Genomic DNA, 57,671 nt, shown 5'->3' with positions numbered 1-57,671 from the left:
CATAAGTATTTTAGCGGGTTGAATTTATGCCTTTATTTCAACCTACCTCTACATAAAAGTATTCTAGAAATTTTTAACCATTTCAGAATTTTATTAAGAAAACTGAGTAACGGAAAACTATGCTAGAACTTTTAGAGCTTCTGGTTTCAGAATAACTTGAACTCCTGATTCAACTTTAACGTGCCACATACCGTTTGGTAATTGATTTAGCAACTCTACAGCTTTACCTCGGTCTTCTTCTAGTTCTGGACTTGGTGAATCAACTAAAATAACTGTTGTTTTGGTTGACTCTTTTGATGGTATTAAATTAGCAGATAAAGAGGAGTTTAGAGAGGGAGAGTCTTCTGAGAGAGTTGCTAACTGCATTCTCAGTTTGGTTAGTTTATTTTGCAGTTCTTGATTTTCTTTTTGATATTGTTGTGATTGTTCTGTTAGTTCTTGATTTTCCTCGGTTAATCTTTGAACTTCTAGTTTTAATCTCTGAACTTCTACACATTCATCGATACTAATATTACAAGCTTTAGCTATAACTTTTTTTATTAGGGGGCTGTACATAACTTTTCAGTAAATAAATTAGAGTAAATTGTTTTTATGGAGAGAGAAGTTATTCTTTTTCCTAGCTTCTCTTAACCTTCTATTATCATCTTCTATTTTTCCCATAGAGTATGTGACCCCTTATCTGGTTTTAATGTGATTAAAATCACTATAAAAATTATGAGTTAATTATGGGATAAATTTCCAGGATAATAAACTTGATAGTTGATAGTAATTAATACTTACATAAATTTGTTTTTTGAGTTAAATTGAAGTATAACTACTCAAATTTTTTATTGTTTTACTTAATTCAGGAGGGTGAGTTAAGTAGATACGCATAATGTATTAAAAAAGCCTATCTCATCAATAATTTATTGATCCCCTCTACTCTAGAAGTTGAAAAGATTCTCACATATACTATCTGCTTTGTCAATATAATTTTGGAAATAGGGTTTTTATTCTCAATGTCAAATCAACTATATTAAATATTACTACTTCCTCTTTTTATATATGGTCAGTTGATATATTTTATTTATAATTTTGTGAACGCTTACTTTTAGATGTATGATTGAGAAAATCTAGCATTTACGGTAAGAGTAAGATAGGTCAAATTTTTATATTTTCTCCCAAAAGCAATAAATTTTAATTTTTTTTGATAAAAGTTAATCAGGAAAGAAAGAAAACTTTTAATGTACACCTAATTGTAGGAATTATAAATATTTATCCAGAATTTATGTGAGTGGGGAATTGCTATAGTGAAACTATATTAAATATGACTACTTCCTCTATTTATATATGGTCAATTGATCTGTTTTATTTATAATTTTGTGAACGCTTACTTTTAGATGTATGATTGAGAAAATCTAGCATTTACGGTAAGAGTAAGATAGGTCAAATTTTTATATTTTCTCCCAAAAGCAATAAATTTTAATTTTTTTTGATAAAAGTTAATCAGGAAAGAAAGAAAACTTTTAATGTACACCTAATTGTAGGAATTATAAATATTTATCCAGAATTTATGTGAGTGGGGAATTGCTATAGTGAAACTATATTAAATATGACTACTTCCTCTATTTATATATGGTCAATTGATCTGTTTTATTTATAATTTTGTGAACGCTTACTTTTAGATGTATGATTGAGAAAATCTAGCATTTACGGTAAGAGTAAGATAGGTCAAATTTTTATATTTTCTCCCAAAAGCAATAAATTTTAATTTTTTTTGATAAAAGTTAATCAGGAAAGAAAGAAAACTTTTAATGTACACCTAATTGTAGGAATTATAAATATTTATCCAGAATTTATGTGAGTGGGGAATTGCTATAGTGAAACTATATTAAATATGACTACTTCCTATATTTATATCTGGATATCTGGTCAATTGATCTGTATTTATTTATAATTTTGTGAACGCTTACCTTAAGATATATGATTAAGAAAATCTAGCATTTACTTATAAGAGAAAGATAGGTCATTTCAGTTATCAGTTATCAGTTATCAGTAAAATTTTTATATTTTCTCGCAAAAGCAATAAATTTTAATTTTTTTTGATAAAAGTTAATCAGGGAAGAGGGAAAACTTTTAATCTACATCTAAATTGCAGGAATTATAAATATTTATCCAGAATTTATGTGAGGCGCTAATTATAGCAGTCTCAGGAAAGGTTAGGACAGATAAAAAGCTTAAAAATCAGACAATGTCAGATTTTTCCTTCTTTCTTCTTCCTTCTTTCTTCTTCCTTCTTCCTTCTGCGATACTATAGTGAAACTCTGTTTTGATGCTTTAAAATTTATCTGAAACTATCAGGAAACTCAGCCTTTAAAACAGGTAAAACTGGGCAAGGTTTTTGCTCCTGTAAATTGTCTGGTTTATTCCAAGTAAAAGGAGCTAACTTAGCAGCAGACATCCACAACAAACGTTTTGCTCTAGTCATAGCCACATATAGTAACCGAAATTCCTCTGCGGTCTTCAAATATTCTGCCTGTTTCCAAGCAGTAGAAATATCTGGTAAATCTTGTCCTTGTAAACTGGCGCGAATTTGTGCCCTTGCCACTTCAGCTAAGTCAAATTCTCCCAAAAAACTTACCTGGGGCAAAACTCGTAAATTACCAGGAATTATATTTTCATGTAAAAAAGGTAAAAAGACATAATCCCAATCTAAACCTTTAGCTTTATGCATAGTAATAATAGTAAGTTGCTGAGGGCGAGTATAATTTTTCTCTGCATCTTCATCCACTTCAACAGGTTCAAATCTCTCGGAACCTACAATTTCACTTAAAACTTCTAAAATAGAATTCATCGAACTATTATCAAAAGTTTGTTTAGCAACTCTTTCTGCTAACTTATCCGCAGTTGCTAAATCTGATTGTTGATAATTTAAAGCTAAAGCAAGAAAAGAAATTAATTGATACAAAGGTAATTCTGATTTTGCCCTGAGTAAAGTACGACAAAAATCACGACATTTACGCACCTTTTCTGATTGATAAGGATCGAGAGGTCCTGGGTAAAGAAACTGTTCTGGTTGAGAGGCAAAAACATTATAATCTTGCTTAGGAATTAAACGTCGATCGCCCAAAACTTTCAAAGCAGATTTTAAATAATCTGGAGAATGAGGGCGGTCAATAAATTGCATTAATGCCAATATTTCTGCTGGAATTTGAGAGTGACGCGCTCCTTGAGAAACATCATGTATTGAAATATTTTGTTTGCCTAAATCAATATCTATTCCATATTTTCCCGGATTAGAAAAAGTATCTGTAATAAATTTACCTTGTTTATTTTCTCGTACTAATACAGCAAAATTACCTTTTGGATTTTCTTGAAATAAATTAATTATCCGTTTACCCATCAACTCAAGTGTTTGGTAAATATCTCGGGGTTCATATATTTCTAAACCACCACCAGTAGCTGAAGGATTATCATTTGCCAGATGAATATTTTGGTCTCGAAAAGGTTTTTCTATTCCTGTTAATTCTGAATTATTTACCCATTTCAATACAAAATTAGCTGCATCTATAATTTTTTGACAACTACGACCTGCTTGTTCCATAGTCGCCAACTTATTTAATTGTTCGCAGTCTTCACAAAATTGCCGAAAATCTATTGGGTCTGCTGGAGTAAATGTGGAATTAATTGCTTGATTTGGGTCTCCAACACGCATGAGGTTGAGATTATTTAATTTTGATAATTTATGTTCTTGATAAATCCCATTATTTTCTGAATTACTATCATCATTTTCACTTGAATGAGCCAGTTTTTTTAAAAGTTTAGTTTGCAAGGGGGTAGAATCTTGAGCTTCATCTTCAAACACTGCAAAAACTTGATTTTGCCACATTTTTCTAGCACCTTCATTTTCTAATACCCGCAACGCTGCTAAAATCATTTCATCATAGTCAATTAATTGATTTTCCCTTAATGTTTCCTGATAGATTTGATATAAATTAGCAGCAATAGTCACAACTTGATAATGGTCATTAATTTTGTCTCGTAATTGCCATAAATCTTCTGGTTTAAGACCAGAACTTTTTGCTTGTTGAATTGCTTTCCAAGCTAATTGAGGTAAAACTTCAGTGCGTAAAACTGATTGCCTTCTTAAACGTTCAGTTTCTTCTCCATCAAATTGAACTCCTTCAATTAAAAGTTGATAATGTCTAGGATTTTTGGCAATCCAATTTTCTACACAAGTACGAGTTATTCTGTTGCTTGGAGTGGGAAGAATTAAAGTACTATTTTCTAAATCTAACTCAGATAATTCAGGATGACGTAGGGCAATACTTAAAGCCAAACCATGTAAAGTATGAACAATGAAACTGCCTTGAGGTAAAGATAATTCCTTTAAATGTTTGCGGATTTTAGTTTTAATATTACTAGCTGCAGAACGGGTAAAAGTAACAACAATTAATTGACGATTACTATGTAACTGATAACGAGCGATCGCTAAAGCTGCTGCTGCTGCCATACCATAAGATTTTCCTGCCCCAGGAACTGCTGAAACTGCTAAAGGTCCTCCTTGCCAGTCAGCCATTTGTTGTTGCCCAGGTCGTAAATTGTCACGAATTTGTTGAATTGTTTTTTCTCTTAAACTTGCTAATGATAAGTCAATTTCTGTATTTTCAGTATTCGTTTTAATATCAGTATATGGAGGCAAATTATTATTGAAATCGTCAGTCACCTTGTTTTAAATCAAAAGTTAAAAATTAAAATATAGGGTTTCTCAAGTTACTGAGGAACAGTTGTTTTTCTTATTTTCTATTCCCTACCCCCTACTCCGTTTTAAATCAAAAGTTAAAAATTAAAATATAGGGTTTCTCAGGTTACTGAGGAACAGTTGTTTTTCTTATTTTCTATTCCCTACTCCCTACTCCCTACTCCGTTTTAAATCAAAAGTTAAAAATTAAAATATTACCGAAAAATTGTGGGTATGTGCCTCCCCTTTTAAGGGGATAAAAAAAGAGCATATTCGCCAAGGTCAAGCTTCCTTATTGCAGAGGTACTGATAACTGATAACTGATAACTGAAATGACCAGTAAATATTTAAGTTTATTTTTGCCGAATTCAATCTATTTTAGCTAGGGGAAAATGAAGATAAAAAGTTGTACCAGTAGAAGGACTTGATTCAAAGAAAATCTTCCCATTATGGGCATCAATAATTGTCTTAACAATAGCAGTTCCCAATCCAATACCACCCTGTTTTCCATAACTTACAAAAGCTTCAAATAATTTATCCTGAATTTCTTGAGGAATACCAGGACCATTATCTGAAAAAGTAATTTCAACTAATCGATCTTTTCTTCTAGCTCTGATTTCTATTTTGCCTTCAGATTTATCCAGAGCTTCTACAGCATTAGATAATAAATTTTGTAAGACACGGTTAATCTTATTTTCATCAGCATTTATGATTAAACCCTCTTCCACAGAAACTATCAATTCTACAGAAGAAAAATCAATATAGACCTGGTTTAACTTAGCAAAATTTTGTAAGAGTTTAGCAATATCAATTAACTGACAATATAATTTTGTATTCCCCTGAGAAAAAGCAAGCACTTCTTCTGCCATATTTAACATTCTCTGAACTTGCATTGAAATTAGATCGCACCATTCTTGACTCTCTTGATCGGGATGGAGTTCTTTTAACATTGAACTTGATAATTGAATACCAGTAAAAGGACTTCTAAAATCATGAATAATAGTATTTACCATCTCTCCAATCAAAGTCATTTTCTCTTTATAAGCTAATTGATTGACATAATCAGTCGTCACGGTTCGCAATCTTTGAGATAAAAAACTTAAGATTTGTAAGACTATATCTCCTTTTGTATTAGCTAATATCTCTGTTATGGATTCATAGTAAATTTTCGCCAAAACTGTTTCCTTAGATGTAACTACCCTAGCACTTCTTGGCTTTCTATCTATAATCCCTAACTCTCCCAAATAACCATTAGATTTAACAGATGTAATCACAACATAATTATTCCCTTCACCACTCCTTTTACTAACTTCTACTTCACCTTCTAGAACTAAAAATAAAGAATCTGAATCATCACCTTCTTCAAAAATAATCTCTCGGGGATTAAATTTTTTAATAATAGCAATCTGGGAAATTTGTGCAGCTTGCTCAGGTTCAAAATAGCGAATAAACTGATGTGATTCTAGTTTCATTTTGTAGGGGGATATAGTATGTCTTTCGGTTAGGTAGTCTTGGTGATAATGGATGAATTTATCATAAAAAATATTCAGTATCAAAAGTTGTCAATCCTATGACACAACAAAATTTTGAGGCAAAAGAGATAGATAAATCAACATTCATAACTTTATTGATATTGAGCTACAGCACAAAAGCTATACCCTATATTTTTACTGATATCTTTTTATTACTAATCAACTAGATAGGAAAAAAAGCTATCGCTTTAGCTATAGCTAAAAACTCCTAAATTTTATAATAGTAAATATTTTGATTCAGCTAGTTTGCCATCGCTTTTATTAGTTGTCGCTTCATCAAATTTATTTGACTTGACAATCAATATAGGATATGTACTAAATTGATTACTAAGTTTATTTTCAAATAGTACTATTTTTTATGTGAAGTCCGGAATAATAATTGTCCCCAGATGAGGTAAAATAGAGTTTAATATCAAATCTATTAAACAAGCCTAAACTTACCTCCTAATTTTTCCCTCTATCCAAGACTCTATTATAAATTACATATTGATTAGTCCTGTTAGAGATGAAGAGTTAACAACTGTTGACTAAAATCTGTAAAAAGTTATGGACATCATCTTGAGAATTGCCCTGGAGAAACGACTTGAGCTCCAACGGCCTCAATTACACTAAAATGAATAATGCCACTAATCTTAATATAGTGGCATTACAGACCTAATTATAGAGTTTTTTATGGGCTAAAATTACCACAGTCCTCTTACAGGAGGAGGTTGTGGGACAGGTCTTGTAATAGGAGGGGGTGGCTGAAGTGGTGGAAACTCTAAGGAAGGAGGACCCTGGAAATTGTATGTTGGTAACTGAACTTCTACCCGTTCATAGTTATAATCTGGGATGACTTTAAAAAAGTCTATACAACCACAAGGGTCTTCAGGATCGTCATTCTTTTTGCCCACAATTGCATAAACCCGCATTCCAGGTACTAGACCTGCTATTTCCATCGTATGTCTAGGAGAAAAAAATAGAGTTCGTAGTTGACCACGTTCCTCTTCAGGAATTGTGACATAAGTGGGTTCACCATCATTAGGTGCAATGCCAGGAATGCCTAATTCTGCTTCTTCATCTACTAGAATTGTGACTACATTACCGATAATACCTTTAACATAACCGACAATCTCCATTTGATTTGCTCCCCCTGCTCTAGTTCTTTCCCTTTGGGCAACTTTCTCATTTTCAGGAGCAGCGATCGCCGGATAAATTGTTCCAAATGTAATTAATATTGACAAGCAACCACTTGCCAAATTTGTATATTTTGGAAGACGCATGACTACCTCACCAAATTTTGTCTAAGTGTCTAAGTTAAAATCTGTTTTCACGGGTTTAACTGGACAGTGATTAATTGATTGCTTATTTTTATAACAACCTCGTCAAGAGGATACCACCAACGCTTATTTTTGGCAAGTAAGCTTACTTTATATGTAGTGTAGAATTTTTTCTGTTATTGCAATTGAGATTAACAGGCAAACTATTTGTATTACTTTCATTGAAAATATCTAGATATAGCCTCTGTTTCATTTACCAGAAAATAGGTTTATTAATTTGCAAATTAATCTTAATCTTGCCTTGAAGCAATATAACAACCCTAGATTTTGGTTCTAATATTTTAGTATGGGTAATATAGTCATCAAGTTCTTAATTATAAAAGACTTAGAGATAAATTTTTTATTGATCAGGATTTCAGATTTCCTTTTTCTATAAACTATGAATCTATATATTATATCTTTATATCTAGAATATCTATAAAAAAATTACTAACAATATAGCAACCATATTGTGATTTTCATATTTTAGTTCGACTCAGCCAATATATTTTTGGGGAACTACTATCGATAGTACTTCTATTCATAATTAATTTGCAGTATTTTTGTGATTAATTGTCATACAACTTTACTCCAAAATATTAGTAATTACTGATTAGCATTTTCTCCTGATTTAATTTTTTTTTCTTCAGGCATATATTCTTCAATATTAATAGATGCTATTCCCTTAGATTCGACCAACTCAAACATTGACCCTAATTGTACCCAGATCAACAAGGCAGTTGGAAACACGACTATTGCACCTATGACAATAGATAACCATTCAACAATATTAAAGATAGAAAGACTAGCTGATACAGATAAAAAGATAAATAAAGTCATGCTCAAATAAGCAGTAATAAGATTAGGTGTTTGATAACCTATTTGCTTTTGAGAGACTTTGTTTTTCAGCCATAGTGTTAATTTATACTCCAACATATCTTTAAAAATAATTCCCAAGACAATAGAGAAAAATAATGTTAACTGAATGACTGTGTAGACAGGAAAATCAAAAAAAGTATTACTGTACATTTTGTTTAACCACAAATATTAACATTTGTAAATCATATCATATTTGTAGTGAGAAAGAAGACACAAAAAAATTTTTAGCAAAGAATTAAAGATATAGCAGAAGCAAGAAGCAAGAAGCAAGAAGGAAAAATATTGCTTTGTCTGAGTTTTAAGATGTCTATCTGTCCTAACCTTTCTTTCTACTGGGATAATCAGAGTAAAAAAAATTATGATGAATTTTGTACCTCACGCTTCTTGGAAATTATAGCAATTCCTTAAAATAATGCTTTTTTTATTTAAAAATTCAGCTATTAAGTAATAAATCAGATTCAGTGATTTTTTTAGCAATTATTTATATGAAGTAAACATATATTATTCATTTATTATTCGTTATTCACCTAATCCGTACTCCCTGCTCTCAATAAAATTAGTAAAAATGCGTGTGATTTCGTATTATAAATAAATTAATTTCTCATTTGGCAATCCTGCAACTGTAATGGTATTAATTGAACTTAGGACAAATCACCTAATGATGTCAGTTCTAATTACCTCAGCTCCAATTAAAAGAAGGAAAATGTATTTCGGTTTCTTTCCTACTCAAAGTTTTTTCCACTTCCCCACTCCCCCACTCCCTTACTGCACTACTTATAATTTCAGTCAAATAATACTTTCTCCAAATTTTGCAAAGCAATTTCCAAATTATCATTCATTAGTTGTACATCAAACTCTCCTGCAGCTTCCATCTCTTTAATTGCCCTTTCTAGACGCTTGACGATCGCTTCTTCCGAATCATGTCCTCTATCCCGCAATCTTTTTTCCAATTCAGTCATAGAAGGAGGTAAAATAAAAATAAGCAATGCTTCTGAAAAAGTCTGTTTAATTTGTCTTGCCCCTTGTACCTCAATCTCCAATAATACTAATTTACCCTGTTTAATATTTTCAATAACTGGCAGACGTGGCGTACCATAAAAATTACCTGCAAACTCAGCCCATTCTAATAAATCTTGAGTTTCAATCATTTGTTGAAATTTATTGCGGTCTACAAAGTAATAACTTTCTCCTTCTACTTCTCCAGGTCGAGGACAACGGGTAGTCATAGAAATAGATAAAACTAATTCTGGATGACGTTCTAAGAGAGATTTTACCAAAGTCCCCTTACCTACACCACTAGGTCCTGTTAAAACAATTAATTTACCAGTTTGCATAAATTTTTATCGCAGTACAAGCGAGCATAACTAAACTTTTAGTTATTAATAACAAATTTTGGAAAATCAAACATCAATTACTACAATTAACTATCTTTATTGTTAAATATAAATCGATGTGCCACTGTCTCAGGTTGAATTGCCGAAAGAATAATATGATTAGAATCTGTAATAATCACTGCTCTGGTACGCCGACCATAAGTAGCATCAATTAATTTGCCTCTTTCCTTGCCATCGCTAATCATTCGCTTGATCGGGGCTGATTCTGGACTAACAATTGCAACGACTCTATTCGCAGAAACTATATTACCAAAACCAATATTAATTAACTGGATATCCATGACAGATTATGCAACTTATATATACAAAGTTTTTCAGTTATAGCAGCAGGAAAAAGGAAGAAGGAAGAAGGAAGAAGGAAGGTAAGCATTCAGGTCTTGGGGTTGCATTATTCTTGATTTTTTGCATACTCAGTGTTTCAAAGCTGAAAACTGTATCTAAGAATACTAAATAGTCTATAAATGAGACTAAAAGGTTTCTGGAAAGTGATAAACACATAGATATGATTATTTGTCAACCCCAGCACCTGAATAGTTACGAAGGAAGAAGGACAAATTTTCGTTGTCTGAGTTTAAGCTTTTGATATGTCAGTGCTCTTTCCTTAGACTACTATGTACAGAAGATTTCACCAAGGGTGAGATATACCCCGAAGCGGGAAAAATGCCAGCACTGGGAACATTTAATTATTCATATCTGTACTTCTTATGGGAGGAATCTGCTATAAGAAGAAAACACCTAAAAATCTTTATTCATTAAATCAGGCTTTTACATCAAGTCTAAATCTGTCATTATATAAGTAATAAATATTTATAGTTCTGAATAATTTTCAAACCTGCTCAATCAAATAATTGGGTTTATACTAAAGACTTTTATTGATAGCAGAGAAGAAGGAAAAATGGCATTGGTGAATGCGTAATGCTTTTGTCTCAAATATCTATGAACAAACTATAATTGTACCGTTCATAAATATTTAATGCCATTACCTAATCACCAACCCCGGAAAAATAATTAATCTTTATTTGTCAACTAAACTTGATATTATAATTCTCTAAATTTACATGAAAAAAGCAAAAAAAATTATTTAAAGATTGTCGCCTGAAAAATAAAAAATACTATTTTTAGACACTAAATTTATATCATAGTTTTTTCACTTTTAATTTTTAACTTAAAGCTAACTGTGCAACCTGTTGACTATACAACTCTCATAGCTTCATGTTCTGAACTCCGTGTTAAATGGCTACCAGCACGTTTAGAGCAGGTATATCAGCGCGATCGCTTTACCATTACCATTGCTCTGCGAACTCTCAAAAAACGTGGTTGGCTGGACATTTCCTGGCATCCCCAAGGGGCCCGTATTTGTATCAGTGACCCTCCACCTCGCGCCCCTGATACTTTTACTTTTAGTCAACAATTACGACATCAGCTAGGTGGACTAGCTTTAATAGCTATTGTTGAAGTTTCTCCTTGGGAGAGGGTGCTGGACTTCCAATTTGCGAAACGTCCTGGGGAAGCACCCCTATGGCATCTTTATGTGGAAGTTATGACCAAGTACAGCAATGTTATTCTGACTACTGCGGATAATTTTGTTGTTACCTGTGCCCATCAAGTGAATAGTCAACAGTCTAGTCTTCGTCAAATTCAAACTGGTCAACCTTATGAACTTCCCCCTTCTCTGACTAACCCTATTCCTAATTTGCAAGAAACGCAACAGCAATGGCAAGAAAGGATTAGTTTAATACCTGGTGTATTGTGGCGAAATTTAATTAAAAATTACCGTGGCCTCAGTAAGGCTTTAGTACAGCCAATGATTGAAGCTTCAGGACTAGACTCTCAAGAGTCTACTAATGACCTTAGTGCTTCGGACTGGCAAAAATTATTTAAAAGTTGGCAAGAATGGTTAAAAAATCTGGAGCATTCCAAATTTTATCCTGGTTGGACAGAAAATGGATACACTGTAACAGGTTGGCTAAGTGTAGAATCTGTTGATACTGTTCAGGAATTACTGAATGATTATTATACTGGACAGCTGAATCAGCAAGAGTTTAGTCAACTATATCATCAAATTAGCCAAAAACTTAAAAATATTACGGCTAAGTTACAGCTCAAGGCTGATACTTTTACCGAACGTTTACACCAGTCGGATGGGGCAGAATTGTTGCGATCGCAAGCCGATTTACTTATGGCCAATCTCCACGAATGGCGACCGGGGATGAAAGCTATTACTCTATGTGACTTTGAAACGGGGGAACCGATGGTCATCAAGTTAGACCCAGAGAAAAATGCGGTGCAAAATGCCCAAAGTCTTTATAAAAAGCACCAAAAGTTGAAACGGGCCCGTGTAGCAGTTGAACCCCTTTTAGCGACAGTCCAAGCAGAAATTGATTATTTGGAGCAAGTGGAAGCTTTTTTGTCTCAGTTAGATACTTACCAAACTCCAGAAGATTTACGCACTCTTGAAGAAATTCGGGATGAGTTAATTCAGCAAGCTTACCTTAAAGCTCCAGAACATCATCACCAAGATAATAAAAAGGATACAGAATTTTACCGTTACGAAACTCCTGGTGGATTTGAATTATTGGTTGGCCGTAATAATCGTCAAAATGATTTGTTAACTTTTCGAGTGGCGGGAGATTATGATTTGTGGTTTCATACTCAAGAAATTCCTGGTAGTCATGTTTTGTTGCGACTAGATGCTGGTGCCACACCTGATGAAGTTGATTTACAGTTTGTTGCAGATATAAGTGCTTTTTATAGTCGTGCCCGTCAGAGTGAAATAGTCCCAGTTATTTATACTAAACCTAAGTTTGTTTATAAGCCCAAGGGTGCTAAACCTGGTATGGTTGTATATAAGCAAGAACAGGTTTTTTGGGGGAAACCACAAAGGGCTGAAACCCATATTGCACAACTAATTGGGATACAAAATTAAAAATTTTTCCAAAAATTGCTCAATAGTTTGTTACAATCAGCAATATAGACATTGTGAGATATATAACCCGCAAATCGCTGCGAACTTGGGAATGCGTAGCTACTTGCTTGTTAATCTCGCAGAAATAACAACGGAAAATAATTTTTACTTAGACCTGCTTGACAAAGTTGGTCTTTTTCTTTGTCGTCGATCAAAAAAGTTATACCAAATTGATAAATGTTTGCTACAAATAGATAGGATATTCCTTAGGAATCAGGAGTCAGGAGTCAGGAGTCAGAATGAATGGCTTCAATACCATTTTTGAGGGCGTTGGTAAATAGAAAGATGAATTGAACGTGCCAAATTCTCAGCAAATGCTACAGAACTGGATCGATACACATTACTCGTTTCTTCTTAACTTTGAGCCAGAGATGTATCTGGGTAGGAATAGTCAAAACTCTCCTGGATACTAACTTATATTGATATCTATGTCATAAATAAGTTTTAGCGTTACGCTAAGTTAAGAAGATATATTATAACATCAAAAAAGCTTTTTGTAACACGAGGTAATCTGGATATATAAAACAGTATAAACAATCTCTCATTGAGGATTGCTGACAACGTATGATAAACCTTTAAAGTCTTAGTACTAATTTAGATTGGTAATAACTATGTCACAACAGAGTCTAATCACAGTCAACCAAAATGGACAATACGGTCGGCAAAATTTTACATATCCATCAAAATTGGATCTTGAGGTTGTCAATCAGGAACTTGCCCAAGCAGATGCTCATACTCTAGTTAAGTGGGGATATGCAACCTTTGGAGAAGGTTTAGTTATGAGTACCAGTTTTGGTATCCAGGCTGCTGTTATGTTACATCTAGTTACAACCGTTGTACCTGATATTCCTGTTATTTGGGTTGATACAGGATATTTACCCGCCGAAACTTATAGATTTGCTGAAGAGTTGACCGAGCGACTGAGACTGAATCTTAAAGTATATCAATCTTCAATTAGTCCAGCTAGAATGGAAGCTCTACATGGCCGACTTTGGGCTGAGAAGAATGCTGATGCTCTGAACCGCTATGACCAAATTCGGAAAGTAGAACCTATGCAAAGAGCGTTAAAAGAGTTAGGTGCTAAAGCTTGGCTAGCTGGCCTGCGGAAGGACCAAACTGACCACCGCAAGGGTCTTAACCGCATTAGTCAGCAATCGGGAATATATAAGATTTTACCTATATTAACTTGGAATGCCAGGGATATATACCAATATTTGACTGCTTACAATTTGCCTTATCATCCATTTTTCGATTTAGGTTATACCAGTGTGGGAGATTGGCATTCTAGTCGCCCCTTGACTATGGAAGATGAGAATGAACGGGATACTCGTTTTCATGGTCTTAAGCAGGAGTGCGGACTACATTTGCCTCAGACAGATGGACAAGCTCAAAGTTTAGATTCTAGTTCTTTATAATTAGGGTTTGCGTATGGAAAGTCTTTTTTCTGGGGTAGGAGACAGGAGACAGGAGACAGGAGACAGGAGGAACGGGTATGGGAGCGAGGAGGTAGGAATAAGAATTGTGAGAGTGATTTTTCTACCATAGTCAGCCGAAAATACTAGCTTTTTGAGCTTTTTGCACCTCGGAGGAACTGCGTTAACAGCTATTGCTTTTAGTTTAGGATAAAAGCTTTATTAATTGTCTTACTACAACAGTTGCTTCCCTTGCCTTTTGGTTGGGGTTTGAGTCCCCATCCACTTCTTCCTTCTTCAATTCAAAGCTTCAGCATGATATCTTATATGGTCTTCTATAAAAGATGCAATAAAATAATAGCTATGATCGTAATCTTTTTGCATTCTTAAAGTTAGATTTACTCCTTTTTTTTGACAAGCTTTTTCCAATACTTCTGGTAATAATTGTTTTTGGGATAAAAAGGGATCAGCAGTTCCTATATCAATTAAAATCGGATGACTATAACCATAATTTAAAATTAATTCACTAGCATCATAATCACGCCAGTTTTCTTGATTTGAACCTAAATAATTGCTAAAAGCTTTTTCACCCCAAGGACAACACATTGGTGCTGCAATTGGCGCAAAAGCGGAAATAGATTGATATTTTGCCGGATTTTTTATAGCACAAATTAATGCTCCGTGACCTCCCATGGAATGACCGAAAATACTTTGTTTATCTGGCTGAATTGGAAAATTTTTAGCTATGAGTTCTGGTAATTCTTTAACAACGTAACTATACATTTGATAATGCTTTTTCCAAGGTTCTAATGTGGCATCAAGATAAAATCCTGCACCTGTACCAAAATCCCAACTATCGTTCTCATTTTTAATGCCAGTATTGCGCTGACTTGTATCTGGTACGACTAAAATTAATCCATATTTGGCAGCAAATTGTTGTGCCCCTGCTTTAGCCATAAAGTTTTCTTCAGTACAGGTTAAACCAGAAAGAAAATACAATACTGGTAATGGTTTTGATTTAGCTTCGGGAGGTAAATAAATTGAAAAACGCATCTGAATATTACAGATGTAAGATGAGTGGAAATAGTAGATAACTTTGCCGCCGAAGCATTGATGTTCTTTAACCAGTTTGAGTTCTGTAGACATAATTTAATAAGTAAGAAGAATAGATTAATTTTAATTTGTAACAGGTAGTAAATGTGGTTGACTCATAGAATTTTTTGTGAGTATTGACTATTAAGTAAATCAGTCAAGTTAATGATAAAATGTAGGTGAGAAAGGAATAGATAAAAGTACATTTTCAAAACTTAAGTTTTTCTCACTAATATTGTTAATTTATTAACAAAAAAATCAGGTATTCAGCCTACTCTTAGCAAGTCAGAAGTTAGTATCAGTTATCAGTTATCAGTTATCAGTAACTTTTTATTCTTTCTCAATTTCAAAGGTTGCTTTTACCTTCTCTAAAATTAATAGCTGAAGTCCGTAGTTCCGACCCTGGAGGATAGCTAATAACTGACAGCTATTTGCGTAGTATTCCGCAGGAAATGCTTACTTCAAAAGTTAAATAGTTACCCAGGTTTTTTGTCTGTTTTTGACAATTATTAATCGGTCAGTATTGATTAGTCCTACTTTTACTTCTTCCTTCTTCCTTATTACTTATTTAAAAAGTTACAACATACGAATAGACTTACCTTCATGCATCAAATTAAAAGCATCATTAATTTTTTCCACTGGCATAAAATGAGTAATCAAATCATCAATATTAATCTTTCCTTCCATATACCAATCAACAATTTTCGGTACATCCGTACGACCCCTCGCACCTCCAAAAGCTGTACCTTTCCATACCCTTCCTGTTACTAACTGAAACGGACGAGTACTAATTTCTTGTCCCGCACCAGCTACACCAATAATTACACTCATACCCCAACCTTTATGACAACATTCTAAAGCTTGACGCATCACATTAACATTACCAATACATTCAAAAGTATAGTCAGCACCACCTTTTGTTAAATCAACTAAATAAGGAACTAAATCACCTTCTACTTCTCTAGAATTAACAAAATGTGTCATGCCAAATTTTTCCGCTAATTCACGTTTACTAGGATTAATATCAACCCCAACAATCATATCAGCACCCACCATTTTTGCCCCTTGAATTACATTTAAACCAATGCCACCTAAACCAAATACAATTACTTTTCACCAGCTTCAACTTTTGCCGTATTAATAACAGCTCCAATGCCAGTTGTTACTCCACAACCGATATAGCAAACCTTATCAAAAGGAGCATCTTTACGAATTTTTGCTACGGAAATTTCTGGTAATACTGTATAGTTTGCAAAGGTTGAAGTACCCATATAATGATGAATCATTTCACCATTTAATGAAAATCTACTGGTACCATTTGGCATTACACCACGACCTTGAGTAGTGCGAATTGCTTGACATAAATTAGTTTTCATGCTGAGACAATACTCACACTGACGACATTCTGGGGTGTAGAGAGGGATAACATGGTCTCCTGGTTTGACGCTAGTGACATTTTGTCCAACTTCAACAACGACCCCAGCTCCTTCATGTCCTAAAATGCTAGGAAATAAACCTTCAGGGTCTGCACCAGAAAGAGTATAAGCATCGGTATGACAAATTCCGGTTGCTTTAATTTCTATCATTACTTCGCCAGCTTTTGGATTTTCTAAATTAACGGTTTCTATACTTAATGGTTTACGAGCTTCAAAAGCTACTGCTGCTTTTACTTCCATGTTGATATCCTGATAAAAATGACAGGATTAATCATAGTTTATGTAAGGAGAAATAAGCAAGAATCAGGAGGATAAAAATAATGCAATAAATAGACAAATTTAAAATTTTGCCAGACAAAGATATGTGGCAATTCAAAAAGTTAGTAATGTCTATCATTGCTTCTGTTAGTTTCTTCTATAAACAGAAAAACTTGAAATTTTCGCTGAGAAGGATCTGTGGCAATTCGAGAAGTCAGTAACGCCTATAATTGGTGCTGTTAATTTCTTCTTTTTTCTTGCTGATTATCTCTTCCTTTATAAACAGAAAAGCTTGGGATTTTGAGGTGTTCAAGAGTTGCTTTTATTCTCAAAGCCAGGGTATATCTATCATGGCTGTGATAGATTGATTATTCTTTCTTTCTGATTTTCTTTTCCTGGTTCCTTTCTAGTTAGTATGAGATAAATTCTAGAAAATAATAGAGCAAATAGAAAAATTTAAAATTTTGGCTGAGAAGGAGTTGTGGCAATTAGAAAAATTAGTAATGTTTATGATTACTTCTGTTAGTTTATTCTAGAAACAGAAAAGCTGGAAATTTTGAGATAGTCAAGAGTTGCTTTTATTCTCAAAGCCAGGAAATATCTATCATGGCTGTGATAGATTGATTATTCTTTCTTGCTGATTTTCTTTTCCTGGTTATTTTCTAGTTAGTATGAGATAAATTCTAGAAAATAATGCAGCAAATAGAAAAATTTAAAATTTTACCTGAGAAAGAGCTGTGGCAATTTGAGAAGCCATAAGAAGTTCTATAGAGTAAAATTATCATCAGAGTTGACTGTAGGTAAAAACAGAAATACTTACTTATTTACTCCTATTGACCATCATGATTTTCTCCTCTACGTCGTCCTACCGATGGCTCCCCTACCTGACTCCTTATTCTGTACAGCCTCACATAAAATTGGTATTACCTCTTCCTTGCTTCCTTTATAATTAGTATGAGATAAATTCTAGAAAATAATGCAACAAACAGAAAAATTTAAAATTTTACATGAGAAAAAGCTGTGGCAATTCGAGAAGTTAGTAATTTTTATGATTGCTGATGTTAATTTATTCTTCCTTCTTCCTTTCTAATTAGAATTAGACAAGTTATTCAAAATAATACAACAATTAGAAAAATCTGTTCAAATTGGAGAAGTTAGCAATGTCTATCATTCCTTCTTTCTTCTTCCTTCTTCCTTCTTCCTTCTTCCTTTTTCCTTTTTTAATTATAATGAAAATCGCGATCGCACAACTCAATCCCACTATTGGTGATATTACAGGCAATGCAAAATTAATTTTAGAAGCTGCAAAAAAAGCTGAAAATTTAGATGCCAAATTGATGATTACTTCAGAATTATCTCTCATAGGCTATCCACCACGAGATTTATTAATTTATCCTAGTTTAATTGAAGCTGCTGCGACAGAGTTAGAAAAGTTAGCTAAAAATTTACCATCAGAAATAGCAGTTTTAGTAGGAACTGTAACTTTTAATTCTCAAGCTAATGAAATAGGAGAAAAATCATTATTTAATAGTGCGGTTTTATTAGGCAATGGAAAAGTCAAACAAATATTTCATAAAAGACTCTTACCTACTTATGATGTATTTGATGAACAACGATATTTTGAGCCTGGTAAAACTAGCGATTTTTTCACGTTAGAAATTCCTGGAAAAACCTCAGAATCTTTAGCTAAAATTGGCGTGACTATTTGCGAAGATTTATGGAATGATGCCGAATTTTGGGGAAGGCGAAATTATACTTGTGACCCAATGAAAGAATTAGCAGAAAATCAAGTTGATTTTGTCGTAAATATGTCTGCTTCTCCATATCGAGTAGGAAAGCAAAAATTGCGAGAGGCAATTTTAGAACATGGCACGAATCGTTATCAAATACCAATTATTTATGTTAATCAGATAGGCGGTAATGACGATTTAATTTTTGATGGTTGTAGTGTGGTTTTTAATAAGACTGGTAATGCGGTCTATCGAGCTAGTGCTTTTGCAGAAAATTTGGCAGTTGTTGAATTTAATCCAGCAAAAAAAGATTTGATTGTGACTAATTTTGAAAGTCTATATTTAGCAGAAAGTGAGGATGAAGAAATTTGGTCTGCTTTGGTCTTAGGGGTAAAAGATTATCTGCGTAAGTGTGGTTTTTCTAAAGTTGTTCTTGGTTTAAGTGGGGGAATAGATTCGGCTTTAGTTGCAGCGATCGCTACTGCTGCTTTAGGTAAAGAAAATGTTTTTACTATTTTGATGCCTTCTCCTTACAGTTCCGATCATTCTGTTAAAGATGCTTTGGAATTAGCGGAAAATTTGGGTATTACTAAACAAGTTATTCCTATTGGGAATTTAATGAAAAGTTATGACAATAGTTTGCAAGATTTATTTACAGGTACAAATTTTGGCATTGCTGAGGAGAATATTCAATCTCGGATTCGTGGGAATTTATTAATGGCAATTTCTAATAAGTTTGGTCATTTGCTTTTATCCACGGGTAATAAGTCAGAAATGGCGGTCGGTTATTGCACTCTTTATGGTGATATGAATGGTGGATTAGCAGTAATTTCTGATGTTCCGAAAACTCGTGTTTATTCTCTGTGTCGGTGGTTGAATCAACAGGCATTTAATAATAATCAAAATTTCTATGGAGCTGAAAATTTACTAATTACTGAACAGCAAAATATTATTCCAGAAAATATTCTGACTAAAGCTCCTAGTGCTGAGTTGAAAGAAGGTCAAAAAGATGAGTACTCTTTACCATCTTATGAAGTTTTGGATGATATTTTATACCGCTTAGTAGAAAAGTGTGAGTCTTTGGCAGAAATTATTGCAGCAGGACATGATTCAGAAGTAGTAAATAAGGTTATAAAGTTAGTGATGCGGGCAGAATTTAAACGTAGACAAGCACCCCCTGGATTGAAAATTAGTGATCGAGCTTTTGGTACTGGTTGGCGGATGCCTATTGCTAAGAAAAGTCATTTGTAGATTTGAGGTTGTCAGTTTTCAGTTTTGGCTAAAAGTTAATCTCTACTCTGATAAATAGCTGGTAAAATGCAATTAAAAAGTTATAGTCATTTTGATTGAGGTAAAAATTCATTCTGAACGCCACCAGAAAATCAAGACTCAACAGATGGCTATCCATCTCAACCTTCAAATATTGGAAAATTCATGTGGCTAATAGTTCATCTCTACTCTGATAAATAGCTGGTAAAATGCAATTAAAAAGTTATAGTCATCTTGATTGAGGTAAAAATTCATTCTGAACGCCACCAGAAAATCAAGACTCAACAGATGGCTATCCATCTCAACCTTCAAATATTGGAAAATTCATGTGGCTAATAGTTCATCTCTACTCTGATAAATAGCTGGTAAAATGCAATTAAAAAGTTATAGTCATCTTGATTGAGGTAAAAATTCATTCTGAACGCCACCAGAAAATCAAGACTCAACAGATGGCTATCCATCTCAACCTTCAAATATTGGAAAATTCATGTGGCTAAAAGTTCATCTCTAGTCTGATAAATAGCTGGTAAAATGCAATTAAAAAGTTACAGTCATCTTGATTGCAATAAAGATTCATTGTGAAAGCCACCAGAAAACAAGACTCAGGGAATGGCAATCAATCTTAACCCTCAAATATTAGGAAAGCTCATTTGGCTAAAAGTTAATTTCTAGTCTCATAGATAGCTGGTAAAATGCAATTAAAAAGTTATAGTCATTTTTATTGACCAATCAACTCATTCTGAACGCCACTAGAAAACAAGACTCCGGGGATGGCTATCAATTTCAACCCTCAAATATAAGGTTAGTTTGTTACCTTTTTCTTTCGGTGCGGAATGTCGCATAAACATAATTTTGAATTCTCCTTCTAAGATAATAAGTCAATAGCTGACTGCTGACTGCTGACTGCTGAAAGCTTACTAACTAAGACCAAACTCGTGGAGAACAACTAGGTCTTTTTAAATAAAAAATACGGAGATAATGCCAAACCGAATTAAACCAATCTTTCACATTAATTATTGACTGCCCACAATAGCGACAAATCATCCCTTTAGGAATACGAGTAACACCTACTTCACCAGACATATCAATACCTAAACTTTGCCACAAATCACGAACTTTTTTAACTACCTCTGCTGTAACAGGTTGCCCAACAAAAATGAAAGTTCCAACTACAGAATTATCAGCTAAACCCAAGAGACTATTAACCATTTCCGACCCTCCTTTTAAACATTGTCTGTCTACCCAGATAGGATAATTTTCTTGCCAAACCTCAGTATACGAACGCCAATTTCCTGCTAAAAATTTTTCCCCTCTAGCACTTCTGCCAAATCTAATAATTTCCCAACTCATCCAACTCGCTTCTACTCCTAAATGTACTTTTAAATCTTGCCGATACTCAGCACCATTAAAAAGTATTGTTGGTTGAGGGAACCATTCTAAACAAGACTGACTATGAAGGTTAATACTAATATTTTGTTGAGCAAGTTGACCATTACTACGATAAATTTTACTAGCAGCAGCAGTAGTAATTAAAGCATGGGTAGTCGGTTGTAATTCTATATTAATAGAAAGGCGATCGCCTCCTACAACACCACCAGCAGTATGTAAAATTACACTATGACAAACTTCATTTCCTTCTGGATAAAAAGGTCTTTGTATTTTTAATGGTGCTTGATTTTTGCTTGCCAGAATTTGAGTAGTATTGTGTTGCTTGCCATAAATTAAATCGAGACTACCGTGCCATTGTTTAGTCATAATTAGGATTTTTTTAGAGACTTTTTATATAGGAGAAGAAAGAAGGAAGAAGAAAGAACCGAAGTTAGAAAAATCTTACATTGTCTGAGTTTTAAGCTGTCGAGTTGCCCTAATCTTTCCTTCGACCTCTATATCCATAAATATAGAGAAAATCTTCTCATCACTTACTGTGGGATAGTCAATTTTAGTTATCACGGAAAAATGTGGCTTAGTTTGATACCCGGGTCGAAATAATTCCAGCAAAATTTTGACTTGAAAAACTTACTTCAGTCAAAGGTCTTTGTATTTTTAATGGTGCTTGATTTTTACTTGCCATAATTTGAGTATGATTGTTTTGCTTGCCATAAATTAAATTGAGACTACCGTGCCACTCTTTAGTCATGATCGAGATTTTTTTAGAGACTTTTTATATAGGAGAAGAAAGAACCGAAGTTGGAAAAATCTTACATTGTCTAAGTTTTAAGCTGTCGAGTTGCCCTAATCTTTCCTTCGACGACTATATCCATAAATATAGAGAAAATCTTCTCATCACTTACTGTGGGATAGTCAATTTTAGTTATCACGGAAAAATGTGGCTTAGTTTGATACCCGGGTCGAAATAATTCCAGCAAAATTTTGACTTGAAAAACTTACTTCAGTCAAAGGTCTTTGTATTTTTAATGGTGCTTGATTTTTACTTGCCATAATTTGAGTATGATTGTTTTGCTTGCCATAAATTAAATTGAGACTACCGTGCCACTCTTTAGTCATGATCGAGATTTTTTTAGAGACTGTTCATATCTATAATATAGAGAGAATATTCTCATCACTTACTGTGGGATAGTCAGTTTTAGTTATCGTGGAAAAAAGCGGCTTAGTCTCATACCCAGGTCGAAATAATTCAAGCAAAATTTTGACTTGAAAACTTACCCCAATAAATTGATATTGTAATTTTAAATAAGAATGAAACACTTTTTCGGCTGAAAGTATTCCAAGGCAATAAATGCTTGTCTAAATCTAAACTGAAATGACTGTAACTCCAAAATTACTGTTAAGTTTTCTAGTTAGCTTTTCTTACCCTATTACCAATTATTTAGGGTTTGCTGAAAAAGTATTTTTGTAGGAGTCAGGAGGTAAGCATTTCCTGCGGAATGCTGCGCAAACAGCTATGAGCTATGAGCTATCAGCTATGAGCTATCAGCTATTAATTCATTGCCTTTATAGCAGGAGTTAGTATTGAGAGATTTAAAGAGAATTCAAAGTATTGGAAAAAACTAACCTTGACCTGAGCAGTGTATATTCATTATTTATGAAACAGCTAAAAGCTGACTGCGTTCTAGCTGTTTGCGCAGCATTCCGTAGGAAATGCTTACGTCAGGAGTTAGGGGGAATGTGGATTTAAACGAAGAAGTAGAAAAAATAATTTTCAGATATTTTTTAGCCCTTATTTACTCAAAGTCCTCACATTTTACAGAACTTTTTAAGATAGTGAAGTACAGTTAACATTTATCTCTCTTTCCTACTGCCTACTCCCTTCTCCCTTCTCCCTTCTCCCTTCTCCACTAACTTGTACTAATATATTTCGTTTTCTAGGTCCGTCTAATTCAAAAAATAATACTGACTGCCAAGTTCCTAAAGCTAATTTTCCATCCACAATAGGAATAACTTCATTATTATTTAAAGTCATTGCCATCAGATGAGAATGAGCATTAATAGGTTCATCGGGAGGAACATCTCGCAGGTGCAAATCATTATGGAGATATTTGTCAGACTCCGGCGCTAACTTTCTCAAATATACTTTTAGGTCTGTGATTAATCTTTCCTCATTTTCGTTAATAGCTAAAGCTGTAGTCGTGTGTCGAGAAAAGACAATTACTTGCCCATTTTTTATACCAGTCGCATTTAAGATATCAATAATTTGAGGAGTAAGATTGTATATTTCTATTCCGGGGGCAGTTTCTATTTCTAGAAATTCATTTTTTATCGACATAGCAATTTCTTACCTAATAATTAAGGTTTAAAGCCTCTCCTTTAAAGGAGAAAAGCGGTCGTTAGCGCAGCTTCCCGAAGGGTGGGATGGCGAGAAAACCTCGCTATATCCAACCTATCAAGAGAAGAAAAATTTTCCTTTTAGTCAATCCTATTCTTGAAAATAAGAGGTAATAATTAATTATTAATTATTAATTATTAATTATTAATTGTTGAACTTATCTATAGTAATTTTAGAAAAAAATTAGTCAACTAAACTCGTTTCTTCAGTTGTAATAGCAATTTTTCCTACAGCATGACCCATTTCACTATAAGCATGAGCTTCTGCTATTTCTTCTAGTTTATATGTACGACCAATAATTGATTTAACTAATCCATCTTCGATTAATTCTCGCAGAGCATTTAAGTCCCGGGGGTTTGATTGGGCAAGAATTAATTTAGATTTTTTACCAGGCACAAATAAGCTGAAGAAAGTAGGAGGTAAATTATCTACAGTTGGCAGAGTAGATATATAAATCCCCTGTGGTTTCAAGATATTTTCACAACTAGAAAAAGTTTCTTTACCCACAGCGTCAAAAATAATATCATACTGCTCTAATTCTTGAGTAAAATCAATTTGATTATAGTCAATAACCCGATTTGCTCCTAAACTTTCTACTAGGGTAATATTGTTACTACTACAAACACCTATTACTTCAGCTTTCATTGCTTTGGCAATTTGTACTGCAAAGATACCAACTCCACCAGAAGCACCATTAATTAATACTTTTTGTCCTGGTCTAATTTGACCTAAATCAAGTAATCCTTGAAAAGCAGTTAAACCTGCAACTGGAACTGTTGCTGCTTGAGAATGAGTCATATTTTTTGGTTTTAATGCCGCAGTATTTGCAGGTATAGCAATATATTCAGCATAAGCACCTCCTGTTAATGGATTAATAAATGTATAAATTTCATCTCCTGGTTCAAAACTTTCTACTTCTTCCCCTACTTCTAATACAACTCCAGATAAGTCAGAACCTAAAATAATAGGAAAGTTAAAACCTGATAATAATTGTAGTTGTCCTTGTCGAATTTTCCAATCGACAGGGTTAACACTTGTAGCGTGAATTTTTACTAATAATTGATTGGGTGTAATTTGAGGTTTGTCAATATCTGAATATTCCAAGACATCAATAGAACCATACTGATTAATAGTGACTGCTTTCATAGAATTTTTGTGTAAAATTAGGACTTGAATTAGAATACCAAGAATTTCCTTGTTTATCAAGGTATAAAATTGGAAATGAGGATGTACTGAAATTTCAGATGGAAGAATGAATCAAAGGAAATAATGGTAGAGATAGGTAGAAAATAGGATTTGATAGCAGCTAATTATATCCATCAGTTGATAATTCGTTTTTTGCAGCAAGAAGAAATCAAAAAAAGGGAAAAATAAATCAAGAGGAATAATTTAGATATGCAGATAGAAAATTTGCTGTTTGTAGAATTATAGTCATTTCAGTTGAGATTGACACCAGGTCTTCTTACCTTGAATTCCTTCCAGGCGAAACAGTATTTCATTGTTATCTAAAATTACTATATTTGTGAAAATTGCCATGATTTACTTCAGATAAAAAATCTGATATTTTTGATTTCTCTTTTTTTTCTTATAGCAGGGAACAGTGGGAAAAACATTTACCCTTATTCAGATCATCATCTACATAAGTCCTCAACAAATATGGTTTCCTACGGAATGCTGTGCAAATAGATAAGACCAAAACTCATAAATTATCGAACCATTAGAGTACCTCTTCAGATGACAGAACTGCCAAAAAAATTCTTAACTGAACAGAATTGCGTCCTAACCTACCTGTCTATTGCTATATTTCATAAATTGACATCTCCGATCATAAAAAATCCAATTAATTATCCTACAGAAATTATTAATTCTTTCCACCTACTCCCTACTACCTACTTCCTCTTTTATGGAGATGTCTAATATAAGATTGGAAATAAAATTTTAATTGATATTATTGCTTGTTTAATCATCAAAACATCATTCGACTAGAGTAGCTCTTTAGATGATATAACTGCCAAAAAAAATCCTTAACTGAACCGAATTGAGTCGTAACCTAGCTGTGTATTACTATATTTCATAAATAGACTATCTTCGATTATAAAAAATCCAATTAATTATCGTACAGAAATTATTAATTATTTTCACCTACTCCCTACTACCTACTTCCTCTTTTATGGAGATGTCTAATATAAGATTAGAAATAAAATTTCAATTGAAATTATCATTTTATTTTGGGTTTAATAACCCGCCGTCTACACGGTGTTGACAATTGGTTAGGGTTTGAGTCCCCATCCATTTTTTCTTCCTTCTTCCTTCTTCCTTCTTCAATGCTTGTTTAATCATCAAAACATCATCCGACAAACGACAAGAGAAGCTAAAATTCCTGCGACATCAGCACATAAAGCAGTAGGTAAAGCATATCTAGTTTTTTTAATTCCAACACTACCAAAATAAACAGCCAATACATAAAAAGTAGTCTCAGTAGAACCCTGCATAGTTGATACTAAATAAGAAAGAAAACTATGGGGTTCATTTGTCACTATTTCCGACATAATACCAAAAGCACCACTGCCAGATAAAGGTCTAATCAACGCCATAGGTAGTGCTTCAGTCGGCATTCCAATTAAATTAGTGATAGGCGATAAAATTACAGCAAAAATATCTAGAGCGCCACTTACTCTAAACATTCCAATAGCCACAAAAATTGCTACCATAAAAGGAATTATTCTGACGGCAACTTCAAATCCTGCTTTTGCTCCTTCCGTCATTTTTTCATAAACTTTAACTCCTCGAAAATAGCCAAAAAGTAGAAATGAACAAATTAATATTGGTAATAACCAATTAGACACACTCTCCAGAAAAGCAAAACTAAAAATATAGGTGATGCCTTTGAGATTTAAGCGATAAATTACTGCACCTAAAAAAGCACCGATTAAACTAGCAAAAATTAATTTTCCAATTTTGTTAGGTGGAGTTAATTCAGATATCTTTGTCTCGCCTTCTAATAAATCATTGCAATCTAAATCTGCTGACGAAATAGATTGATTTAAACTATAAATAGATTGCCGACGTGCGAAAAACTTTGCTGCGAAAATAGCCGTAATTGTAGAACAAAAAGTAGCAAAAATTGCAGGTAAAATAATATCTCCAGGGTTAGTAACACCAGCACTAGCTCGAACAGTTATTACACTAATAGGAATAATCGTAACTGAAGAAGTATTAATAGCTAAAAATAAACACATAGCATCTGTAGCAGTTCCCTTTTCCGGATTTAATTTATCCATTTCTACCATTGCTTTTAAACCCATTGGTGTCGCAGCATTTCCTAACCCTAAAGCATTAGCAGCTATATTCAAAATAATGGCAGACATTGCAGAGTGAGATGCAGGTATATCAGGAAAAAGTTTCACCATTACAGGACGAATTAAACGAGCAATTACAATCATTCCTCCTGCTGTTTCAACTACTTGAATTATGCCTAGCCATAATGCCATACTACCAATTAATCCAATGGCTAAAGTAACAGCATTTTTTACAGATTCAAACGATGCTTCAGTTATTTCTGTCATCCTACCGTTATATGCTGCTATAACTGTAGCTGAAACTATCATAAATAGCCAAAGACTATTAATTGGTGATACTTGTGATTTATTCATTTAACTTTTAGGGAGTAGGAAGTAGGGAGTAGGGAGTAGAATAGAAATAAAGATAGGTGTATTTCATTAGTCTGAGAAACGCTATAACTTCTAACTTTACCTAATAATTAAGGTTTAAAGCTTCTCCTTTAAAGGAGGAAAAATAAAAAAATTTTCTTAAGCGTCAATCCTCTTTTTTTCAAGGAGAGGTAATTGTTAATTATTAATTATTGAATACTAGCTTTTATCCCCAATAATTAAAGAGAAGAAGGAAGAAGTAAGAAGCAAGAAGGTTTTGGTTATCTAGGAGATAAGGAAAAATCTTCGTTGTCTGAGTTTTAAACTTATATGTCCACGCCCTTTGCTTCAACTACTATAAAAGATATTAGCTAAATCGAAGTATTACTTAGTAAATAATTATTTTTATAGCAGAAGAAAGAAGTCCTTTAGTTATCTAGGAGAAAAGAAAAAATCTTCGTTGTCTGAGTTTTAAGCTTATATATCCACGCCCTTTGCTTCGACTGCTATAAGATAAATTATCAATCTAATTAAATCAAAAATGAATCGAAAAAATATGTAGAAAATTAGGTAGTATTTGTCAGCATATTTTTTATCAAAATCATTTTCGTATGACCAAAAAATTAGGCTTATACCCTCACATTTTAAGGATATCAAAAATAAAATCCTGCATTCTCAAAGCTTATCTATTGCAGGAAGTATTGATAATTAATAGCTGAATTGACCGACAAATCACTACTTAGGATAAATGCACTTTTTTTCTTAGCTAATAAATAATTATAGTAGTTGAAGGAAAAGACGCAGATAGAGTAAAACCTGAGAACTCAGACAACATAAAATTTTTCCTTCTCTACTAGATAACTAAACATCTTTTATCCTAGATAACTAAACACCTTCTTCCTTCTTACTTCTTCCTTCTTCCTTCTTCAATGCTTCCGTCAAAATAAATTCTGCTACTCTTAAATCCACAGGAGTTGTCACCTTAAGATTAGTCTCCTCCCCCGCAACAACCTTTACAGGCAAACCACACTTTTCAAACAAAGCAGCATCATCAGTAACTTCCCAACCCAACTGACGCCCCTTTTCGTGACATTCTTTCAACAACTTCACCTCAAAACCTTGAGGTGTCTGAGCAGCCCATAAATTGCGACGATCTGGTGTATCCTGAATTAGACCCGACGAATCAACAACCTTAATCGTGTCCTTAACTGGCACAGCAGCAATTAAACCAGGACACTTAACAACCTCCTCCGCACACCGATCCAATAGTTCCGGAGTAGCCAAACACCTGGCCCCATCGTGAATTAACACCTGTTCCGCCTCCGGGGGCAAAGCCTGTAAACCCTTATAAACAGACTCCTGACGAGTCGATCCTCCCTCAATCAACTCTATAGACTTATTAGTAGACAAACCAGAAATCATCTTTTGAAAATCTGGAAAATCAACAGGCTGGCCAATAATACCAATCCAATTAATATAATGAGACTTGAAAGCAGCCTCAAGAGTCCAACTTAGCAAAGATTTACCCAATAGAGTCAGCAAAAGCTTGTTCCGTTGGCTTCCCATGCGTCGCCCCATACCAGCAGCAGGAATCAATAAATACATTTCATTTTGTGTTTTAGGTTTCTATTGAATAATTCAATATAGTGGATAGTGGTAAAAATTGAATGTCTACTAAAGAAATAATTCCCAATCAGAATCGTAAGATATGGTTGGTATTGTGTTCAACTAATAATTAAGCTAAATTCCTTAAATATGAGAATACTAGCCCTTGTCCCTGGTGGAATTGGCGACCAAATCTTATTCTTTCCTACTCTGGATGACCTGAAAAAATCTTATCCAGAATCTCAAATTGATGTAATTGTAGAACCTCGCTCAAAGGGTGCATACCGAGTTTGTAAGTCCGTACAGGATGTCCTCGCCTATGACTTCAAAGATGCCAATAGTCTCGCTGACTGGGGAAACTTGTTAGGTATTATGCGCGATCGCGAATACGAAGCAGTAATTTCTCTTGGACAACGTTGGACAGTTGGCCTTTTGTTGTGGTTAACAGGAATTCCTCAACGGGTAGGTTATGCAGGTAATGGGGCAATCTTTCTCACGAACCCTATACCCCTGAAAACTGAACAATATGCAGCTCAGATGTACCATGATTTATTGCAAGGAATGGATGTTGTAACACCTTTCCCTGGACTATCTATTAATGTACCTAAAGCAGATATTGATTGGGCAGAAGCTGAACAAAAACTTTTAGGAGTGTCCGAAAGTGGGTATGTTCTGATTCATGGCGGTTCTAGCGAACTAGCTCAGATTAAAGGTATTGATAAAATCTACCCTACCAATTATTGGCAGGAGATTATTACAGAACTACAGCAGAAGCAACCTAATTTACCAGTAGTGGTAGTCAAAGGTCCTGAAGATGGAACTTGGGTCAATGAAATTACTCGATTTTGTCCAGATGTTAAATTAGTGATGCCTGGGGATATAGGTAAATTAGCGGCTATTATCGCTGCTGCTAATTTAATGCTCTGTACTGATAGTGCTCCTATGCACTTAGCAGTTGCAGTTGGGACATATACTATTGCTTTATTTGGTCCAACTAACCCAGAAAAATTATTACCCAAGAGCGATCGGGTAATTGCGGTCAAATCTCCTACTGGTAAAATGAGCGATATTTCACCCCAAGATGTTTTAAATAAAATTTGGGGTGGAGAAGGGTGAAGTACCCGAGGCTAACCCTGAACGGGTATAGCACAAGCTTCTGACCTCACAGGGGAGTGCCTTAACCTCCGACTTGCGTCCTCGCATTGGTCTTACCTCCTTTCCATGAGTAGCAGTCCCAGTCCCTGAGACCAATAGCATTCTCATACCTTCTGCTCTGATATTGATTGCAGCATTGCCATCTCGATCGTGACGAGTTCCGCAGCTAGAACAAGTCCATTCACGGACATCTAGCGGCATCTCGTCAACTTGATCGTGACAATTACAACAGAGTTTAGAAGTGGGAAAGCATCTGTCAATCTCGACAAGCACTTTGCCTTCTTTTTCTAGGTTGTATGCCACAAAATTAACAAACATTCCCAACCCTACATCAGATATTGCTTTAGCTAGTTTGTGGTTCTTAACCATGTCCAGAAGGTGTAAACTTTCGACTACCATGACTTGGTTATTGTCAACCAGCTTTCTTGAAAGCTTATGTAAGTAGTCTTGACGGACATTACTAACTCACTCGTGAACTCTAGCTACCAGTTTCCTGGCTTTATTCCTGGAGTTACTCCCCTTCTGTTTCCTGGCTAATTTGCCTTGCTTTCTTGCCAAATTTAGTTCATGTCTTGCTAAATGCTTGGGGTTGTGGTGCTTGGATGTTTTGAACCCATCATGGACAATAGCAAAATTCTTGAGACCCAAGTCAATACCTGCTACTTTCCCCTCAGTACTTGGTGATGGCTTGTCAGCTTGTTGCTTACTCAACACTGAAGCAAAATACCTTCCTGATGGAGTCATGGTGATGGTCACTGTTTTGATTGTCCTGACGATCGGGCGATGTAATTTGGCTTTGACAATACCTACAGGTCCCGGAAATCTTAGGCCATCATCAATAATTTCCACCTTCTGAGGATATTGAATTGATCAGATCAGGGAAAAAGGTGGAAATTTGTCCCCATCTCCCCATCTCCCCATCTCCCCACACTCCTAGATCCCATAAGATATTAATCTTCTTCTGGAATTGAGCTAAAAAATTCTTCTGCTAAGTCGTAACCCAACATTTGAGACATGGACATTAATCTAGATTTGCTAGAAATACCTTGTTGGTGTAGCCATTTTCTTAAGACAAAAATTTTTTGCATCAGAAATATTTCTAATGCTTCTGGGTTATATTGCACACCTTCAGTGCGATGAAATTGGTGAGGTACAAGCATAGCAGTATAACGAGCTAATTCACCCTCTTTCCAGTTAAGCAAAAATGGCAACCAAGGATAAATACTGTCCAAACGAATAAACCATAAACGTACTTCTGGAATTTCTGAAAGTTCTCGTGGGTCTTGGGGGTCGCGATTATAGTTAATAGTAAAATTTAGCTGCTGTTCAGAAGAGGCGATCGCTCCTTCAGTCAGCAGTTGAGATATGACACTTTTAACTGGAGATACATCCAAGTTATGGAAGTGTTCGGTATTAAGGGCGATCGTAATTGCCATCTTTTAAGGTATAAATAATTGTCAATGTATTTTTATATAGCAGAAGGAAGAGGGAAGAAGGAAGAGGGAAGAAGGAAGAAGGCGTTTAGTTATCTAGGAGAGAAGGAAAAATTTTGCGTTGTCTAAGTTTTCAGCTTTTTATCTGTCAAATACAGTAATAGCGACTGCTATAGCAATAGACAGGTAGGGCGTGAACTTAGCACGGGATCAAGATGCTCCCACTGTTCCTGTCACAAACATTGCCGGACAATGTACGACCACCACCAAAACGGGACAGTTAGGACTTACGCTGATGATGAACCGAAGTTTTTCCCACTACTCCCTACTCCCTACTGGCTATTCTCTGATATAATAACTACCCTATAATTTAGCCCGATAGCAAAACTGATGGTTGATACGTTTCAGTGCGAATTGCTATAGAATAATTTGCAATTGATTTGGAGAAAGGTTGGCGCTGTGAAACAAATTTACTCATTAGAAGATGCTCTAAATTATTGTAAGGCTAAGGGAATGCGCCTGAGTCGTCAGCGTCGATATATACTAGAAATTTTGTGGCAAGAGAAAAAACATCTATCAGCTAGAGAAATTTACCATCGATTAAATCTCCAAGGTAAGGAAATTGGTCACACTTCTGTATATCAAAATCTTGAATTTCTATCAAAAGAGGGAATTATTGAATGTATTGAACGTGCTGATGCTTGCTTATATGGCCATAAAAGCGAATCTCACTCTCATATTAACTGCTTGGATACGGGACAAATTATGGATATTTATGTAGAATTGCCTCAAGAGTTGCTTGAGCAAATTGAAACACAGATAGGAGTTAAAATTACTGACTATCGTATAGACTTTTATGGTCACTACAGTCATAATTTTGGCAGTAGAACGATAAAAGATTAGAAAATAAAAGGCTATTTGACTCAGAAGTATCAGTAAATTAATTAGAATAGACCTAATTCTCATCAGCCATAAAGTTAAGCATCATTTATAATAAACATCTACTGCCTCTGAACCAGTCCAAAAAATTAAAAATTCAGTTTAAAGCTACTCACCTAAATTATTTTCAGGTTATCCAATAGTTAAGAAAATGCCCAGATAAAAGATTAAATAAATTTACTAAAATCAAGACTTTTGGCTGAGGTTAGGTTAAATGAAAAATTTAGTCAATGTGCTGAAATATATAAGATATATATACAATAAAATTTTCGATACTATATGTTAGCTTGAGCTAAGAAACCTTTAATATTTAATATTTCTAGGTCAAGCTCAAGCCTAAAGTTAAAATTTTCCTTCGGAGGGATGAAAAACATTCTAGGTAATGAAAAAACCTAAATATAATATTAGTTGAAAAAATAATCTTAACCTACTTAACAGTTAGTACAATTAGCACAGTAAACTTTACTATGTCATCAGAAAATATTTCCCAACAAAAAAAATTGGCGGTTTCCCATAACTATTCTAAAAATGGAGAAAATGGCTATAGTAGTAGTTCCCTAATCAAAAAAGAATTAGCAGATCCTATTACTTATACCTCACAAACTTTAGATCGAGAGCTAAACAATACCTCAGAAGTTAAACCAGAAAAAAATTCCCAAATATCAACAGCTCCAAAACCAAATAGAAAACCAAAAACTTATTGGGGATGGCAGCTAATATGGTGGAGTGTTGCAGCAGGCTTTGGAATAACAGGTGGTGCAGCACTTCTATGGTTACTGGTTAACCCACCCCAACCAAACTGCCAACAAATTTCTCCATTATCAGCAGATGGAGAACGACTATATTGTGCCCACAAAGCTGCTGAGTCACGGAACCTAGAACAGTTGGAAACAGCTCTGGCGTTAGTAGAAAATTGGCCAGAAGAACATCCTCTCTATCAACTAGGTCAGCAAATGACAGGAGAATGGACAAAATTAATTATTTCTGTTGCTAATCAAAAAATTAGAGAGGGTAACTTACAAGCAGCTCTAGATACAGTAGCGAAAATTCCTAAAAGCAGTCCAGCTTATTCTAGGGTAGAAGAGGCAGTAGCAGGTTGGAAAAAACAATGGGCAGAAGGTCAATCTCTTTATGAGGAGGCTGAAAAAGCCATCAAAGCTATAGACTGGAAAAAAGCCTCCGCTTACTCCCTAGCAATGTCAAAACTAGATAATGTTCACTGGCAAAGTATTAAATTTAGAGAAATATTAGAGCGCATAGCCTTGGAAAAAAAAGGTTGGCAAATCTTAAAAGATGCTCGCTATCTAATTTATGAGGAAACAGCAAATGAGTATGGAGAAGCGATCGCTCTGGCCAGAAAAATAGACCAAAACCTCTACATTCGAGACAGAGCGGAAGAAGATATTCAAAAGTGGAGTCGTAGTTTAATCGAAATAGCAACTAAACGTATAGAAGAAAAAGATCTCAAAGGAGCAATTGCGGCCATTGAATACATTCCTTCAGACTATAAACTGAAAAAAGAGGGCAAAGAGTTAATTTTACTCGGCCATGCTAAAGCAGCAACATGGAATCAATCTATAGAAGGCTCTCAAGTGGGTAATATAGTAGTCCTAGTAGAAGGAAAAGCCGCAGCAGCTCAAATTACTTCCAATAGTCCCTATTATCAACAAGCCCAAACTCAAATTCAACGGCTGCAAAAACAGTTAGATGACCTAGCTCATATTCAGCTAGCTAAAGCGATCGCCAGTGTGGGTCAACCTGCAACATTAAAGTTAGCTATAGACCAAGCTAAAATGGTGGGCCTAGAACAACCAAAGCGAATTCAGGCCCAAACTTTAATTGCTAAATGGCGCAAAGACCTTCTGAAGATAGAAGACCAACCTTATGTCCTCTTAGCGAAACAGTTAGCGAAACAAGAAACTGTCGATAGTTATAATTCAGCGATTAAACAAGCTAGTTATGTTGCTTTGGAGCGTCCCTTGAGAATACAAGCTCAGACTCTAATAGCTGAGTGGAATAAACGAGTACAAATTATTGAAGATTCACCATTATTAGCAGAAGCTAGAGTCTTAGCAAAAGAAGGAAAGCTTGGACAAGCTATTGATGTGGCGTATGAAATAGAAAGTGGTCGTGCTTTGTACGAAGAAGCTCAGGATGAAATTTATAAGTGGAGTACAGAGCTACAAATTGCCCAAGACAGGCCAATTCTCAATCAAGCTTATGGTCTAGCCGAGCAAGGCCGTCTTACTGCTGCGATTAATACAGCTTATCAAATTGGCTATGGTCGCGCTCTCTATTATGAAGCTCAAGGTGCTATCTCTAAATGGGCATCTGAACGAGATGCTATATGGGCAGAACAACAGGCGGAAGAAGCTCGCAGACGGCGACAGTACCAACCAGCTCCAGCGCCTAGTCCGCAATATTATTCACCAGCACCTAGTCCGCAATATTATTCACCAGCACCTAGTCCGCAATATTATTCACCAGCACCTAGTCCGCAATATTATTCACCAGCACCTAGTCCGCAATATTATTCACCAGCACCTAGTCCGCAATATTATTCACCAGCACCTAGTCCACAATATTATTCACCAGCTCCACAGAGGGCTTATTCACCAGCACCAGCTCCAGCACCAGCTCCAGCACCAGCTTCAAGTTCAGATGCATATTTACTGCAAGAATAATCAGCCAATCAATATTTATCAGTTAGACATTTAAACTCAAAAAAAGAGTTTCCGCTAGAGGGGAAGCAGAAGCAGAGAAAATTTTATCTAGCCTAAATGTGTAAGTTCTGGTATGTGTAGAAATATCTTTTTAAGTCGGCTTTGCTGAACAAAGTATGAACTCTGGAGTAGAAAGTTAATCAAGATTCATTTAAATCAACAAAAATAGAGATAATTTTATCTCTAAAGATTATATCTAGTATCAGGCAAGGGGGCTTTTAGTAGAGTTGTCGCTAAATAAAGGGAAAAAATCACTCTAACCTAGACAGAGCAATAATTCCCAGCATTTTTGCCATCCAATAACTACAATCCTTACAGAACAAGGTTTTTGGGGAATTTTTAAGTTATAAAGCGACAAGTCTAGTATTTATATTTATACTGACTACTAAAAGTCATAATTTTACTTAGTAGTGCAGGATGGCGGAAATAACTGACCAGTTACAAAATCCTCAAACAATTCCAAATCAAAAATGATTGACTTTTAAATGCATGACTTTTAACTTCCGCATAGCGGCAGTAGTGCCCTTAAATATCTCAATTCCAAATCAATTTATGAATGGAGAATCAGCATTACAATTGCTGCTCATTGATAACGATCCTATCTTTCGGATGGGGTTAAAATTTTCCTGCGAGCAGTTTTCAGACATAGAAATATTAGGTGAAGCAGAGGTAGGAGCAGAAGCGATAAAAGTTATTGAAAATTTGATAACACAAGAAAAGAAATTTGTAATAATTTTAGACATAGATACCCAGAATTTGTCTGCTAAAACTACACAAGATTTAAACATCTCTGGAATTGAATTTTGTCAACAGCTAAAAACTTCATATCCTCAATTACCAATCTTATTATTAACATCCTTACAAGAAAGTGCATTATTAATTTTAATGCAAGAATTAGGTGTTAATGGATACTGCCCTAAAGGAATCAGTATTTCTGAGTTAGTAACTATTATTCAAAAAGTTGCAAATGGTGAGTATTATTGGGAAAATAGTTCTCTAGATGTGCCAGAAAATTATGGCAAAGTGACAACTTCAAATCTAAAAGTTCAAGCAGCAAACTTTTTCAAAACTCTTCGTTACAATGTTTGCAAGTCGGGACTAAAACAGATAGATTTGTCTCTTGCAAAAATTAATTCTCAACTAGATGAAAGTGTAAAAAAATTAGACCGAAAGAATTTAACTTCTGTACTTTTTAATGTAGCAATTAACTCTGGGCAACGTCGAGAATTGCTAACAGCTAGGTGGATTATTAATCAACTATTACCTAGTTCTTTTAATCCTCTTGTACCAATAAAAAATTCAGAAGTTATTTCTCCGACTCCTACTGAAGAAATAAATATAAAAACAGCATTATTTGAAGTAACAATCGCTAAATTAAATTCTAATTTAATTAATCTTAGTAGATTACCAATGGAAACTGATATCTTGCGAACTACTAAGAAGCAAGAACTAATATGTATAGCTTTATGTAAATTTGAAGATATTCTTGATGAACTGCGTATTACTCCTATTTTGCGGGAAGAAATACCACAAAAAAGAAATGAGATTGTCAGCAAATTGTGGGAAGTTACAACCCAAGTTTTTTTTAGTAAATACTATCAAGTAGAAATAAGTAGTAGAACAATGACACTCAATTCTTTTGCAGAAAAAATTAGAGTAGAAGTGATACCAGTCTTATTAAATGATGTAGAGAATGTGCATAATTTTATTCTGAATAAGATTCCTTTAGTTGAAGAATTAATAGCGTATTTATTATTTGAAGTTCCTTTAGTAGTCGATAATAAATCTTGTGCTGTAGGTACTCCTGAAGCTATGCAATTTTCTGAAGCTCTATTGCAAAATTTATTAATTTCAATTGCTAATGCTGTGATGTACCCTTTACTAAATAATTTTGCCGATGTTGAAGAAATTAAAGAAGATTTTTATAGTCGGCAGTTATTATCAACACGAGATATTGAAAAATTCCGTAATAGTTTATCTTGGAGATATCGTATAGAAGAATATGTAGGGGAACCAAAAGCGATTTTTGAGAGTAATTTTTCTTTGTTTGTTTTGAATGAAACTGGCATTAAAAAAATGGCTATTTATTCACCCCGCAGACATGAATTAGCAAAACTTTCAGGTATTCCACTTACCGTAACATTACTTCTAGAAACTCGTGATGCAATAGCTCCTGGTGTTCGTGCAACTGTTTCTTTTATTGGTAGTGGAATTGTGTATTTACTCACTCAAGTAGTTGGACGTGGTATTGGTTTAATTGGGAGAGGTATTTTTCAGGGTCTTGGTAATTCTTTTCAAGATGCTAAACTCGGCAGAAACAATAATAGAGAAGAAACAGGAAGAAATAACTAAGAAATGTAGAAAGGTAAGGAAGAGGGAAGAGGGAAGAGGGAAGAAGGCTTAAGAGCAAGAAAAAAACTTAAATTTCCTGTAGATATTCACCCTTGAGTTGACAAAAATTATACTAAGGGATTACAAGGTAAGGAAGAAGGAAGAGGGAAGAGGGAAGAAGGCTTAAGAGCAAGAAAAAACTTAAATTTCCTGTAGATATTCACCCTTGAGTTGACAAAAATTATACTAAGGGATTACTTCGTGCTTTCTGAGTCCTGATATCAAATACGGTAGCATCAGGGTTATTCAATATTATTAAGATAAGAGTCTATATTGTAGGGGCGTTTTGCTCCGCAACATATAAAGCAGAGAGCTTGTACGTTAGCAAGTGGCCATTCGCCCCTACGCATTGTATGATGATCGACAGAATTATATTAGGGTTTGCTGAAAAAGTCTTTTGGTAGGGGTAGTAGTCAGGAGGACCGAGTCAGAAGTCAGGAGGAATGGGAAATTTAGAGGAGGTAGTCGGATATATTTATCCCTTGATTTTTTTGCAATTATTCTGCCTTTTATCCTAACTTTTTGGTTGCTCAAGCTGAAAAAGTTGCACTTTTTTTCCTTCTAAAAAGGCTAAAACCTTTATTTGTCAATGCTTTGATATTTGATCGGTAAGGCCTATATTACTCCGAAGCCAACGGATTTAATATGAGTTGTGAGTCGCGCGTAGAGCTATAGTAATTGGGAGAAAGGAGAAAGGAAGGATGAGAGTAGGAAAAAATCTTGGAATATTCCAGCATTTTATCTCTGCATTAAATCGAAGTAGATCGACAAAACAGAAATCATATTGCAATCAAATCATTTTATTTAGCTTCTAGGCAGAGCCAAATTCTTAATTCCAAAATACACTAAATTTTACTTTTGAGCAATCAAGGCTGTATTGTTTATCTATCAAGATTTTCAGCTTTTTCTAGAGGGGTAGGAAATAGAGGTGCGATAACTACGTTTAGCTGCGCTATCGCTTCTTTTTTTGCCCTAAATTACACCCTAAAAAGGGATGTTGAACTAATTTTGCTAATTTGATTTTAAATAACTAATGTTTAATTTAATTTTTGATAAATTTTAATTATTTGAGTATTTGTAGCTACTTATCCAAGACATAGACAAGTTTAAATAAGTCAAAATAATAGTAATTATAAATAATGCTCATACTTGTATCTGGATTTTTTTCCTGATTGACAAAGAAGTTAGTGGGACTTATTCCATTTCTCAAAAACTTTTCAACCCATATCTTGAGCAGGGGAGTGGGGGAGTGGGGTAGAAGTAAACATAATAATAATTAAAAAAGCGATCAGCACTCAGCACTCAGCAAGATCATTTTTCTAAAGTTTATCAGGGGATTTCAACCCCTCCTAAACAATCCTGGGCAACAGTTGCAGGGGACTTTGACCCAGAGTTCTAAAAGCTGATAGCTAGTGCCACTACGCGGAAGTTAAAAGTCTAGTATTTAAAAGTCAATCATTTTTGATTTGTAATTGTTTTAGGATTTTGTAACTGGTCAGTTATTTCCGCTATCCTGCACTAGTTGATATAGCAATTACCAAGAAGCGTGAGGTACAAAATTCGTTTGTTTTAGACATCTCCAGAAAATAGGGAATAGGGAGTAGGGAGTAGGGGGAAATAATTGATGATTTATGTATGATAATTGATTTGATTTTTGATTATTGGAGATGTCTTTTAGGCAACAGCTCATCTGGCAATAGGCAACAGGCAATAGTTAAGTAAAGATAAGAGTGTACCTCACTCTTACTGAGAAACCCTATATCATTTCCAGATAATTAATAGATATAGTCATTCCAGTTAAGATTGAGACAAGGGTTTCTTACCTTGAAAGAGTTTCAGCTAAAAAAGTGTTCCAGTCTTATTCAGAATGACTATATCTCCAGAAAATAAACTTGCCCTTTTTTTAACATCAGCTAGAGTTGTAAAATTCACTTCCCTAAATCATTTTTCGTACCTTTTTCCTAAAAATCTCTTCCCTGTTGCCTTTCGGAGCTGTTGCCTACTATGCGCAAAAAGTCTATATCTTTTTCACGCCTATGTCTAATGACAAAAAAACTTTCTCCTCTTTATACCTGAAAACTTTCTATTCTTTCTTCCTAATTCCTAATTTCTAACTCCTGACTTCTGACTCCTTCCTATAACTATTCAACCGGACATAATATTACTAATGGCAAAATATAGACTCTCTCAACAACACCTGAATCTACTTACAACTTGCCCCCGTAAATTTCAACATCTCTATCTTGATAATCTGAGCGTACCAACAACACCAGCACAACAAGAAAGACTAAATTGGGGTAGTCAGTTTCACTTATTAATGCAGCAAAGAGAACTAGGATTACCAATAGAATCTTTAATGTTAGAAAATCAAGAAATGCAGTACTGTTTTGAAATTTTTTTTCAAGCAGCACCAGAAATATTAAATCCTGAAACTCAAGATAATATAATTTTACGTCAAGCTGAACATAGTCTTAGTATTAATTTTAATGATTATATATTGACGGTTATTTATGATTTATTGATTGCCGATATTCAACAAGCACAAATTTTTGATTGGAAAACTTATAGCTTTCCTCAAAATCAAACAAAGTTAGCTCAAAATTGGCAAACACGCTTATATCTTTACACTCTAGTTGAAACTAGCAAATATTTGCCAGATGCAGTTTCGATGACCTATTGGTTTATCGAACCAAAAAGTCAAAAGTTACCTGCTAAACTAAAATTTTCTTATAATCAACAGGCACACAAAAAAACTGAGCGAGATTTAAAGCAAATATTATATCGATTAAATGATTGGTTAAAAAATTATCAGGAAAAGGGTGAAGAATTTCCTCAAGTTCAGAAGATTGAACATTGTCATTCTTGTCAATTTACTACTCGCTGTCAGAATTTTTTAGAAGTTCAGGACAAAGAAGTAGATGTTCAGTCTACATTTGCTTCTGCTGACTTAATATTAAGTATAGATAGTATTCCAGAAATATCAATTTAGCTGAAAATTATTGAATTAAATTCTAGGTACAATTCCATAGAAATAATACCAAATCCGGTTATTAAAAACATTTTATAGGATGTAAGATTCAAACCTCTCCTCATCTCCCCTACAACTTGTCTCTCCATCTACATCAAAGGATGCTTTATAAACAGGATTTAGTATGAGCTTAAAAATTGCTCCAGTCACTATAGAAATTATTTTTTGGTAAAATATAATAGTTATTACTATATTTAGTCAGACACTCCCTGTATAGCTCTAATTTTGAATTTGGTATAAAATAAGTAAAAAAGAAAGCAATGCTTCTGGAGAAGTTTAACATTTAATAGAAAAAAAAGACTTTATTATTATCTCAAAATCAAAAAGTTTGTGTGTAAGTGATACCTAAGTCATACTCATTGTAACTTATTGCAGCTTTTGTCAATTGAATGAGAGATTGGGTGAAAATTTGGGACTTTAGGAAAAAGGGCTTGAACAGAGAGTAATAGTTAAAGTTTACTCCTTTGTAGTTCACCTTAAGTCAACACAAAAAGTATCATTCGATGTATAAGATACTTCACTCCACCTGCATAAGAAGCTTGATAATATTTATGATTATTTATTATCAGTAATTTATAAATTTAAAAGTAATCGGCTTATTAGTTAAAATATTATGTCATCAAAAATACTTGTTGTAGATGATGAGCCTGATTTTGAATCGCTGATCGTCCGTAACTTTAGAAAAAAAATCAAACAAAAAGAACTAGAGTTTATTTTTGCTAGAAATGGTGTAGAAGCATTAGAAATATTGTCAGAAGAATTGAAGATAGATATCGTATTAACTGATATTAATATGCCTTTAATGGATGGATTAACTTTATTAGATAATATTCAAGATAAATATCCTGATATTAAAGCAGTAATTATTTCTGCTTATGACGATATGGAAAAAATTAGGTCGGCAATGAATAGAGGTGCTTTTGATTTCTTGACTAAACCTATAGATTTTGAAGATTTAGAAATTACGATCAAAAAAACATTAGAAAATGTTAGACAACTCAAAGAAAATAAACGTTTAAAACAAGAAAAAGATGAAGCACAAGCAGCAAACCGAGCAAAAAGTGTGTTTCTAGCAAATATGAGTCATGAATTACGAACACCATTAAACGCGATTATTGGCTATAGTGAAATTTTATTAGAAGATGCTCGGGATTTAGGTTATGAAGACTTTGTTCACGACCTTGATAATATTCATACTGCGGGAAGACATTTATTAACAATAATAAATGATATTCTCGACCTTTCAAAAATTGAAGCAGGTAAAATGGATGTCCACTTGGAAAGTTTCAAGATAATGGCATTAATTGAAAATGTCGTAGCTACTATTCAACCATTAATTGAGCAAAATAGTAATACATTAGAAATTATCTGCGAAGATCATCAGGAATTAATAGTAGCTGACCCTAATAAAATGCGCCAAGTGATTTTAAATCTTCTGAGCAATGCAGCGAAGTTTACAGAAAATGGCAACATTAGTTTGAAGGTTAAAATTATTAGCAATGATGAATATTGTACTGTTCAAAGTGAGGAATTGACCCCTAAGAAAATGTTGATTTTAAGTGTTGCTGATACTGGTATAGGTATATCAGAAAATCAAATGAATGTTTTATTTAAACCATTTACTCAAGCTGATAATTCAACTACACGGAAATATGGAGGTACTGGTTTGGGTTTAGTTATTAGTCGTCACTTTTGTAAAATGATGGGTGGGGATATTGGTGTAGTGAGTGAAGTTAATAAAGGTTCAATATTTACTGTCAAAGTTCCTTTTATCAAAGAACAATTTATCGACGAAGAATTATTTTATTGAAGAAGGTATTCAACAATTAATAATTAATAATTAATAATTAATAATTATTAATTATTATCTCTCCTTGAAAAGAAGAGGATTGACCCGAAGTATTTTTTTTATTCTCTTTCTCGATTGGAGATGGCGACGATAATCCGTCATCCCACCCTTCGGGAAGCTGCGCTAACGACCGCTTTTTATCTCCTTAAAATAGAGGCTTTAGACCACAATTTTCATGTAAAAATAGTGTTTTTTTACCCAGATTTTTCAGTACTAAGATGAAATACGAAAAATAAAATAACGCTAAAGTTACTTCACAAAAAATTAAAGTTGAGCAAGATAATAAAAGAGCAATTTTATATTAAATACAAGTAATTATGCCATCTTCCCATCAACCAATATCTGTAACAAATATCAGGGCTATTTCTAGAGTTGTTTCATTCTAAACTGTGCCATTTTATGTATTGACTAAACAACATTATTTCAATATTTAGGGAATTTATCTTTCCCTGTCTGAAAAGCAATAAATTAATTGCCAAAATCTAGAATGAAATGACCCTGGATCTATTTCATACAAGTATTTATATCATGTCTATTTAAATAACCCCAATAAAAAATTTAGGGAGTAGGGAGTAGAGAGTAGGGAAGAAGGAGAAATTTGTTTACCCAGCATTCGGACTGAAAAAATATTCCCTCTTAAGAGAAGAACATTTTTATTATGGCTAATTAATGAGACTTGATATTAGATGAATTTTTTTCATCTACTACCTAAAACCTACCACCTAATATTAAATCTGGTTGAATACTTATTATATAGTTGGCAGAGGTGGGGAGATGGGGAGATGGTCTGATTTAATATTGAATATTGAAGTGTGGATAGAATTATAAACATATACTTTATAACCAGATTCTATATAAAATCTAACACCTAAAACCTACCACCTAATACCTGACAAAGAACGGCAGTATAGTGACGATAAATTAAATTTATTAAAGATGTCTGAAACCAGAAATTATTGGCAAATTTATGCCTCCGATAATCCGCCAAATTCATTTGTTGAGATTATCAAAAATTATGCACCAAAATTATCAATAAAATATCTACCACAATTATTATGGCACCGTGGAATTAAAGATACTCAAAAATTAGCAGGTTTTTTAGACCCAAAACAATATCAACCCACTAATCCCTTTGAATTTGGCATCGAAATTAACAAAGCTATAGAAAGAATTATTGATGCTAAAAACAATCAAGAAAAAATTGCTATCTGGGGAGACTTTGATGCTGATGGTATTACCTCAACATCTGTACTTTGGGATGGATTAGGAGATTTTTTTCAGAAAAATCATCAATTAACTTATTACATTCCTAACAGATTTACAGAATCTCATGGTTTAAATATTCCTGGAATTGAACAGTTAGCAAAAAAAAATTATAGCTTAATAATTACCTGCGATACAGGTAGTACAAATATTGCCGAAATAGAATATGCAAATAACCAGGGAATAGACATAATTGTCACCGACCATCACACTCTACCCCCTCAACGTCCGCCCTTATTAGCTATTATTAATCCTCGTTATTTATCCCCCTCTCATCCCCTATATAATCTCTCCGGAGTTGGAGTAGCTTATAAATTAATAGAAGCACTTTATTTAACTCATCCAGAAATACCTAAACTACCCTTAAAAGAATTATTAGATTTAGTAGCCATTGGTTTAATTGCCGATCTAGTTCAACTAACAGAAGAAAGTCGATATTTAGCACAAATAGGAATTGAAAAATTAAGTACACAACTCCACAAAACCACCAGACCAGGAGTCGCCAAACTATTAGAATTATGTAAAAAAACAGGCGATCGCCCCACAGATATTTCCTTTGGTATTGGACCTCGAATTAACGCTGTAAGTAGAATCATCGGAGATGCCAGCTTTTGTGTAGAATTACTCACCAGTCGTGACCCCCAAAATTGTCAAAAACTCGCCATAGAAACCGAACTGGCCAACTCTAGGCGCAAATCCCTACAAAAAGAAGTAGTTCGAGACGTTACCCAAAAATTGACCAAACTAGACCTTTCTACCACTAACGTCATAGTTCTCACAGACCCTCAATGGCCTGTAGGTGTGTTAGGATTAGTAGCAGGTCAAATAGCTCAAGAATACAACCGTCCCACTATTTTGTTGACCGAGGAAACTGAGGCGGTCAAAAACTCTGAGGAACCATTATTAGCTCGTGGTTCCGCTCGTTCCTTTGGTCAAATAGACCTATACCAGTTAGTTAAAAATCAAGAACATTTATTACATAGGTTTGGAGGCCATCCTTTTGCTGCTGGCCTAAGCTTGCCAGTAGAAAATATCCCCATATTTACAGATGCTATTAATCAATTATTAGGACAAACATTAGGAACGACCGTTAACCAGACTTCAACAATAGAAGTAGATTTAATTGTGACTGTCTCTGAGTTGGGTAGAGATTTATTTCAAGAACTTAAACTTTTAGAACCCTGTGGAATGGGCAACCCTGTTCCTAAACTTTTAGTCCAAAATTGTAGGTTTAGTAATGTTTGGCACAGAAATCAAAAAGATTTAAACGGAAAAAAAGTTCAATATATCAAAACAGATTTTGAAATTTGGGATGAGTCTGGGGAGGAAGGGTTCCCTGGTGTTTGGTGGGGTCATTATAAAGATGAAATTCCTGAAGAAAAATGTGATGCTTTGGTAGAGTTAGACTTCAATGCCTATAAAAAACGTTATGAAGTTAGACTTATTGCCGTACAACCATCGCTCCAAAATACCCAGTTAAAAACATCAAATCTTGTAGATTGGATTTGGGACTGGCGTAATAGTCAGAGAATCGGTAATCTAGAAGAAATAAGAATTAATAGCCAAAAAGATTTTATTCTTCTCAAAGAATGTCCCACTAGCTGGAACGATTTACGAGTCTGGTTTCGGCGAGCAATAAATCAACAAAAGAAATTAGCGATCGCCTACTCACAACCTCCTATTGTCCCTCCGACAGATATCTGGCAACAACTTTTGGGTATTTCTAAATATCTCAGTCGTACAGCTAAACCTGTCACCCGTTATCAACTCCTAAAAAAATTAGGTATTGGTGATACTACTCTCAAATTAGGTTTTCAAGTATTACAATATTTATGTTTTAATGTCAAGTATAAAGACCAAGCATTTTACATAACTCAAAATCAAATCAAAAACCAAAAATCAGAAACTCAATCCCAAATAATCGGAAAATTCCTAGCAGCAATATCAGAAGAACAATTTCGGCAAAAATACTTCTGTGAAGTACCATTAAAAACAATAGAAGCGATCGCAGCTCAGACAATCTTAGAAGATACTACGATCTCTATTCCCTTTTAGTGCCGCTACGCGGAAGTCAAAAGTCAGCGGAAGTCAAAACTCAAAAGTCAAAAGCGAGTGTGTAATTCTGAGGGGACCTCAGAATGTAAGACACACTCAAGACAGTCAAAAGTATTGATTGGTAAAGCTCTTAGGATTTTGTAACTGGTTAGTTATTTCTGCCATCCTGCAATAGTGGACTGACACACATTAGATGTGGAGATGGGGAGATGGGGAGATGGGGAGATGGGGAGATGGGGAGATGGGGAGATGGGGAGATGGGGGGAGTGTGGGGGCAAAAAATTTATCTACAGTTCTCAAAAAAATGTATTTTTCAATACACTTTTCTCCTAAAAAAGTCGCCCCAATACCAATACATAACTCGTATATTTTGTCAATTTTTATGTTAAGAAAGATGTTTATAAAGCATAGCCTCTTAAGGGGATAATAAAGAAAATTTTCATTATTAGTCAATCCTCTTTTTTTCAAGGAGAGGTAATTATTAATTATTAATTAGGGCTTGCTGATTAAATCTAAAAGCATTGACATATAAAGATTTTAGCCTTTTTGGGTTTGAAAAAAGTGCCTGGTTTTCAGCTCTTGATGCTCATGCATGGAGCGTATTTTAGGCACATAGTTGGGCAGAACAATCTTGGGACAATTTTCCGACTACCTCCTCGCTCATTCCCATTTCTCCCCTCCTGGGAGGGGGAGGGGCGAGGGGTGGGTTGTCTCCTGTCTCCTGTCTCCTCCCCCTACTAAAAGACTTTTTCAGCAAACCCTAATTATTCATTATTCATTATTAATTGTTGAATTAACCCCCTATTATGCTCATCTGTCCCGAATGTGAGTTTGAAAACCCGAACCAGAATAAATTCTGTGAAAAATGTGGTACATCCCTAACCCACAAAAATTGTCATCAATGTGGAACACAAGTGTACTTGAGCGTTCGACAATGTCACAACTGTGGTGCTGATATAGCTCAAGTCTGGAAGGCAATTATAATTACTCAAGCAGAAGCTCTCCTCCCCAACTCACCTGAAATTAATCTCAAGGAAATGGGACAAGAAGAAGTAATCAGCGGAGCAAGTCCCCTGGCCAAAGATTCGGCGGAGTCAGCAGCAGATGTCATTACAGAAGAACCCGAAGAGATTTTAGAATCCTCCGAACCTTTGGAGCCAAAAATAGAAATCGATCTACAACCTGCTGCCGAAGTAGAATCAGAAGATACTTTACCAGAAACAATAACTGAAGTTGACGATCGATGCCAAAAATTAGAGGAGTTAGATAATTCTGAATCAATTACCGCAGACATTCTCAGTCCAATGTCTGAAGCAGCAAACACAGAGAATAAATTATCCTCAAATCCAAATGACGATCTAGAAAATTCCTCCACTGCATCAGAAAAATATTTAGATCCCCAACAGCGCTACCAACTATTGGAAACTATAACACCAACAAACCAAGGTGAAACAGTAGTAGTGCAAGTACTAGACTGTAACCCACTAGAACAAACCCCCCTCAAAGCTTGGTTGCGAAATAACTCCGGTAATTTTAGACCGCCCACTTCTAGCTCTCAAGAGAATGAATTATCGGGTTACCAAAATCAAGAAAGTCAATTCCCTACCTCAAACCAACAGGGAGAAGCAACGGAGATAGAAGCTTTGATTTTTCCCGCAATTGCTCAACCATATTTAACATTATATACCCAACTACCTCAACACTTTCCTACTGTTCAAGATAGTTGGCAGTCGCAAAACGAAGAAATATTACTTGTGGCAGACTACAGTAGTTTGCCATTATTAGTAAACCTTTGGGGAAGCGAAAACCTTTCCCAACTACAAATTCTATCCTGGTTGCAACAAATGACCGAACTTTGGGTAGCTCTAGCACCATGGCATTGTTGCCAAAGTATACTGGAATATGAAAATTTGCGGGTAAGTCAAACAGACAATAATTATATCAAATTGCAACGTCTGTACTCAAAACCTGGCGAGAGTGAAAATCTCCAAGATTTAATGAAATTCTGGCAATCGTTATTTGAGCAATCTCAACGGACACAGTTTGGTTGGGTAACAGCTTTAATGCAAGATTGGCGGGATGGTAAAATACAAACTATTGAAAAATTGCGATCATATCTAATGACTACTGAAGATAATTTACAACCCCAACCACCTCCTACATCAGGAACTACAATTTTGCAAACTGATGATGCTTCCCCGCAGAAAGTAGAAGATATAGAAACTCAAAACACTGAACTTTTGCCGATACAGTTGGTAAATTTGGAAAGTTCCGGAAAAAGTGATGTAGGTAGTCAAAGAGACCATAATGAAGACTCTTTTGGAATTCAAACTCAGATAGAAAACCAAGAAACACCTACAGAAAGAATTATTCAAGCTAAAGGACTTTATGTGCTCTGCGATGGTATGGGAGGGCACGCTAGCGGAGAAATAGCGAGTCAAGTAGCAGTAGACACTATTAAACAATACTTTAAAGTGGAAAGTAGTTGGTCTGTAGGTTTGCCCTCTGAAGAAATAATTCGCGAAGCAATTATACAGGCAAATAAGGTAATCTACGATATTAATCAACAAGAAGTCCGCTCTGGCAGTAGTCGGATGGGTACTACTTTAGTAATGGCAATGGTTTACGATACAAAAGTAGCTGTAGCTCATGTGGGTGATAGTCGTTTGTATCGCCTCTCTCGTCAGGGAGGGTTAGAGCAGATCACTCTAGACCATGAAGTAGGGCAAAGAGAAATTAATCGTGGAGTTGAACCAGAAATAGCTTATGGTCGCCCAGATGCTTATCAACTAACTCAAGCTTTAGGACCGCGAGATGAAAATTTTGTCAGACCTGATGTGCAATTTTTCGAGCTTGATGAGGATAGTCTAATAATCCTGGCATCTGATGGTTTAACAGATAATGATTTTCTGGAAAATAATTGGAAAAATCTCCTGGAACCTCTTTTAAACAAACAAGCTAATTTAGAGTTGGGTGTAAACCAGTTAATTGATTTGGCAAATCAGTATAATGGTCATGATAATATTACAGCAATTGTGATTCGTGCTTTAGTGAAGCCACAAAAAAATTAGCAATACCGTTTCACGCTTAGTCAAAAGTCAGAAGTCAAAAGTGATATTTTAATTAATTAAAACCTTTATTATACAGTAATTTCAGCTTATTAGTTTACTTCATCAGTTACCGAAAAATTCGGTCTAAAGCCTCCCCTTATTAAAGGGATAAAAAAAGATAATATTCCTTATGTCAAGCCTTGTGCTTTCCTACGGAATGCTGCGCAAACAGCTAGAGGTACTGATAACTGATAACTGAAATAACCAACTATTTGTGACATTTTTTAAGTGAATTGGTATAGCAGTCGAAACAAAGGGGGCGGACATTTATAAAGGCTCAAACTAAGTTAGGGATTACTTTTAACTTTTAACTTTTAACTTTTAACTTTTAACTTTTAACTTTTGATTTTTGACTTTCGACTTTTATCTTGCGCGGATCGCTATATAAGTTATGCTTTTATAGTGCTACGCATTAAGGTTAAGACATTTCTAAACCCTGTTTCCTGACGGATTCCGCACCGAAAACCCTTTAACAGTTTACTATTCCCTATTCCCTATTTCCTATTCCCTAGCACGTAGCGCTATACAAAAAACTTGAAGTTCAAACATAGATTGTGATTAGGTTAACCCTCCTAGACCCTCAAAAAAATACTCCTTTAAAAAATTGGGACTTTCAGAGTGAATCAATAATTAAGATTGGTCGCTCTCCTGATAATCAGGTTGTTTTATCTGATAGTTTAGTTTCACGATATCATCTGGAGCTACACAAAATACCAAAGTCCCAATCTGGAAATATTTGGCGATTAGTCAGTCAAGGTACAAATGGAACTTTTGTGAATGGAGTGTTGATGTCTCAGGGAATTATTTCTGATGGTTTCCTGATTCAGTTAGCCAGAGGTGGCCCTATTTTAAAGTTTCAGATTCAAGTTCCATCTGTTGCTAATGCTCCTCAACAATGTTGTTCTCGATCTAGTGATAACCCACCAGGAAACTTATTTTGTATTTATTGTGGAAAACCTATTACAGTTGAACGCAGCATCCGTCAGTATCAGGTGTTACGAATATTGGGTCAAGGTGGCATGGGTACTACCTATTTAGCTTGGGATCGTGATCGCAATAACTTACAGGTAGGCGCTTCTCCTGCTGCTGCTTTGGTGGTCTTAAAAGAAATGAATGCTGATATGGCTCAGATCCGCAAAGCTCAAGAATTATTTGAACGAGAAGCTAGAGCTTTGAAATCATTAAATCATTCAGGAATTCCTAAGTTTTTTGACTTTTTTGTTGAAGAAGACAAAAAATATTTGGCTATGGAGATGATTCACGGTCAGGATTTGGAAAAACGTATTTCTTTACAAGGACCGGTGTTACCAAAACAGGCAACTGAGTGGATGATTCAGACTTGCGAGGTTCTAGAATATATTCACTCACAAGATCCTCCACTGATTCACCGGGATATTAAACCTGCTAATCTTCTAGTGCGTCGTCGCGATAATCAGATAATAGTTCTAGATTTTGGGGCAGTCAAAGAGATTGGCACGCCTTTGGGTACGCGGATCGGCGCAGAAGGTTACAGTGCCCCCGAACAAGACCGCGGGCAACCTTTGACTCAATCCGATCTATATGCAGTGGGTGCAACTTCGATCTTTTTGTTGACTGCTCAAAGTCCGATGCACTTCTATGATAATCGTGGTAATGGTTATCGGTTTTATGTGGAAAATGTTCCCACTATTACACCACAACTAAGAAAGGTAATTGAAAAAGTTACCCAACCATTGCCTGGCGATCGCTATCAAACTGCTCTAGAGCTAGCAGATGCTTTAAAAGATTGCCTTTGAAGCACATCATCAATATTGGAATATCTCAATCTCACTATGTATAAGGGTTTTTGAGTTATTGGTAGAGATATAGCGCTACGTACAAGTCAGAAGCAATCCCTGACGCTCGTTTGAGTATTTATAATTGCCCTAATCTATTTGTGTAGTGCTATATTACAAAAAAACTTCTGAAAAAAAACAAATGTATTTAGATGTTTACTCAATGAACCGACTCAGAGTTAAGCTCAAAGAATTGACTGAGTTTGTTTGGTAAGTTGACAAGCTAAAGTTGTACTCAACCACATGGTACGCGCTTAAAAGTGAGCAATTATGTTCATGGGATTGAAACTCCGCGGGATCTATCCGCGTGGATTTTTAAGAGTCACAAACTTGCCATACTAAAGTCACTTCAAATGTAACCCTTAATGACATAAGTAAGGATTCCTCTAGTTTGTCCGGGGTAAACCCATTCAGGTTGCTTTTTATTCCTCACATTATAGCAAAAATATTCAAAATTTGCAATGTGCATGATTAATGGTTAAAATCATTACCCTAGTTTCCATCCAGCCGTTGATAGCGTAGCTCAGACCTAGGAAGCAACTTACTAGTTTCCCACTTACCGAAAGTTTATGATGAACTTAACTTGAGATGAGTCGTTCTGACATTAAACAACTAGCAGATTTTTTTTCTAATAAATCCTAATAAACCTGTATTCAGTTATTTAGTTATTAGTTTTAAAATTGCTTTGGTATCAATTTAGTTTCCTGATTACAGCCTTAGAAACCAAAAAGTTTTGTTTTATTTTTGTTTGATTTTGTAGTGCGATCGCCTAATTATTCTATACTTTCAGTCTTATTGCCTAGATGTTGGGGCTAATCGACTACATTCTACCAATTTCTATCGCTTAAACTCCAGAATTATTCACCCTCATCAGTCTTATTTGATTAGGAAATTAGACTAATCTTCTTCCCACACCTCTACAACCAAAATTTCACCTATTGGATCTTGCATAGAAAAATCAAAGTCTTGAAGTTGCTTTTTCCAATAAGGCCACTTATCCCCAAAAAGTAGGGCTATTTTCCAGATACTATCTGTTGGCTTGATTATATTAGATTCTACGAGGGAATTCACCTGACGCTGAAATTTTTCCATCTGGTGTATAACCTTTTGGCTCATAATACCTCTTAATTTTTTTAAATTCTTCTAGAAATTAACTCCCCGATTCTCACTTTTACCGATTCGTGGATTTTTTGTGCTTTTGGGTAAGTTACTTTCTAGATTTATAGTTTAACATACCTACTTTTGACAAGGTATTATAAGTAAAACTAAATAATTAAAAATCAATAGTGAGATTTTTTTATTAGAGTCAGTTATTACAAGTTTTTATACTTGAAAAAAAGTAAGTAATATGATATTAACTATAACTTTTATTATTAGATTTTTTTATAAAATGTAACATAAAATTATATATATATTCAGATAAATTTAGCCATATATGCTATCTCCTTATCTCCCTATCAATCACCAAACATTAAAGAAGCAGTCAGCGGTCAGTAATCAGCAATCAAGCAGATTTTTTTTGAGACACCCTCGTTTGCGGATGATTGCGGAACGGAAAGGAGATTTCAATTCCTCTGAAGGCCATTAGACTTATCGGAAGCCGGGGATTTTTACCCAGAGCTACTAAAAGCTGAAGCGTTTCAGCGCTAAAAGCTGATAGTTAGTTCAGTATTTTCAAGCATCAGGCTTCAACGATCGGCACTGAAGTCCGCAATTCCTCTGATAAGAGGCTAGCGTAGTTCTGACCTTAGAAGGCTAACTGTTAGCGTAGCTCCAAGCACAGGAGGCTAACTGAAATGACGTCATTGCATCTGTATACAATGAGACAAATTAGCTTACTTATAGCGGTTTTCACAAAGGTAGACTACAGAAAAATATAAGTATGTTTGAAGTTTGATAAGTTACAAACTTGATAGCTGTATTCTCTGTTAATGAAAACCGCTATAAATTAGACATCTCCAATAATAAAAACAGGACTTATATCATGTCCGGTAGCATCGGTCTTGTATAGCAAAGGTAAGGAAGAAGGAAGAAGGAAGAAGGAAGAGGGAAGAAGGCTACCCTCGCAAGAAAAAACCATCATTTCCTGTAGATATTCACCCTTGGGTTTACACAAACGATATAAACGGACATGATATTACGCACGCATACAAAAATATACACCATTTGTAGGGGTCAACGGCCGTTAACCCCTACTATCTGTAGTGGTTATGGGTAAGTCCGGAAAAAATAAAATCAATCATTCCACTGTTATTCATCAATTCTTTCTGCCTGCTCCCTGCTCCCTGCTACCTACTCCCTACTCCCTCTTTTGCTGGAGATGTCTATTGTCCATTCAATGCCATCATGCGATCGTAAACATGACGAGACAGTTTGGGGAATATTTCCTCATCTCTGGCATAAGCAATATCTTCTGCAAAGATCGCCAGAATATAAATAGCCTTATCATCCAAAGTTCTCACAAATGCTACATCCATACGATGTTTGCTAGTGAAACCAACTTTAGAACCGAAATAAATTTTGCTAGGTAAAGATTCTCCGAGAAAACCTTTGATTCCATTGTAGGGGTCATTTTGCCATGCTTCGGGTCTTAAATCTCTGGTTAACAAATAAGCCATTCTTGTACTATATTGCCGTGAAACTGCCTGCCTGGTATATATTTCATAGATTAGTCTTGCTGCATGATCGGTTGAAATCAAATTTCTGAGAAACTTACCATCTTTCTTCCTGAGTTGGCGATCGCGACCGACTGGACCTTCTTGACTAGGAGAATATCGAGGATAATTTTTTGTACTAACTATTAAATTTTTATAACCTGCTTTATGAAAAAAATTGTTAACGGATTTTCTTTTGTCTAACCACTTTTCTAAATCTTTCCCTTCTAATTTACTCCCCGATTTAGTATCAGTAATTGCATCTAAAATTTTACTAGCAGAATCGTTATGAGATTTCTGCATCATTGCTCTCAAGTCTTCATGAAACTTAGATTCATCTTCAATTAAACCTTTTTTTACTGCCCCATAAAATGCAGCCATCCAAAATAATTTAGATACACTAGCAGGATACCTCACTTCTTGGCTTTGATATCCAGCAAATGTATGAACATCTTGGCTTCTAACATCTATTAAACTAATAGATAAAGGTTCTGTTGGTAGCCCTTTTTCTTCAGAAATTTTAACCAATTCATCAACTATTTCCTGTAGTTGAGGATTATAACGTAGAGGGGGTTGTCTACGAACATTGTAGGCAAATCCTAAGTCTTCTGGAGTTTGTTGAGGAACTGGGCGTACATAGGGTGGTACGAGAGTAGGTGATACTGAAGTTTGAGGAGTAGGTTGAGGGGTCTGTGAAGCTGTGCGACCTCTGAAAGGTAGGGTAATAACCCAGCTCGCGGTCATTAATATGGCGACTAATATGAGGATATTTTTATATTTTAACTGGGGTAATATTAGTTTTGTATTTTTAGTTTTAACTAGCCGACGTATTTTTACTGGACGTCGCTTGGCTACCCGATATGGTGGACGGACTCGATGAAATGTTTGGGGTGGTAACTTTTCTGCGTGCATTTGAATAATAAGAAATATAAGTAGTGGACTGAGACAGCTAAAATGGTGCCTGGCGACGGATTGTTAAATACTTTTCACAGCTTAATATTTTAGCCGTAATGGCGGACTCTATAATAATGAACTATTTTAGCTGTGTCATGGCAGTAGTAATAATTTTATTGGTTTTCAGGACTTTACTATAAATAGTGCTAAATTTTCAACTATGGCTGGGAAATTAATTTCAAGGCCATTAGTTATGATGGGGAAACAAGACAGTAAATTAGATTAATTTAATACCTGTTTTCGCAGGATTATTGACCAATCTGGCATTAATTTGATACTTGAAATTCAGGATGATTAAGGATACTGAAAAATTTTAAAATTTAGATTTTTTAGCATTAGCAAATGCCGCTGTTGCTGAAGATAATTTTATGAACCGCCAATGTCAAGGTTTGTAACTTATCCCTTGGGAATTATTTACAGAAAATGACATTTCAAATCCATCTACCCATTCTTGTCCTAGATAAAATTTTCCGTTTTCTGTAAAGTATGCGTATAATCGAGTAATCTGATGATTTTTTTCCCCTAGTTATTCTAAAATTGCTGCTTCTCTTTGAAATCTGTCTTGTACGATTTGATAAATTTGAGGATTATTTACTATGGGTTTAAGTTGTTTAATCACGCATAGACGACCGGAGGGTATTTGAGTATCTTGGGCAATAAATGTTTCGCCAAATCCTCCACTTGCTAACGTTTTGATAATGCGATAACGGTTATTTAAAATCGTTTTTTCCATATACCCGTAATATTTGGGTTGTGAATAAAATATTTTTGAATTAGGGAACAGGAATAATAATTTCAGAGTTTTTATGTATTTTTAAAGATATTAAATTCAGAACTTACAGATGAGGTACGAAAAACTAGAATTTCAGATTGCTTTCCGTTCCGGAATACTCCGCAAATCCTATCAGTCGCAATGACAAAAATAGATTGTACTGCGTAAGCCCTAAAATTAAAAGAATCTGAAACTATGGCCATTCATTGATTGATACCTTCTTTGCCTAAAAAATCTTTCCTGTCTAAATTTGAGTCTATTCAATTGCACTATTTTGTATAGTAAAATTTATCAAAAATCATGCTACCCTGAGAAGGTCATCATTTCAATTATCAGTTATCAGTTATACAAATTCCCATGCATTAATGCTTAACTGAGGTAACACTTCAGTTATTAAGTAATTAAAAAGGGCGCATGGAACCTTTTTGGTAATTAGCAGCCAAGTTAATATTAATTATTATTATACTTACTTCTCCCTCACTCCTCTACTCCCCTACTCAATAAAATGGGGTGCATCTCATATTTGCAAAATACTTTTTTCCTATATATTCCCTATTCCCTATTGCCTGTTGCCTAAAAGCAATAAAATTTTGGCTTTATTCAAAATTGAGATTTACCCATAAAATGTAGAGTAGAAAGGTTTTTGAGAAATGGTATTATCAGTACCGACCGCTGAAACCAGAGCCTTGAAATGAGGTTTAAGACCTTATTTTTTGTCAAAATAACAGAGATTAGTAAACAATCAAATTAAGTAAATAAATAGTATTTATAAATATGAAATTTAAGTATAGCAAAATTTTTAATAATTGACATAAGTCCTACTACCAAAACTATTCAGAAAATGGAAAGATTTTGCCAGGTTTTTATGAGTAGTTGACAATTATATATTAAATTTGTTTTAATAAAAAAAGTATACATTTAATTATTAAGAATTCTTTATATGCCTCAAGCAAATTACTCCATAAATCTAAGATAACCTGGTTGGTCTAGATGCTGGTGTCAAATACCAAGAGACAAACTCTAGACCAACCTTTGGAGGTTATAATGGATTCCATCATGTCGAAATCTGGGTCTGTAACGCTTATCAAGCAGCATTTTATTACTAAACACACATGGGTTTCCAACCAATTGCCTATAAGGGTTTGGAAACTGGCGATCGTGAATACACTTCCCACGTTTTGCATGCAGGTCAAGTCACCCTTGTTCTTACATCTCCGTTAAACCCAGGAGAGACAAAAATCAATCAGTTTTTAACCCAATATGGCGATGCAGTTTATGATGTAGCTTTTAGTGTAGAAAATGCTCAAGCAACTTATGAATATGCAATTTCACAAGGAGCAAAGAGTGTTTCTCTGCCTAGAGCTTTCAAAGATGAGGAAGCTATCGGTTTCTGTAGATGTTATGCAGGAGTTAGATATAGTCATTGATTTCGATGAAAAAGGTTACATTCTGCAAATTTCTACTCGCCCGTTGCAAGCTCGTCCTACTTTATTTTTTGAGTTTATGCAACGCAACAATTATAATGGCTTTGGTGCAGGTAACTTTAAGTCTTTGTTTGGGGCAATTGAAGCACAACACAAATTACGTGGAACACTATTTATGATTTGATTTAGTATTAGTTAAAGGCAACAGCTCATCTGGCAATAGGGAAGGCATATGATGGAGACGGACAGTCTGAAAACACTTAAGGTGTTTTTAGTAGTCAGGAGCAATCAAATCTATTCTTTTAGTCAAATAGATCTTATAGATCTTAAAATAATTTAATAGCATAGCTTTGCTGTATTTATAACATTCTTTTTTCAAGCTGGTATTAGTTAAAGAAATATTATGTGTAAAATTTTTCAATCACTCTTAATTATTAATAAAATTCTTAATTTCACCCTTGGTATCAGAACTAATTCTAATCAGAAGAGGAAAGTTATGGCCAACAAGTAAACTCAGGTTTTTTCTCAATGCGTCAAGTTGTAGAAGCTAGCTGAGAAAATTTCTAATTTATTGAATTGATTAATACTAATATGGCCACTTTTAACCAAGGACAACAAAAATAATAGTTTTTTTTCTTAAGCACCCCAAGCATAATTAATGCTTCATCCAACCAGCAATCAGAACTCATATTCAACGTCTCTTCTCTTCTGACCCAATTTCATGTTTAATAATGTATAGCATATTGGTAGCTAATTTAGTACAGCTTAATCTTAATCCTAGTTAAGCAATTCGCTGAACATCTAAGAACTATGTACTTCATTAAGTCCAAACTGCTATGAATTTTAGATCATTTGAAAATAAAATATAGTAGCTAGCCAGGGAAATAGAAATGAATTTATGTATTGACCAAAGAAGAGGCGACTTTAACCTGAGGTTTTCTCATCTATTTTGGGCAATTGTAAAATATGCTCATGTTAAGTCAATTTAGTCAGTTGATTTAAACTGGCGTAAGTCTTTGATTATTGGCAAAATTCATTCTTATACTACCTTAATTTATGGATATTTATCCTTAATTTTTTGTG

The 57,671-nt window shown here is 34.7% G+C and carries 36 protein-coding genes and 2 pseudogenes; 15 read left to right on the top strand and 23 right to left on the bottom strand.

The features are described from left to right. Positions 1 to 117: 117 nt before the first annotated feature. From D5R40_RS01710 to remA, 7 genes are all read right to left on the bottom strand, one after another. Positions 118 to 555 carry a hypothetical protein gene (locus tag D5R40_RS01710; protein WP_124144480.1) on the bottom strand — a complete coding sequence of 146 codons (438 nt, stop codon included), beginning with the start codon at positions 553 to 555 and terminating at the stop codon, positions 118 to 120. Positions 556 to 2,323: 1,768 nt separating this feature from the next. Beyond that, entirely contained in the window at positions 2,324 to 4,705 is a 2,382-nt protein-coding gene (locus D5R40_RS01705; protein WP_124144481.1) for an ATP-dependent helicase, read from the bottom strand. 383 nt (positions 4,706 to 5,088) lie between these two features. Then, the gene (locus tag D5R40_RS01700; protein WP_124144482.1) at positions 5,089 to 6,192 is read right to left on the bottom strand and encodes an ATP-binding protein; all 1,104 of its coding nucleotides are present in this window, start codon (positions 6,190 to 6,192) and stop codon (positions 5,089 to 5,091) included. Between the two features lie 743 nt (positions 6,193 to 6,935). Continuing rightward, positions 6,936 to 7,514 (bottom strand): hypothetical protein, encoded by a 579-nt coding sequence (locus D5R40_RS01695; protein WP_124144483.1) that lies wholly within the window; start codon positions 7,512 to 7,514, stop codon positions 6,936 to 6,938. 642 nt (positions 7,515 to 8,156) lie between these two features. Further along, positions 8,157 to 8,579, bottom strand: a complete 423-nt coding sequence (locus D5R40_RS01690) for a hypothetical protein (RefSeq protein ID WP_124144484.1) — start codon at positions 8,577 to 8,579, stop codon at positions 8,157 to 8,159. A gap of 632 nt (positions 8,580 to 9,211) precedes the next feature. Further along, complete coding sequence (gmk, locus tag D5R40_RS01685) at positions 9,212 to 9,763, bottom strand: guanylate kinase (protein ID WP_124144485.1); 552 nt, start codon at positions 9,761 to 9,763, stop codon at positions 9,212 to 9,214. An 86-nt stretch (positions 9,764 to 9,849) separates the two neighbouring features. Then, the gene (gene remA / locus D5R40_RS01680) at positions 9,850 to 10,104 is read right to left on the bottom strand and encodes an extracellular matrix/biofilm regulator RemA (protein ID WP_124144486.1); all 255 of its coding nucleotides are present in this window, start codon (positions 10,102 to 10,104) and stop codon (positions 9,850 to 9,852) included. A gap of 896 nt (positions 10,105 to 11,000) precedes the next feature. Here remA and D5R40_RS01675 point away from each other — a divergent pair. After that, the gene (locus D5R40_RS01675) at positions 11,001 to 12,749 is read left to right on the top strand and encodes an Rqc2 family fibronectin-binding protein (protein ID WP_124144487.1); all 1,749 of its coding nucleotides are present in this window, start codon (positions 11,001 to 11,003) and stop codon (positions 12,747 to 12,749) included. Positions 12,750 to 13,399: 650 nt separating this feature from the next. Continuing rightward, positions 13,400 to 14,203, top strand: coding sequence for a phosphoadenylyl-sulfate reductase (locus D5R40_RS01670; RefSeq protein WP_124144488.1), 804 nt, complete (start codon positions 13,400 to 13,402; stop codon positions 14,201 to 14,203). 294 nt (positions 14,204 to 14,497) lie between these two features. On the opposite strand, the gene fghA is transcribed toward D5R40_RS01670, so the two are convergent. Beyond that, positions 14,498 to 15,346: an S-formylglutathione hydrolase gene (gene fghA, locus D5R40_RS01665; RefSeq protein ID WP_124144489.1), complete on the bottom strand. Its 849-nt coding sequence runs from the start codon at positions 15,344 to 15,346 to the stop codon at positions 14,498 to 14,500. A 514-nt stretch (positions 15,347 to 15,860) separates the two neighbouring features. After that, positions 15,861 to 16,968 (bottom strand): annotated as a pseudogene (locus tag D5R40_RS01660) (S-(hydroxymethyl)glutathione dehydrogenase/class III alcohol dehydrogenase). Positions 16,969 to 18,215: 1,247 nt separating this feature from the next. Between D5R40_RS01660 and D5R40_RS01655 the strand changes: the two are divergent. Then, complete coding sequence (locus D5R40_RS01655; protein ID WP_124154166.1) at positions 18,216 to 19,967, top strand: NAD+ synthase; 1,752 nt, start codon at positions 18,216 to 18,218, stop codon at positions 19,965 to 19,967. Between the two features lie 939 nt (positions 19,968 to 20,906). Here the strand turns inward: D5R40_RS01655 and D5R40_RS01650 are convergent. From D5R40_RS01650 to ispD, 7 genes are all read right to left on the bottom strand, one after another. Continuing rightward, entirely contained in the window at positions 20,907 to 21,740 is an 834-nt protein-coding gene (locus D5R40_RS01650) for an urease accessory protein UreD (RefSeq protein ID WP_124144491.1), read from the bottom strand. A 208-nt stretch (positions 21,741 to 21,948) separates the two neighbouring features. Then, the gene (locus D5R40_RS34375; RefSeq protein ID WP_161564907.1) at positions 21,949 to 22,122 is read right to left on the bottom strand and encodes a hypothetical protein; all 174 of its coding nucleotides are present in this window, start codon (positions 22,120 to 22,122) and stop codon (positions 21,949 to 21,951) included. A 194-nt stretch (positions 22,123 to 22,316) separates the two neighbouring features. Beyond that, the gene (locus D5R40_RS34370) at positions 22,317 to 22,490 is read right to left on the bottom strand and encodes a hypothetical protein (protein WP_161564907.1); all 174 of its coding nucleotides are present in this window, start codon (positions 22,488 to 22,490) and stop codon (positions 22,317 to 22,319) included. 748 nt (positions 22,491 to 23,238) lie between these two features. Next, the gene (locus D5R40_RS01645; protein ID WP_124144492.1) at positions 23,239 to 23,709 is read right to left on the bottom strand and encodes a secondary thiamine-phosphate synthase enzyme YjbQ; all 471 of its coding nucleotides are present in this window, start codon (positions 23,707 to 23,709) and stop codon (positions 23,239 to 23,241) included. 243 nt (positions 23,710 to 23,952) lie between these two features. Next, on the bottom strand, positions 23,953 to 24,915 hold the full coding sequence (locus tag D5R40_RS01640; RefSeq protein ID WP_124144493.1) for an NAD(P)-dependent alcohol dehydrogenase: 963 nt from the start codon (positions 24,913 to 24,915) through the stop codon (positions 23,953 to 23,955). A gap of 1,193 nt (positions 24,916 to 26,108) precedes the next feature. After that, positions 26,109 to 27,422, bottom strand: coding sequence for a spore maturation protein (locus tag D5R40_RS01635; protein WP_124144494.1), 1,314 nt, complete (start codon positions 27,420 to 27,422; stop codon positions 26,109 to 26,111). A gap of 882 nt (positions 27,423 to 28,304) precedes the next feature. After that, positions 28,305 to 29,024, bottom strand: a complete 720-nt coding sequence (ispD, locus tag D5R40_RS01630) for a 2-C-methyl-D-erythritol 4-phosphate cytidylyltransferase (protein ID WP_124144495.1) — start codon at positions 29,022 to 29,024, stop codon at positions 28,305 to 28,307. Positions 29,025 to 29,174: 150 nt separating this feature from the next. Between ispD and D5R40_RS01625 the strand changes: the two genes are divergently transcribed. Beyond that, on the top strand, positions 29,175 to 30,140 hold the full coding sequence (locus D5R40_RS01625) for a glycosyltransferase family 9 protein (RefSeq protein WP_124144496.1): 966 nt from the start codon (positions 29,175 to 29,177) through the stop codon (positions 30,138 to 30,140). Here the strand turns inward: D5R40_RS01625 and D5R40_RS41800 are convergent. From D5R40_RS41800 to D5R40_RS01615, 3 genes are all read right to left on the bottom strand, one after another. Then, the gene (locus D5R40_RS41800; protein WP_338043165.1) at positions 30,111 to 30,599 is read right to left on the bottom strand and encodes an RNA-guided endonuclease InsQ/TnpB family protein; all 489 of its coding nucleotides are present in this window, start codon (positions 30,597 to 30,599) and stop codon (positions 30,111 to 30,113) included. The genes D5R40_RS01625 and D5R40_RS41800 overlap by 30 nt on opposite strands. A gap of 45 nt (positions 30,600 to 30,644) precedes the next feature. After that, the gene (locus D5R40_RS41795) at positions 30,645 to 31,028 is read right to left on the bottom strand and encodes an RNA-guided endonuclease InsQ/TnpB family protein (RefSeq protein ID WP_338043163.1); all 384 of its coding nucleotides are present in this window, start codon (positions 31,026 to 31,028) and stop codon (positions 30,645 to 30,647) included. A 101-nt stretch (positions 31,029 to 31,129) separates the two neighbouring features. Next, positions 31,130 to 31,615 (bottom strand): CRR6 family NdhI maturation factor, encoded by a 486-nt coding sequence (locus D5R40_RS01615; RefSeq protein ID WP_124144497.1) that lies wholly within the window; start codon positions 31,613 to 31,615, stop codon positions 31,130 to 31,132. A 456-nt stretch (positions 31,616 to 32,071) separates the two neighbouring features. Here D5R40_RS01615 and D5R40_RS01610 point away from each other — a divergent pair, with 456 nt between their 5' ends. The 6 genes from D5R40_RS01610 (at position 32,072) to recJ (ending at position 45,860) form a co-directional block, all read left to right on the top strand. After that, on the top strand, positions 32,072 to 32,515 hold the full coding sequence (locus D5R40_RS01610) for a Fur family transcriptional regulator (protein ID WP_124144498.1): 444 nt from the start codon (positions 32,072 to 32,074) through the stop codon (positions 32,513 to 32,515). A gap of 503 nt (positions 32,516 to 33,018) precedes the next feature. Beyond that, positions 33,019 to 35,235, top strand: a complete 2,217-nt coding sequence (locus D5R40_RS01605; RefSeq protein WP_124154165.1) for a DUF3824 domain-containing protein — start codon at positions 33,019 to 33,021, stop codon at positions 35,233 to 35,235. 591 nt (positions 35,236 to 35,826) lie between these two features. After that, positions 35,827 to 37,626: a DUF3685 domain-containing protein gene (locus D5R40_RS01600; RefSeq protein WP_161564906.1), complete on the top strand. Its 1,800-nt coding sequence runs from the start codon at positions 35,827 to 35,829 to the stop codon at positions 37,624 to 37,626. Positions 37,627 to 39,832: 2,206 nt separating this feature from the next. Next, positions 39,833 to 40,654 (top strand): PD-(D/E)XK nuclease family protein, encoded by an 822-nt coding sequence (locus D5R40_RS01595; RefSeq protein ID WP_124154163.1) that lies wholly within the window; start codon positions 39,833 to 39,835, stop codon positions 40,652 to 40,654. 652 nt (positions 40,655 to 41,306) lie between these two features. Next, entirely contained in the window at positions 41,307 to 42,503 is a 1,197-nt protein-coding gene (locus D5R40_RS01590) for an ATP-binding response regulator (protein WP_240041528.1), read from the top strand. Between the two features lie 975 nt (positions 42,504 to 43,478). Further along, a complete protein-coding gene (recJ, locus tag D5R40_RS01585; protein ID WP_124144503.1) occupies positions 43,479 to 45,860 on the top strand; it encodes a single-stranded-DNA-specific exonuclease RecJ in 2,382 nt (793 codons plus the stop codon). Positions 45,861 to 46,464: 604 nt separating this feature from the next. On the opposite strand, the gene D5R40_RS34365 is transcribed toward recJ, so the two are convergent. Then, positions 46,465 to 46,617 (bottom strand): hypothetical protein, encoded by a 153-nt coding sequence (locus D5R40_RS34365; RefSeq protein ID WP_161564905.1) that lies wholly within the window; start codon positions 46,615 to 46,617, stop codon positions 46,465 to 46,467. Between the two features lie 49 nt (positions 46,618 to 46,666). Here D5R40_RS34365 and D5R40_RS01575 point away from each other — a divergent pair, with 49 nt between their 5' ends. Both D5R40_RS01575 and D5R40_RS01570 read left to right on the top strand, forming a co-directional pair. Continuing rightward, positions 46,667 to 48,931: a serine/threonine phosphatase gene (locus D5R40_RS01575; protein WP_124144504.1), complete on the top strand. Its 2,265-nt coding sequence runs from the start codon at positions 46,667 to 46,669 to the stop codon at positions 48,929 to 48,931. Between the two features lie 593 nt (positions 48,932 to 49,524). Next, the gene (locus D5R40_RS01570; RefSeq protein WP_124144505.1) at positions 49,525 to 50,745 is read left to right on the top strand and encodes an FHA domain-containing serine/threonine-protein kinase; all 1,221 of its coding nucleotides are present in this window, start codon (positions 49,525 to 49,527) and stop codon (positions 50,743 to 50,745) included. A gap of 936 nt (positions 50,746 to 51,681) precedes the next feature. Here D5R40_RS01570 and D5R40_RS01565 read toward each other — a convergent pair. Next, positions 51,682 to 51,900 (bottom strand): DUF4327 family protein, encoded by a 219-nt coding sequence (locus tag D5R40_RS01565; RefSeq protein ID WP_124144506.1) that lies wholly within the window; start codon positions 51,898 to 51,900, stop codon positions 51,682 to 51,684. 887 nt (positions 51,901 to 52,787) lie between these two features. Between D5R40_RS01565 and D5R40_RS40665 the strand changes: the two genes are divergently transcribed. Beyond that, positions 52,788 to 52,919 carry a hypothetical protein gene (locus D5R40_RS40665; protein WP_282433599.1) on the top strand — a complete coding sequence of 44 codons (132 nt, stop codon included), beginning with the start codon at positions 52,788 to 52,790 and terminating at the stop codon, positions 52,917 to 52,919. A 189-nt stretch (positions 52,920 to 53,108) separates the two neighbouring features. Here the strand turns inward: D5R40_RS40665 and D5R40_RS01560 are convergent, their stop codons facing one another. Beyond that, a complete protein-coding gene (locus D5R40_RS01560) occupies positions 53,109 to 54,350 on the bottom strand; it encodes a serine hydrolase (protein ID WP_124143296.1) in 1,242 nt (413 codons plus the stop codon). 478 nt (positions 54,351 to 54,828) lie between these two features. Beyond that, positions 54,829 to 55,125: pseudogene (locus D5R40_RS38970) on the bottom strand (serine/threonine-protein kinase); the annotation flags it as partial. A 1,151-nt stretch (positions 55,126 to 56,276) separates the two neighbouring features. Between D5R40_RS38970 and D5R40_RS01550 the strand changes: the two are divergent. Continuing rightward, complete coding sequence (locus D5R40_RS01550) at positions 56,277 to 56,591, top strand: VOC family protein (protein WP_124143295.1); 315 nt, start codon at positions 56,277 to 56,279, stop codon at positions 56,589 to 56,591. Then, positions 56,566 to 56,772 (top strand): hypothetical protein, encoded by a 207-nt coding sequence (locus D5R40_RS01545; RefSeq protein ID WP_161564332.1) that lies wholly within the window; start codon positions 56,566 to 56,568, stop codon positions 56,770 to 56,772. Before D5R40_RS01550 ends, D5R40_RS01545 begins: the two co-directional genes overlap by 26 nt. Positions 56,773 to 57,671: the final 899 nt, after the last annotated feature.

Origin of the sequence: Okeania hirsuta (genome assembly GCF_003838195.1) — a bacterium.
GTDB classification, from domain to species: Bacteria; Cyanobacteriota; Cyanobacteriia; order Cyanobacteriales; family Microcoleaceae; genus Okeania; species Okeania hirsuta.
Note: the sequence above shows the minus strand (reverse complement) of the source record. Positions and strands in the feature narration are given on the sequence as shown.

Coding starts and splice junctions, on each gene's coding strand:
- D5R40_RS01710 (WP_124144480.1), bottom strand. CDS start 555: ATGTACAGCCCCCTAATAAAAAAAGTTATAGCTAAAGCTTGTAATATT.
- D5R40_RS01700 (WP_124144482.1), bottom strand. CDS start 6,192: ATGAAACTAGAATCACATCAGTTTATTCGCTATTTTGAACCTGAGCAA.
- D5R40_RS01695 (WP_124144483.1), bottom strand. CDS start 7,514: ATGCGTCTTCCAAAATATACAAATTTGGCAAGTGGTTGCTTGTCAATA.
- D5R40_RS01690 (WP_124144484.1), bottom strand. CDS start 8,579: ATGTACAGTAATACTTTTTTTGATTTTCCTGTCTACACAGTCATTCAG.
- gmk (WP_124144485.1), bottom strand. CDS start 9,763: ATGCAAACTGGTAAATTAATTGTTTTAACAGGACCTAGTGGTGTAGGT.
- remA (WP_124144486.1), bottom strand. CDS start 10,104: ATGGATATCCAGTTAATTAATATTGGTTTTGGTAATATAGTTTCTGCG.
- D5R40_RS01670 (WP_124144488.1), top strand. CDS start 13,400: ATGTCACAACAGAGTCTAATCACAGTCAACCAAAATGGACAATACGGT.
- fghA (WP_124144489.1), bottom strand. CDS start 15,346: ATGTCTACAGAACTCAAACTGGTTAAAGAACATCAATGCTTCGGCGGC.
- D5R40_RS01655 (WP_124154166.1), top strand. CDS start 18,216: ATGAAAATCGCGATCGCACAACTCAATCCCACTATTGGTGATATTACA.
- D5R40_RS01650 (WP_124144491.1), bottom strand. CDS start 21,740: ATGACTAAACAATGGCACGGTAGTCTCGATTTAATTTATGGCAAGCAA.
- D5R40_RS34375 (WP_161564907.1), bottom strand. CDS start 22,122: ATGACTAAAGAGTGGCACGGTAGTCTCAATTTAATTTATGGCAAGCAA.
- D5R40_RS34370 (WP_161564907.1), bottom strand. CDS start 22,490: ATGACTAAAGAGTGGCACGGTAGTCTCAATTTAATTTATGGCAAGCAA.
- D5R40_RS01645 (WP_124144492.1), bottom strand. CDS start 23,709: ATGTCGATAAAAAATGAATTTCTAGAAATAGAAACTGCCCCCGGAATA.
- D5R40_RS01640 (WP_124144493.1), bottom strand. CDS start 24,915: ATGAAAGCAGTCACTATTAATCAGTATGGTTCTATTGATGTCTTGGAA.
- D5R40_RS01635 (WP_124144494.1), bottom strand. CDS start 27,422: ATGAATAAATCACAAGTATCACCAATTAATAGTCTTTGGCTATTTATG.
- ispD (WP_124144495.1), bottom strand. CDS start 29,024: ATGTATTTATTGATTCCTGCTGCTGGTATGGGGCGACGCATGGGAAGC.
- D5R40_RS01625 (WP_124144496.1), top strand. CDS start 29,175: ATGAGAATACTAGCCCTTGTCCCTGGTGGAATTGGCGACCAAATCTTA.
- D5R40_RS01615 (WP_124144497.1), bottom strand. CDS start 31,615: ATGGCAATTACGATCGCCCTTAATACCGAACACTTCCATAACTTGGAT.
- D5R40_RS01605 (WP_124154165.1), top strand. CDS start 33,019: ATGTCATCAGAAAATATTTCCCAACAAAAAAAATTGGCGGTTTCCCAT.
- D5R40_RS01600 (WP_161564906.1), top strand. CDS start 35,827: ATGAATGGAGAATCAGCATTACAATTGCTGCTCATTGATAACGATCCT.
- D5R40_RS01595 (WP_124154163.1), top strand. CDS start 39,833: ATGGCAAAATATAGACTCTCTCAACAACACCTGAATCTACTTACAACT.
- D5R40_RS01590 (WP_240041528.1), top strand. CDS start 41,307: ATGTCATCAAAAATACTTGTTGTAGATGATGAGCCTGATTTTGAATCG.
- recJ (WP_124144503.1), top strand. CDS start 43,479: ATGTCTGAAACCAGAAATTATTGGCAAATTTATGCCTCCGATAATCCG.
- D5R40_RS01575 (WP_124144504.1), top strand. CDS start 46,667: ATGCTCATCTGTCCCGAATGTGAGTTTGAAAACCCGAACCAGAATAAA.
- D5R40_RS01565 (WP_124144506.1), bottom strand. CDS start 51,900: ATGAGCCAAAAGGTTATACACCAGATGGAAAAATTTCAGCGTCAGGTG.
- D5R40_RS01560 (WP_124143296.1), bottom strand. CDS start 54,350: ATGCACGCAGAAAAGTTACCACCCCAAACATTTCATCGAGTCCGTCCA.
- D5R40_RS01550 (WP_124143295.1), top strand. CDS start 56,277: ATGGGTTTCCAACCAATTGCCTATAAGGGTTTGGAAACTGGCGATCGT.
- D5R40_RS01545 (WP_161564332.1), top strand. CDS start 56,566: ATGCAGGAGTTAGATATAGTCATTGATTTCGATGAAAAAGGTTACATT.